We start from the raw sequence: 57,671 nt of genomic DNA on the forward strand, positions 1-57,671 counted from the left end.
TAGGATGGCTTCTTCATAAAGCTGAGCAGTGGGGCTTTACTATTGCTCAGGATCCTGAAACAGCGCAGCCGCTAGCAAATGTCATCGGCAGGAACGACCAGCGTTTCTCCCGTAGGAATCCGCACGAAGATGGTGCGCTGCACAGCGTGACTCTGCGTCAAGCACAGTTTGACGGCGTCCTGGTCATCACCGATGTAGACCTTTTCAAAAAATCTCTACTGACCGGTATGGGCAAGGGTAAGGCCTATGGCTGCGGGTTGCTCACGCTACGAAACGTTTTATCCTAACCTTCACTGGGGTATGTCTGCGGGCATGCCCCAGTTTTTACTACTACCTAGTTTCAAAGGCGAGACACATGATTGGTGCTACCCTACCCACCTCACGAGAACTCACCAGAGCATCTGAGCGAATCTCATTCATCTACGTTGAGCATAGCATTATTCACCGCGAAGATAGTGCAATCACAGCAACTGATACCAACGGCACAGTTCACATACCGGCTGCTTCCCTAGGCGCACTACTGTTAGGTCCAGGGACGCGCATCACCCACCACGCCATGATGCTACTAGCTGACTGCGGGGTGACTGCCGTATGGGTCGGTGAACACGGCGTACGCTACTACGCACACGGAACGTCTACCGCTAAAACAGCAAGACTGCTTCAAGCGCAAGCAGATAAAGTCAGCAATACCCGCAAACGCCTTGAGGTTGCCCGCACCATGTACAGCATGAGATTTCCCAACGAGGACGTCGCCGACCTTACCATGCAGCAGCTACGCGGGAAAGAAGGTGCGCGCGTCCGTAAAATCTATCGAGAGCATTCCGAGCGAACCGGAGTTGCCTGGAATAGCCGCAAATATGATCCCAATAATTTTGGTAGCTCAGACCCCATCAACAAGGCGCTTTCAGCAGCCCATGCCTGCCTCTACGGTGCGGTACACGCTATAGTGGTTGCCCTCGGGTGCTCCCCCGGTTTGGGTTTTGTACACACTGGTCATTCGCGGGCTTTTATCTACGACATCGCTGATCTCTACAAAGCTGAAATTACAATACCTGCTGCGTTCGATGTTGTCGCTGAAAGCACTGAAGACATTGGGTCAAGAACCCGCCGCGCCGTCCGCGAAAAAATCAAAAATAGCAAAATTATGCAGCAGTGCGCTCACGATATCCAACGTTTGCTGGTGCCCGCCGAACTCGATGAGGGCGAGCTATACGCAGATGTCGTTTCGCTGTGGGGCGAGCGCGGTGAAACTGTAGAAAGCGGGCAGAACTACGGAGGAGCCGGCGCGTGATCGTGGTTGTTGTCTCTAACTGCCCACCTGCTTTGCGCGGCGACCTTACCCGCTGGCTACTTGAAATTAGTAGCGGTGTCTACGTTGGTAAGGTAAGCGCCCGTGTACGCGAACACCTCTGGGAGCGCATCATTGCATCGGTGCAATCAGGACGCGCGCTCATGGTTTTCTCAACCAACACAGAACAGGGTTTTGACTTCAAAGTTCACCGCCACCAATGGGAAACCGTTGATTTTGATGGGGTGACGCTCATGCGCAGACCCACCGCTGAAAGTAAGAAACCGGCCTTCGTAAAGAAGGGCTGGTCTAATGTCAGCAAATACCGCAGGGCTCGTTCTTCCCGATAAAAAGGTGTCGGGGGCGGATGACGCATCCGACTCGGGTGCTTTTGCGTCCTACTGCCTACCCAGCACGCAGTACCGTTCTAAGACGAAAGTACCTCTTGGGGGAGTAGTTCAGTTTTGGGGTGTGACCACCAGACGTAAGAGATGACCACCAAAAGTCATGGTGACCACGAAAGGTACGGTCAGCATTACTTTTCGTGGTCACCTCTTATTTTTCGTGGTCACCCCTGCTCACTCGCGCTCGTTCAGCCGCTCCCCTGCCGCCAGCCTTGTACGTGACCTGCCCCGCCCCGCTTTCCCCCGCTAGGACGCGTCCAAGAAGGTCAGGACTGCGCGCACACGTCGGTTGCCGGCATCTGGGGCGAGACCGAGCTTATCGAAGATGTTACCGATGTGTTTGGCAACAGTAGCGCTTGAAACGAAGAGTTCAGTTTCGATATCGGTGTTTGATTTTCCCTGTGCCATGAGGGCGAGGATTTCTTTTTCGCGGTTGGTGAGAGCGGCGAGCTTGTCGGTATCGGGGGTCTGCGGGCGCATGAGGTGGGCGATGACGTCCGGGTCTACGACGGTGCCGCCGTCTGCGATGGTGGTGATGGCGCGGGCGAAGTCCTCGATGTTGCTGACGCGGTCTTTAAGCAGGTACCCCAGCCCGTTGGCGCCGGCGGCGAAAAGTTCGCGGGCGTATGCCGAGGCAATGTATTGGGAGAGAACGAGAATGGGGGTATTGGGATTTTCTTCGCGTAGGGTGAGAGCTACTTGCAGACCATCTGAGGTGTTGGTTGGTGGCATGCGGACGTCGGTGATCACCAGATCGACTTCGTGCGTTCCAACCCGTGCATAAGCGTCCTGCAGGTCGGGGGCGGTAGCGGCTTCTGCCACGATGGTGTGGCCCAGGTGGGTGAGCACCATTTTGAGCCCTTCACGTAGCAGGGCGGAGTCTTCGGCGAGGATAATACGCATAGTTTTCATTCTAGTCAGCACCGCCCCTCGCTGTTCAAGGCGAAGACGAAGGGGCAGGGGGTGTTTAGCACCCTGGCAAGGGCAGGGTGAGGGTTACTGTGCTGGATGCTCTGGGCACGCTGGTTACTTCTACAGTGCCGCCGAGGGTTTCGGCGCGCTCACGCAGACCGGCTAGCCCTGTACCGCGGGTGGGGTCAGCACCGCCCCCGCCGTTATCGGTGATATCCAGAATGAACTGGGCAGCTGAATTGGTGGCGGTAATAGTGAGGGCGGACGCGCTGCTGTGCTTGAGCGCGTTAGCCACGGCTTCGTTGGCGGTGTAGTAGGCTACCCGTTCAGCATCTCGAGGTAGGGGAACGTTTACGCGGTAATCAAGGTGGGTGGGGATGATGGTGTGGTGGGCGAGTTCTTCCAGGGCGGCGTGCAGACCGTGGTCTTCAAGCACTGCCGGGTAGATGCCTCGCACGGTGTTACGCAGGGTCTCAAGGGCGTGGGTGAGATCCCCTTTAGCCTGTGCAACTTGGGTGTGCAGGTTGTGCGCGGGGTGGCCCGCCGCCACTAGGTTTTTGGCTTCCATCTCGGCGAGTCCCAAACGCAAGCTAATGTTCACCAGCTCCTGTTGCACCCCGTCATGCAGGTTGCGTTCAATGCGTCGACGTTCGGATTCAAAGGAATCCACGATGGTAGAGCGTGATGCGGTGAGTTTCGCCAGCTTACGCTCGTACTCCTCGGGGTGAGGTGAGAGCACCATCTTTGACAGAGACGCGCTTGCACCACCTATGATGCCATTGAGGTAAGCAAAGACAAAGAGACCAGCAAGAATCAGTGCAATCGGCAGCCACCAGTGCTCAGGAGTCAGCTGCCACTGAGGATTATCGGGGTCAATATTGGGGTCAAACGGAAAACCATACTCTCTATATTCTGCGATTTCCCGGTCAGTCATGCCCTGAAAATAGGCATTATTCGGGTACCAGAGGTTGATGGTATCTCGCTTGATAGCCAGTACCCAGAAGAGCAGCCCTGCTGCCCACAGGCATAGCGCTTCAAATGCCATGACAACAGCAGCTAGTGTGCTAATCACCTGCCCCAGAATCAGCGATCCCAGCTCGCGCCATGTCGCGACTTCGGTGAAGCGCACCTTATACCAGTGGGTAAATTGTGAAAGTGGCACCGGTACGTGACCATTTGGCACCTCGCCGTGACCTGTCATGCGTAAGCGCCATCGTTCAAAGTATCCAAAGCAGACTGCAATCGGCGGTGCTAGCAAGGTTGCGAAGATGAGCGTAAAGGGTGCTAGCAGTAGCAGAACACCGGATGCCAGAAAGATAAGACTGCTAGCAACAAAAGGCATCAAGACACTTACGAGAGTTGAGCTCACAACGGCAAGTAGCACCAAGGTGATGATCGCTAGCCAGGGTCCTACCCCCAGTACGTAGAAGGGGCTTGCCATGCGTCGCCACAGGGTTTTGTGGGGGCGGGTTTCCACGGACGCGACCCCCGGCACGGGGTCTTCACCCGCGTCCGCACCCTGAGGATCGGCAGGGGGCAGCTGGGCGGTGTGTTCCGGTACCAGAGGCCGGGTTGGTTCTTCTGAGAATGTAGGTGACGTGTTCATGCCTTCAATTCTTCTCTTCTTACCGCAAGATTACAGTGGAGCACCATCTACTCTTGACTGGTAGAGCCAGCTATACCGCAGGACGCCCCGATGCCCAACACAGCAGACCAAAACCAGACAAGCTGTCTAGACAGGTGCTAGGGTGGTTATCATGGCCAACAAGTACCAGCACGTAGCGAGCAACCTCACCGACCGCATAGAGTCCGGCGAATTCCAGGTAGGCACCCTCCTGCCCAGCGAAAAACACCTCGCCGCCCACTACCAGGTCTCCCGCGAAACAACACGCAAGGCGCTCGCACTGCTCACCGATGAGGGACGCATCCAAAAAATGGTCGGCAAGGGCTCCATCGTTATCAGCCCCACCCGCTACACCCTGCCGGTCTCTAACCTCGTTAGTTACACCCAGTTTCTCAGAAGCAACGGCCTCACCTCGGAAAACCGCGTGTTTGCCCTCGAAAAAGCGCCGGTGCCCGCCCGCCCTTTTATTGAAATAGATCCCGCCCACTCCCCCGGCAGAGAAGCTACCTATGTGGGGCGCGTTCGCGTCATTGACGGGCTACCCTCAATTATCGACCACGATTTCATTCTCACCTCAGTAGTACCCGATATCAGTATTGAAGTCGCCCAGACCTCCCTCTACTCCTACTTTGAGGGGGAACTCGGGCTCGCTATCGCCTACTCCCCCAAGCAAATCACCGTGGAGCCAGCCAACGCCCAAGACCGCGAGCTTTTAGGGCTGACCCCCGGCGCTTACATAGCGGTCACCAGCTCCATTACCCACCTAGCTGATACCACAGCCTTTCAGTTCTCACAGTCGCGCCACCGCGCTGATAAGTTCAAGTACCAAGATTTTGCCCGCCGCAAGTAAGCACCCCACCCACGAAAGGTTTTCTTTTGAGCTTTGCAGATAAAGTGATCTACCAGATCTACCCCAAGTCTTTTTACGATTCGACAGGGTCAGGTGTGGGCGATTTACGCGGCGTCATCGAAAAAGTATCCTACATTGCCTCGCTGGGCGTCGATATGGTCTGGTTCAACCCCTTCTTTGCTTCACCGCAAAAAGACAACGGCTACGACATCTCCAACTATTACGCGATTGAACCCAGCATGGGCACCATGAGCGACCTTGAAGAACTCATCGCAGCTCTCGACGAGCACGGCATCGGTGTCATGTTCGATATGGTCTTCAACCACGTTTCTACCGAGCACGAGTGGTTTCAGCGCGCCCTTGCCGGCGAAAAAGAATACCAAGATTTCTTCTACCTCCAACCCGCACAGGTAAACGGTTCGCTACCCACCAACTGGAAGTCAAAGTTTGGCGGCCCCGCATGGGAGCCTTTCGGCGACACCAACCTCTACTACCTGCACCTCTACGATGTATCGCAAGCTGACCTTAACTGGCACAACCCGCGCGTACGCCAAGAACTTTTTAATGTTGTAAATTTCTGGCGTGACAAAGGTGTGCGCGGGTTCCGATTCGACGTCATCAACGTCATCGGCAAAGACGAAGTTCTGCTGGACGCGCCCGAGGGCACCCTCGATAAGCTCATGTACACCGATACCCCGCGCGTACACACCTGGGTCAAGGAGATGAACCGCGCGTCCTTCGGCAACGACGCCAACAGCGTGACCGTGGGCGAGCTGTCATCTACCACTATCGAGAACGGGGTGCTTTACTCAGCCCCGGCACGCGATGAGCTGTCGATGATTTTCAGCTTTCACCACCTCAAAGTGGATTACGATGCCGGCAATAAATGGTCGCGCGTGCCCTTTGATTTCGAGGCTCTCAAGGGGCTGTGGCACGGCTGGGCTGAGGGCGTACAGGCGGGTAACGGCTGGAATGCCCTGTTTCTGAATAACCACGATCAGCCGCGAGCACTCAACCGTTTTGGCGATGTTGAAACCTACCGGGTGGAGTCGGCAACCATGTTGGCGGCAGCTGTTCATCTTTCGCGCGGCACCCCCTACATTTACATGGGTGAAGAGATCGGCATGGTTGACCCTGTCTATTCGTCGATGGATGACTACGTTGATGTTGAGGCGCACAATGCTTTTGCGACTCTGCGCGAATCGGGGCTGTCTGAGGCGCAGGCGTTTGAGGTTGTGGTCTCTAAAGCACGCGATAATTCTCGCACGCCCATGCAGTGGGACGCGAGTGCCCATGCCGGTTTTACCAGCGGCACTCCGTGGCTGGGAACCGCTGATTATGCGGAAATCAATGTTGAGGCTGAGCAGCGTGAGGGTAAGATTCTGCCCTTCTATAAGAAGCTGATTGCTCTGCGTCATGAGTACCCCGTCATCTCAAGGGGCAGGTATACGCCCTGGGTTGCCGACCACCGTAGCGTTTACGCTTTCACCCGCCAAGACGGTGAAGGCTCAGCCGCAACTGAACTGCTAGTGCTCAATAACTTCTACGGTGAAGCAACTGACGTCAGTGTACCCGAGCGGTTCATTGGCGGGCAGGTGCTGATTTCTAATTACAGTGCGGACGCGCCGACCTCCGGCGCCTACCGTCTGCTGCCCTATCAGACCTTGGCAGTGCTGATACAGGGCGGTCAGTAACTAGTAGTTCGCACAGTAAAAGCCCACCGGTGAATCAGTCCACCGGTGGGCTTAAGCCATAAAGCGATATCTAGGGTAGTGCCAAGCGGAAGACCTTGCGCCAGGTCTTGAGAATCTGCACCGGCAGCGGGCCCGAGTTGTAGGGCAGGCCGTACTCCTGGCAGATTTTCCGGACGCGCGGTGCCACCTCAGAGAGGCGGTTAGAGGGCATGTCGGGGAATAGGTGGTGCTCAATCTGTAGGGAGAGGTTGCCCGTCATAAAGTGCATGAGCTTTGAGCCGTCGATGTTGGCTGAACCCAGCACCTGACGCACGTACCAGCCACCGCGGGTTTCGTTCTCGATGTCTTCTTCTGAGAAGACCTCTACTCCGTCGGGGAAGTGACCGCAGAAGATCACCGCGTGTGCCCAGAGGTTACGAATAATATTTGCCGCTACGAAACCCTTGATAGCGGCAACTCCCGAGCCGTTGAGCGAAGCCAGCGCCGGGGAAAGCACAAAGTCTTTCGCTGACTGGCGTCCAAACTTTTTCAGGGTGCGCTTCACATCGCGCAGGGTGTCTTTTTTAGACTTCTGACCGGTCATAAAACGGTTGAGCTCGATGTCGTACATGGCGATACCCCATTCGAAACCCGGCGCCAGAATAGCGTTCATGACGGGGTTCAGCAGGTGCTTGGGTTTCCAGGGCTGGGAGTCGTCCATGCGCAGCAGGTTGTATCCCACGTCCTCGTCTCTGCCGACCACGTTCGTCCATACGTGATGCGACTCGTTGTGGGTGCGTTGCCAACCGCTAGAGGGCGTCACGAAGTCCCACTCCCAAGTGGTGGAGTGAATCTCTTTATCGTTCATCCAGTCCCACTGACCGTGCAGAACGTTGTGCCCGATTTCCATGTTTTCGAGAATCTTGCTGACCGACAGCGAACCAACGCCCAACAGCCACAGGGGCTTGTGCTTAGCGAACAGCAAAGAGCCGCGGCCAAGCATCTCTAGGCTGCGCTGCAGTTTCACCACGCGGCGAATATAGCGCGCGTCCTCCTCACCACGCTGGGCAAGAATCTCATCGTGAATAGCATCAAATTTTTCTTCGAGTGCATCAAGCTGTTGCGGAGTCAGCTGGATGGGTGAAGAAGCAGGCAGGGTCTGCGTCATGGGTAGTTCCTTCTTACAGTAATGGTTGCGGTTGCGAGAAAAAGCCGTGGTTACAGTTCTAAAATGGCGTGGGGTGAGGGGCGCGAAATGCAGCTTTGAATCATGCCGGGTTCATCAATCATTTCGCCGGTGCGCATATTTTTCACAGCGCCGTCGCTCATCATGACCAAGCAGCTACGGCACACACCCGACCGGCAGCCGTGCGGCAGTTCTGTGCCGGCATTCTCGCTGGCTTCGAGAATGCTCTGGTTCTCAGGCACCGTGATTTCAGTGCCATTGTTGATAACCAAGGTGCCGGGGCCGCTGTAATCTGAGGGCAGCAAGCGGGTATCGAAGCGTTCAACGACGATATTGCCGTCTGCTTCTTGCACGGCGGCCTCGATATCACCCACAAATTCATCCGGGCCGCAGGCGTAAATGGTGCGCTCAAGAATATCGGGATGCAGGGCAGCCAGCTGTCCTGCTTCGCGCAGGGTCAAGCGTCCCAGTGATTTTGTGAAGTGAAAACGCGGCTTGAAACCGGGAAATTGGTCGGCAAGTTCCAAAATTTCATCGTGAAATATGGTGGATTCTTGGTTTGCCGAAGAATGGATTAGCACCACGTCATGGTCGGGGCGGCGAGGCATGAGCGTGCGCAGCATCGACATAACCGGGGTGATACCCGAACCAGCCGTCAAAAACAAAAGCGCGGTGGGGCTGATTTCTAGCAGAAACTGACCAGCAGGACGCTCAAGGTAAAGAATATCGCCGGGTTTCGTGCCGTATACCAAGGCTTCTGAGACACGTCCGCGTGCTTTGACAGTGACTGACGGTGCCGTGTCTTCGGCGGCACTAATGGAGTAAGGACGCCACAGTCTGCGTCCGTTCACAGAAACTCCAATGCGCGCCCACTGCCCGGCTTTGTGCGATGCCCACCCCTCACCGGCAGTAAAAGTAATGGTCGCAGAGTCAGGTGTTTCATGGTGAACCTCGGTCACCACACCGCGGGTATAATGCGAACTCGACAGAGGGTTAAAAACCTGAATGAACTCACGAGGATCCTGCGGGTGGGTGATCAAACCCAATGCCGCATACGACATACGAGAAAGAATATTTTTTCTCTTCACCGGGCACTCTTTTCTCAAGTGAAACGCAGATCATCTGCGGTGAAGGCAGAGGCACCAGTTACCCGATGCTTCACGCCATTTGCTCGGCATACAAGAACCACTAGAAAGCCACGGTTACCATGTGCCATCTTTGATATTACTCCCAGTGGTCAGACCATAAACATGTTTACGGCAAAACAACACCCCTTAAATTTGTGTAATGGGTATCACTTCAAAAGCACGCCCACCCCCTATTTTTTAGAGATATTCGATATTAATTTCAGAATCCGCATCAAAATAGGTCACCCCGGCAGGCTACTACAGAAGTTGCATACCAGGTTCAAAGCTGCGCTTACCCAGCAGGCACAGCGCGATGATCTTGCCCCGCAGACCACCACTCAGCTCCTCGGTAGGGCTCATGTAGGCAAAGGGCTCCGCACCCAACTGTTCAATGTGCGAAACAGTTGCCAACAATCCGCGTCCATCGATAGATTCGTCGGCGAGAGTCCATCCCCCAGTGCTCCAGACGAATACCGGCGACAATCCTCTTATCTGCCACCTTGGCAGCAATATCAGCGCCAGTACTGGTGCGTTGGCTGATGGTGCCAAGGACGAGTGTAGCTGCTCACCATCGCGAACCATCGGCATGTTCCCGAAGAGAGTCATAGCAGGTGAGACAATAAATTCAGCAACAAAGGTGTTGCCGAGGTGGTAGTAGAGGTACATAAGCTCATCGCACTATTGAAAAATACCATCTTTGAGTACCCGCCTATGGTCATTACTTCAGTCTGGTCGTGGGTCATATAGACCGTGGTTACGTCCAGTTCCCGCTGCAACTGAGAAACCTGAGCGCACGTTGAAACGTGCAAACGAGCGTCCAGATTAGACAGGGGGTCGTCCATCAAAAAGACTTTGGGTTCATGCACAATTGCCCTGCCCATTGACACACGCTGATGCTGACCGCCGAACATATTGGCAGGGTTCACATCTAACAAAGCCTCTAGCTCTAACGAGGTCTTCTCAACACGGTGGTTGATCTCACCCTTATCCATCTCGGCGCTTTCCAGGGCAAATGCCATATTTTGGTGTGCCGTCGTATTTGGGCAGAGAGCATAAGATTGGAGCACCATGGCGACATCGTGGTCACATGCCCGCAAATCAGCCACGTCCTGCCCGCCGATTCTAATGGTGCCCTCGTTGACCGATTCAAACCCCGCAATCATGCGCAGACAGGTTGATTTACCTGAACCTGAGGGACCATCAGAGCCAGAAACTCACTATTGTGTACGTCAATGTTGACGCGGTTGACAGCTGCCGGAAGTGAAGAATCATAAATGCGAGAGATGTGCTGAAATTGTACGTCTACCGTGATGTTCCGTACCTGTACGAACCTAAAAACCGTACGCTTTTAGAGGTTGGACTTAATGTCGCGGTCGATAGTCTGCTGAATCTCATCTTGCAAGGTTGCGAATGTCTGTTCGACATCCCGGTCCACAACAATCTTGTCGAGGGCACCACCGATTTTCTGGTCGCCACCGTTGACGAAGACGCGGGCACAATCCTGAGACTTGCTGTTCTCAGCCAGCTGCTCAATAGCGGTACGAGCATTCAGGTTTTCGTCCAGGTGTTTCTTCCTTCGGGCTGTTCAGCGACGTCCTTGCAAATCGGCATGTAACCGGTTGCCTGGGTAAAGGTGATGATGTTCTCGATGTTGGTCAAGAAGTCAATGAACTTCACCGAGGTTGTGAGATACCCACAGGAACAGCCAAAACAGCGATACCGGTGGTGTTACCGGGGCCGGGCAGGTAGATGGTAACGAAATCGCCGGAGGCTGAGTTCTTGAGACCGCCCAGTGAACCGGTTGCATCCAGCAGACCGCAAGAGCCACCTAAGCCGAACTCGTTACCGGAATCTTTCATGACCTCGATGTGACCCCGGCTGACCTAACCCTCAAGAACTTACCTACTTCGATGGTCTTGGGGTCGGTGAACTTGAGATCCCATTCATCAGAGTAGCCGCCGCCAAATGCCAGAAAGTACCAGTCCAGGTAGTTTGACCCGTCATCAACAACCAGAGGCACCTTGCCGGTTGCATCCAGCAGCTTGGATGCCCAGTTGTCGGCGAAATCTTGTCAAGTTTCGGAACCCTTATCGGTGTGTGGGGGGTAGGGTTAATGAGGTGGTCTAACTTTTGGGGAGCGCTACAGCACTAAAGCCAGTACATATCATTGAGTGCCTGGTTCAGTGTGAGCTTGCGTGGTTTTTCGTTGGGTTTATACCAGGTGAGGTGGGCTTGTAGGGCTTTGAGTAGCATGGTGATTTGCTGGTTGGGCAACGGTCTTTTCCGGTATGGGTTGAGGTTATTTCTGGCGATTTGACTCTCTATTTTTTGCCGTTGGTAGGGTTGTTGTCTAGTTAGTAGGTTCTATCCCTTATGAATAAGCCTCCTTCATCAAAATTTTACCGGCGGAGCAGGCAAACAGTGGGTACGGGGCAGGTGGCATCTAGAGACATCTTATTGAGCATGCCAGAAATCTCAACCAAAGCCACAAATAAGACTGCGTGCAGTTTGTCCACTCACTGAGATGACTACCCTTTGAGTCTACCTAAAAACCCACGATTCATCTAGGGAGATAAATCGTAGGAGGGTATTAGATTACGCATAAGAAAAATGAGCGTAAAGTATGCACACGCCTCTCTACACTAATTATTTTCTCAATAACCTCAAGAACACTCCAAATTTTATAATAAATTTCTAAAATAAGTTAACTTGTAAATTTTAATATATCAAGAATATCAAATTTTGGGAACTTTAAGGGGGGTTCGTGGTCATTTTTATTATAGAGCCTTAAAATTTCCTGCCAGATACTTAATTGCTTTTCGAAAACATCAATCGATTCTAGAACTGAATTAGCGCATTGCAATCCTAGATCCCAGATATCCTCGACTCCACCAGACATATATCCAGTATAATCCTTAGAAAAACCAATTGAATTTATTTTAATTCTGTAGGATTCTGAAACTTTCGGATACTGCACAACCGCAATCTTCTCCTCTTGTGAAAAGTCCTCTGAATCTTGGATTTTCTCGTAACAGTATTGAGTCGCACGCTGAAGAACTCCCGACAGAAGTTTCACCAAATCACCAATCTGCACCAAGGAGCTAGAGAATGTAAAGTTAAGGAATGACGATTGGCTCCGCAGAAGAATATCATCAGAAGTAACAACGAATAAAGGATTACCGCTCCTTCTACTTAAATCTTTCTCAATTTCCGATGCTAAACGATGGAAGGCTTCGTCTATAAACCTCAAAATTGGTTCTGCATCTCTAAATAAAACCGATTTCTGCGGGGGGCTATCCCAGACATCTCTTTGAATCATTCTTGGAGAAAATCGATAATACCAATCATTATTTTTTAACTCTTGAATTGGCGTGACAAAAAAAGGTGATATACACTCTAGGAGACTATAGATAATCTCTGAAAGCCTCCTAAAAATAAATATCCCCATAGCCGTAGATATATAGTGTCCATTAATAAGTGATATAAGGTCACCGCATTCTAGTGAGTGCTTATCAGCCAGTAAAGATCTAATAAACTGAGCGGCAGGAACAACATCTCCGGAACCGTAAGAGGCAGAAAAATCTATATATATACGATCTAAGAGATAATCATTGACAGCAGCATCTAAAAGATACTCATACGTACTTTTACTAATACCTGTTCCACCATTACTTAAATTCACTATTTTGGTAGCACAAATAATTTTCGCGAGGTACTTCTCAACCTTATTCACATTACCTATAACATGCCCGTCCAATAAGATTTTTTGTTGGCTCTCAAGTACCTCGTAGGAATCAAGAGGACCCAGCAGGCTGGTAAATCCGTATGCTTGTCGGCCTTCCGCAAGACACGACAATATTCTTTCTCGCTCGTACTCAATAAGATCGCAAGCATCATTCCAACTTTGTGGTATAGCTGTTTTATCAGCGTAAACTAAAATGTCTTTTAGAATCATTATTCAGCATCCTTGTTTTTCTTTAAAGCAAAAACTGCTATAAAAGAAGTGAGAACAGCAAAGAAAATCATCCATAAATCTATGCTGACACTTCTAATAAACTTAGATGCCCCCAGCTCACCAATACCCTCACCGGCTTCTGTCTTAACGTCACCAACAAAAGATATATCAACAACACCGATAAAAAATTGGAATATAGTCAACAAGCTAAGCGCGAGAAGTAGCTTGTTAACCCAGATTCTATTTCTTGACTTAAAATTTTCATGATGAAAGGAGTTTATCCCCTCAATAGATTGGATTCTTGATTCCAAACGCGTATGTAACCCACCCAACCCCCACGCATCATAACAAGCAATGGCAGTTTTTTTCCGCACTCCTTGCAGATCTAAATTGATTTCGTCTACAGATAAGTCAAGCAAAGCTTTATTTTCCTTAATTGACATTATTTGATTATGGTATTTTGAGTAATCCTTTTCCTTTTCAAATTTATAATCAATAATCTCATGGGATATTCTCTGAGATTCCAAAATCAATTCATCGCTCTTACCCCAAATACCCTGAGCATCAACGATCCCTCGAATAAGCTCCGTGGGATCAACTTCTTTTTTAAAATCTGCTATGCTGAATACCTTATTGTTGCCCCATGAAATCAAGCATTCTACATCGGCTGCAGGGCCACCTGATATGAGCGTGGGAGACCATTCAATAGAGACACCGTTATCAGAAATCCAACCATTTGGAACTAGCTTTGCGTCTTCTTTATTGTAATAAATAATAGTTCTATTTACCCAATTGAAATTTAGCCCATCTAATCTATCGCCCACAAAATTTGCAAGCCTGTTGCACTCCTCCTCGAGTTCAAGAGAACTCATTCTATCGAAATCTTCTAAATTTTCAATCTCAGCAAGTACTACAAGGAAATATTGATCTTGAGTACTGTATAAATCGCAGGAGAATACTTGATAATTTAAGAAGATCCAATCATGATCATCTTGGATTTCAAAGCTTCCTTCACGCATATAAAGAGATTTCTTTTTCTGAGCAAGTTCTCGAGTTTGGTAAGATTCCTGACTTTCGTATCCTCTCGGCTTCCATATATTCTCGTTTTGCAGCTCCTGCGAATCATGATTCTCTGTGTAATTTTTTACTGGAGCAATTAAAAGAAGGTCCACTTTATTTCCTTATAAGTGTAATTTTTAAGGGATCTGAAATCTATTACTTTGGGCTTATCAAATCCCTCTTCAAGCATAGCTCTTTGTAACCAAGGATACTTCATCCTTCCTCTCCTTTTCTCCATGAGGTTAGGGTTAGTTCGTAGACTCCCTCGGCGCACCACCCGAATTCGCTGAACGTGCCGTGGGCGTGCCCGGTATCGAAGAAAAATACGGCTGCGCCTTCAAGGACTTCTCACCCATCAACGACGGCGGCGGCCCCCTCACAGTGGACGCGCTACTCAAGGGTGATGTTCAGGTAGCTAACATCTACACCACCTCCCCCGCCATTGCAGCTAACGATCTAGTGTCTCTCGAAGACCCCGAAAACAACTTCGTAGCCCAGCAAGTACTACCCTTAGTTAATGATGAACTCGTTTCAGACAAGGCAACCGAAGTGCTCAACCAGGTCTCAGCAAAACTCACCACCGAAGACCTCATTGAACTCAACACCCGCGTTTCAGGCGATGAGAAAGCAGACCCCGCAGCGGTTGCCGGTGACTGGGTAGAAGAGAACCTCTAAGCCCACCTCGTGACTGCTCTCTTAACGCCCAAGCCTTGTGGCTTTTCCACAGCGCTCGGGCGTCGAGCCAACGGTCAGCGTAGAGACGCGCGCTCCCGCCCCACCTGTTCAGCCCACCGCTGACACTCTAGGCACTGGGGGTAAAAAGTGATTTGCTTAACACCATGAGTACTTACGCATTAACTAATGCAAACACGGGTGAAGTTGAGCAGACTTTCGATTCGCTCACCCCCGATCAGATTCCCGGCATCATTGAGCACGCCCACAAAGCTCATCTTGAGTGGAAGACCACCCCCTACGCCAAACGCGCCGAGGTGCTGAACAAGTGCGCGTCTTTGCTTGATGAAAAGCAGGACGAGCTTGCAGATATTATCGGACGCGAGATGGGCAAGCCCCTACCACAGGGCAAAGCCGAGCTGGCGAAGGTTGCCCGCACTGCCCGCTGGTATGCGGCTCATTCTGAACAGTTCCTCGTGCCCACCGAGTTGCCCGCAACCGGCGCTGAACGCACCTATGTTCGCCATGATCCGCTCGGGGTGCTGTTTGGTGTAATGCCGTGGAACTTCCCCTACAACCAGCTGGCACGTTTCACCATGCCGAATTTGATGGTGGGTAACAGCATCCTCATGAAGCAGGCATCAATCTGCCCGGTGTCATCGCAGAAGTTCCAGGAGCTACTTGAAGAGGCTGGTCTGCCTAGCGGTGTTTACACCAACATTTACTTGAATACCGAAGATGCTGAGCAGGTGCTCAAAGACTTCCGCGTTAAGGGTTTCTCTGTGACCGGTTCAGAGGGTGCAGGCGCAGCTATTGCCGGTATTGCAGGCAAGAACCTCAAGCGCGGCGTCCTTGAGCTCGGCGGTAACGACCCCTTTGTGGTGCTTGATACCGACGATGTGAAGGCACTGGCACAGCAGGCAGTTACCTACCGCACCACTAACGCAGGTCAGGTCTGCACTTCTCCTAAGCGTTTCATCGTGGTTGAAGAGCTCTACGATGAGTTCGTGGCAGCGGCAAAAGAAGCGATTGAAGCGGTGAAGGTCGGCGACTACAACGACCCCGAGATTAATATGGGTCCTCTGTCTTCAGAATCAGCTCGTGACGATATTCTTGAGGCACTTGAGCAGGCAAAGAAGGACGGCGCGACTCTGGTCACCGGCGGCGAGAAGCTGGAGCGCCTAGGGTGGTTCATGCGTCCTGCTCTGCTGACCGACGTCGATATCGACTCAGACACCGGCCGCCACGAAATCTTCGGTCCGGTTATGATAATTTTCAAGGCGAAGGACGAAGAGGACGCGTTGCGCCTGGCGAATCATACCGAGTACGGTCTGATGGCGTCAGTATGGACCACCGACCTCGATAAGGGTCGCCACTTCGCTGAGCGCATCAATGCCGGTATGACCTTCGTAAATAAGCACATGGAGTCAGAACCGAACTTCCCCTTTGGCGGCATCAACAAGTCCGGCTTCGGACGCGAAAACGCCCAGTGGGGTCTGCGCGAATTCACCAATGAACACCTGGTGAGAGTGCACCAGCAGTAGGCTCTTCTGACTGATGCCCACTGCACCGTGATGAAAAGGGCCGTAAGGACGCGCGCCCTTACGGCGCTTTCATTCTTTCAAAAACGGGCAGTACAGCTAGCTGGTGTGCCGCCTCGATAGATTTTCCCCATGTTCTCTTTTGCTACCGGCGCACTGGAGTGGACGCTTGCACGTCGCACTTTTACCGTCGAGGATGACAGGGTTGAGATCACCGCTGACCCGCACACTGACCTGTGGGTAGCGCACCTATTCTTATTTCCGCGTTGGCACCGCCCCAGTGATACAGATGAAAACCCGTGAAAATTACTTTTCGTTCATCGTCAAAGCAGACTTCACGAACAGTGTGTCACCAACAACTGTTACTCAGGCTGGGCGACCACCGTCATCCCCGCCGACGCCTAAAATCCTCTGTAAGTCAGCGGTCGAGTCGGGCAGACGCCATCTCCCACAGTTGCTGAAGTAGGGCGGAGTTGGCGATTTCGTCGTTGCTGACAATGCGCGGCCCGTTATCTGTGCCGTGGACGGTGGTGTGCAACCGTTCCATGCGCTCATCAAGTTGCGCCGCAATGTGGGCGGTTTCGGTCAGTTCGTCCACGAGGTAGTCGGGTACATCGCCCTCGTACTTGTAGAAAATCTTGTGCTCAAGCGCCGCCCAAAAGTCCATGGCAATCGTGCGAATCTGCACCTCAACGGTCACATCTTTAGGGCCAGTAGAGAGAAAAATCGGCACCGAAATAATAGCGTGCAGCGACTTATAACCATTCGGTTTGGGGTTCTTGATGTAGTCCTTCACCTGCACCACCGTCACGTCCGACTGGGCGGTGAGCGCATCAAGCACCCGGTAGGTATCCGCAATGAAACTGCAGGTAATACGCACGCCAGCGATATCAAAAATATGCGCCGCAACTTCTTTAGGGTCGAGCGAAATGCCCTTACGAACTAGTTTATTGGCGATGCTTTCAGGGGTCTTAATGCGCGATCCCACATTTTCAATGGGGTTATAGCGGTTGCGGTGCATGAACTCCTGACGCAGAATCTCGATCTTTGTCATCACTTCATTCACGCCGAACTGATACTCCATCATGAGCTGACCAAAATCAGCACCCACCGCGCGCATAGCAGTCAGTGCCGGTACCAGCGCCTGATGAAATTCGAGGGAAGATTCGTGCGTTGACATGTTATTCCTAGAGTTCTGACGAAAATCGTTCCTTACCATTTTTTCATAGGCTGTGAGTCAGCTCGCTGATTGCCACCTGCTAAGGTGCTGGGAACGCACCGCGCACATCACCTTCAGAGAACTGCGGAGCCCCCGCATCCTTACAGCCACTTTTCCTGTTTGAAAACAAGCCACAGAATAAAGGAAACAGCCACCATCAGCCCCCAGGGGTGCAGGGTATCTCCCTGCCCAGTGCAGCTCAGGCATGGTATCGAAGTTCATACCGTAAATTGAGCCGATTACGGTGGGTGCTATAGGAATTGCTGCCCATGCCGAGATGCGTTTCATGTCGTCATTTTGACGTTCCGCCACATGAGAGTTTCACAGTCGATGATTTCACCGGTGTAAATAGGAGCCTCATTCTCACCCGTCCCACTAAAGACAGCGGACTTACCCTGCATTACGACAGCCAGAACCTTCTGGGCGATGAGATCATGCAGGTAACGCTGCACCGTTTTCGTGCAAACACCCACGTGAGAAGCAATTTCAGCCTGCGTATACTGGGCCGTATACTCACCCAGACGGTAACGGAAACTAATGTAATCAATGATTTTTTGAGCTGTGCGCGCCTTGGCACGAGAGAGCGTCGATAAATACCGCACAGCCGCATGCTTACGCCAGGGCAAGGCATTCTGGGGCGACTTGGTTCCTGGTGGGCGTGATGCTATAAGCTGAAAAATTGTGGCGTTAGCCCGTGCCCTTGCGCTACCCCTGTGTGGTGCTGGTAAGCTATACACAGAGACTCCTTCTGTGTGTGATGCGCATAAGTTGTTTCCTCACTGGATGTTATTCGATCTTGCCGGAACGTGACATCCCAATATTTTTAGTGAAAGCCCCTCCTTGCAAGGAGGGGCTTTCGTTATTTAAAAATCTTGTTGACTCCTACTGTACTGGACAAACCAGGCTCTTCGCAGGCTATAAGACACCACTGAGACAAGTTTAGAATTTTTAAAAACCACTCTGAAACCATCAGTTTCCTTACAACCCCAGGGAAGAACCGGTCTCACGCGACGCCCCGTCCATCTGATGCAGCCGATGATGCCAGGCATAATTATCCAGCCGCGGTCTCTGCTGTGAAGCGGGTAGGGGCGTGGTGGGCTTTATCGGTCAGTGGTAGGTCTTCAATGAGCCAGAAGGCTTGTACGCCCTTTGAGGTGAAAACCACTGCGTGAGGATAGATTTCACAGGGTAAGTCAAAGACGTAGTTCGCGGCGAAAAGGTTATCGATGTCTATCACCAAAACACGGCAAAAAGCAGGGCTGGGCTGGTAAAACTCGAACCGGTGCAAGTCCCTTTCAGGGTTTTAGCAAGCGGGTCGCTCTTGGTTTCTGAGCAGAGGAAAACCCGCTGTCGATCTGTAGAGATGTGCGTAATGCGCGCACATCACGAAATATCTGACTTGGTTAATTTATCCACTTTCGTTATAGGGAAGTTTGTAGCACTGTAAAACCATGACCGAAACCCTCGACTGGGAAACCACTAGTACCGTCCAACAAAGAGCACGACGTGCCCGCAAAGAAAGAGCCGAAGAACAAAAGCACTCCCCCCCCCCCCCAAGCAGCATAAGAACATTACTTCAGCGCAGCCCCGCACATACGGTGCGGGGTTTTTCGTACCCGCCCCCTTACTGACCATACGCGGAGTATAAGCCATCAAATCAACGGCTGTCGTAGGGTGCCGCTTGCGATGCCATAGGCGCCCTTGACCGGGTGCGCTCGGTAGCTACACTGCGTCGTGCAGCGCCAAGAGAAAGAAAAATTTCCCTCTTACACAGTGCAGCATCTCGAAAAACCGGTCTAAAATCAAAAAATACCCCCTAAATAGAGGGTATTTTTTGAGGGGTAATCAAGAAAATTTTTTGATAATTCTAAGAATCTCTTTTTGATTGTATTGATTCTCTTATCTCTGAGAATCCTTCCTTGATAATTTGATTACCCTCATTTAGCTTCTGCTCATATTCTTCATCCGAATAGTTAGTCTTCCAAGGGGTGCCTAATGCCAAAGCTGGCACTGTTCCACCAACTATTCCTGCCACAGCCCCCAGCCAAATCGCGTTGTAGGTTTGAAGTAGCAATATAGTTACTAGGGGAGTTACAAGCACCCAGGGAAAAGCCTCGTAAACTGTAGGAAAAAATCCTGACGGAACATATGTATCATGTTTGATGCGATAAGCTCTATCGATTAGTGCCACCATTGTACTAGCTACCATTGTAGATACCAGTGAAATAGCTACTATATCTTGAATAAGAACTTCCTCATTCGAAAACGTTCGAAGAACTAGGAGAGAAACAAATATAAGTGGGGCTTGTATTATTAAAGCAATAATTATTGAACCGACTAAGTTTTCTCCCAGAGAATGTTGCTGTTTACTCATTTCATATTCACTCATTTAGCCTTTTATATACTTCTACCCGAGCAATCCTCTACACGCTTTATAAGCCCCACCCATACCAAGCAACTCTTCCAGGATCTTGACTCCATCTTCACCGATTTCATGAATATGGGCACCGCGTCTAATTTCAGATACAGCCATACGAATACTGCCCCACTCTCTAATGGCCGTCCGAATTACGTGAACAACCTTGCGCAGAGGAAAAGCAATTGAAAGAAAACCCAGCAAAACAGCAACCGCACATTCCCAGATACCCTAGGGATTCGTAGATTGAGCAGAGATGACTGAACTGAGTTCAAGGTTCAGATTTCGACCCGAGTTAATTTTTCTCAGCTCTTTTTTAACCAATATTTGGAAATTAGGCGTAGTAGATGGGTCAGCTTCCAGCAACCATTTAGGGAGTTGTGACAAATCATCAGCGAGCTCTGCAAACTGTCACTCAAGATTCCAATCAACACCCTGAGCTTCTGCATTCCTATGGAATGAACGGGTATCCAGCGCAGTTGCAGGAGCGCTAGTGAATACAGTCAGCAGACCAGTTACACCGGAAATGGCTAGAAAGTTTCTACGGTTGACCAAAGAAGGCATATGTGAGACTCCTTACTAACAAGTTAACTTACAGCCTAAAGAGGATGTGCAGAATAGTCAAGAGTCATCGCACCTCAAACCACCACAACAGCACCGCCGTTTACACAGGCTTTCACGAGACGGCGCCGTGTTTTAGATAGCCCCTTATTATGAATAACTCATAGTAGAACTTCCTAAGTCATTCAATGCATGAGGTGTGACAGAAAAACGGCAACCAAACCCCAAGAGCTTGCGAACAAAAAACGTGAAACGCGCTGCCGATTTCTAGTCCGAAAAACTTTTCGCGGTTACGCACACAAGACCAGTGCGCCTGTGCAAAAAACCGGCGTGAACCTGTGAGGAACGAACAAGGGAGGGGCACGGCTGGGTTTTTGCACGGGTGAATGCGTCGCCTGTAGCGCAACCGAACAAGAGCTACTAGGGGTTAGGGGTTTGCTCTTGTGCTTTGAGAACCTTATGCGCAGTAGGACGCGGGCACTTTCCCACCAGCACCCCTTTCCATGCGAGTTCTTCAAGGTCTACCCCGTAATTCTTGGAAGGTCATTTCTAAATCATCAAAGAAAGCACCCATCAGCGGGTCGGCTCCTTGGTTTACTCGTTCGCGCCATGGTGAGAGCATCAGCGCCAGTTGTTCCACAACCGGGGGATTTTTTAACAGATTAGACAGTCACACCTCTTGCGCCCAATGACTTAGGAAGTACTGAGGCTTATTCAAAAGTAGGAGCACACCCCACACCCACCAACTAGACAACGGCCCCACCAGCGGCAAAAATATGAGCGTTAAATCTCTACAAATAACCTCAAGCCAAACCGGAAAAGACCGTTGCCCCACCAACGTACAACCGGGCTAACAGCTACGCAATTCACCACGCGACTACAAGCCCTGAACAACCACCTCACCTAGACAAAACCAAGAGGCAGACCGCCAGCGCTCACCCTAGCCCAAGGACTCAAAGCTACTTTGCTCTACCACCGACACAACCTCACCGAAGAACTCCTCGCAGCCCTCTACGGCGTATCCCAACCGACAGTTTCAAGAACCATCAACCGGATCGAGACGGCACTGGATAAAATCCTCAAACCACTCATCCAACCCTTAGAAAAAGCACTCAAAGCACCAGGGTCACTGGTCATCGACGGGACACTAATACCGGTCTGGAACTGGCGCTCACTAGGTAAAACCAACTTCTCTGGTAAGCATAAGCGGGCCGGGTGCAATCACCAGGTCATCTGCACCATCGACGGCAAGCTCCTGGTCATCACTGACCCGCTACCTGGTGCTCGGCACGATGCTTATGCCTTCAAAAAGCATGGTTTAGATAGGTACTTGGATGAGACAACCCTAGCCGATAAAGGCTACGTAGGTTTGGGGCTACTGGTACCAACCAAGCGCAAACCCGGGGTGAAGACATCGAAGGCTGTCAAGGACAATAATCGTGTGATTAACAGGGTGCGAGCTGTGGTGGAGCGTGTCATCGCGCAGATTAAGACCTGGCGTATTTTTCATACGGGTTTCCGGCGTCCTTTGGGTTCTTATGGGCGGGTGTTTTCTTCTGGTGCGTGGGTTGGTGTTTTATGCGGCCGGGAGGACTTTTGAATAACCCTCAAGGACTTATTTCTTAAAAGTTCTTAAGGGGTGGACATTTTAACACTAGGCACCAGAAGGGTGGGTAGGCCTATTGTGTTGAGCAGCAAAGACATTGGTTCTAGTCTACTTGAGGCGGTACTTTGGAAGCGCTCCTAGTATAGTGAACGGGGTTCTTTGCCCCGGTTTTATCTGCCGTTGAAAATGCTGCTGATGTTGTGAAGAGAGAAAGGGTGCCCGTGAAGGTTTTAAAGTACGACGGTATGCCCGCTATTGTTGCCACTTTTGCGCTGGCTATTAGCGGTCTGTCGCTTCTATTGCCAGCTACTCCTGCGTGGGTGGTAAGCGGCGGCGCGGGTTCTCTGGGTGCTGGTTTAACGACGGCGACGCTGATGGGGTGTACCGTTGCTACCCAGTTATGCATGCCGAGGATTCTGCGGCGGTGGGGGTGGACGCGCGTCCTCGTGACCGGTGCGCTGCTCATGGGTTTGCCCGCGCCCTTGCAGGCTTTCTCACCGAATCTGGGCCTGGTGCTGGTGAGCTCGGGGCTTCGCGGGGTTGGTTTCGGTATTTTGACAGTGTGCGCTTCAACCGCGCTGACGCTGTTGATTCCGGCGGAGGCACGCGGTCGAGCGGTAGGTTTGTACGGGCTGGCGGCGGCTGGTACGCAGATGATTTTGACGCCGTTGGCTCCCTGGCTGGTTGAGCTGTGGGGCTTTCGCCCGGTCTTGGTGCTGGGTGTTCTGCCTGCCCTGGGTGTTCCTTTTGCTTATAAGTTAGGCAAGCTGGTGGACGCCTTACCGCCGCAGCCTGTACGCGAGCGGCAAGCCGGTGGCAGCGTCCTGTCCCGTATTTGGCCGGCACTTCTCACTTTGACCCTGACCACAAGCGCGGGTGGTGCTTTCATGACATTCGCTGATCAGCTCTCACCGTCAGCCAGTGCAGCGGCGGTGGCGTTGCTGGTATTGACCGTTATGGCAACTCCCACCCGGTTGTACGGTGGAGGGCTGACAGATAGATTTGGTACCCGCGTACTAATGTCGCCGGTGTTGGCGCTCACCGCGGTGGGCTTATTGCTCATTAGTTTTTCTACGCGAGAACCTACCCCTGATTCCCGTTTGGTATTGCTGCTGGGCGGGGTGTTGCTGTTGGGCTTTGGGTACGGTTTCTTGCAGAGCGTTACGATGGTACGAGCTTTCGCGGATTCCGAGGGTGAGACAACCCGCGCGTCCGTGGCGTGGAACGTTAATTTCGATGTGGGCACCGGGTTAGGCGGGCTCATGTTGGGTGCGTTGATGCAGGTTTCTACTGCCTCTACCGCCTGGTTGCTGTGGGCAGCGTTGCTGCTTGTGACAGCTGTGTTACTGGGGTTCAAGGACGCGCGCGAGCGACAGAGCGCCGGGCGGTAGTACCTCTAGGGAATACGTGCCCCCCTGCTGAAAGCACTCCCCGTTGTTGATTACCTAACCGGCACCGCTACGTCACCAACCGCCTTTTCAGGTACGGTTATGAGGTGATTATTTCTACCGTTGCCATCATTGTTCGTACTAAAGATCGCCCTACGTTTTTGACTCGCGCGCTGGCTAATATCGCGGCGCAGACCTACCCGCATTACAATGTGGTGGTGGTCAATGACGGTGGCGCTACTGCTCCCGTTGATCGAATTGTCGCTACTGCTGGGCTGGGTGAAAAAGTTCAGGTTCTTCACCGCGAGGTCAGTGAGGGCATGGAGGCTGCTTCTAATGCTGGCATCCGTGCCAGCGCCTCAGACTACATCGCTATTCACGATGACGATGACCTGTGGGAGCCCACCTTCCTTGAAAAGACCGTGGCTCGCCTTGAGCAGACAGGCGCGGCGATGGTGACGGTTCGTATCGATGAGTATTTTGAGCGCATCACGGACGCGGGCATCTTCAAACATTTAGATTCGCGTCCTTTCTGGGGTTTCATTCAGGGCGTTCATTTGCACGATCTTTTCCGCATTAACCGGGCTGTTCCTATCGGCATTTTGCACAGGCGTTCCCTGCACGATGAGCTGGGCTATTACGAGGAGTCCCTACCTGTGGTGGGTGACTGGGAGTTCAACCTGCGCGTAGCTCAGCGCTACCCCGTGGAGTTCGTCGATGAGAACCTTGCCCACTGGTCTAAGCGGGTCAATGCTACCGGCGCGAACGCTAATAGTACGGTGGCTGGTTTTGATGCGCACCGCCATTACGATGCGTGCGTTCGTGAAGAAGCGGTGCGCGACCATCTGACATCGGGTGGTCACGCTGGTCCTTACCTTTTTGCTGCCAACCTCGCTAACGAGGTCCAGGGCGCGGTAGATGAGGCACACGCGAGCGTGCGTGCCTCCGCCGGGGAAACCGCTGATATGCTGCGCGGTGTCAGTGAGAAACTTGATCGCATTGAGCACGCCCAGCGTGAGCAGGCAGAACGTCTTGCCCGCATTGAGAAAGCACTATCGGTTAAAGACCGCGTTCGGTCAGTTCTGAAGCGGGGTTAGTCGCATGAAGATTCTGGTTCTTTCAGATATGGGTCAGCAGACCTATCATGTGGGTGATGAGGCGATGGGCATCGCTGCTGCCGATGAGATGATCAGCCGCGGGCATGAGGTTGTTTTTCTGACCCGTTCCACTGAGCATTCTCAGCGTTTTGTGGGCGCCGGCGATTACCACCCCACTCTGCCCTTCCCCTGGCCCCCGGCTGATCGCGAGCGATACCTTGCCGACCTGATTCGCTTTGTGGAGGGCGAGCGTGATTTCACCTTCCCTGAGACTGAAGCTGATTACACCCGTTTTGTAGAGGGCGTTGCAGAGGCGGATGCTGTGCTGTTGGCTGGCGGTGGCAACATGAACTCCCGCTACGGCTGGCTACTCTATGAGCGCGTGGCGCTGCTGAGCGTAGCCCACCATCTGGGTAAGCCGGTGGTTGTTTCCGGTCAGTCGCTGGGTCCGGTTCTTTCCGGGCACGACGCAGGGGTTTTGGCATCCGCTCTTAGCCAGGTTGATGTGGTGAGTATGCGTGAGGTTACCTCTTTCACCTGGTGCCGCACGCGCGGTATCGCCGCTCTTGCAGGTCTTGATGATGCGACTTTCTATGAGCCGGGCGAGCGCCGTCTGCCCGGTGAAGGCGAGCTTTACCTGCCAGAGGACTACCTCTCGGTGACCTTCAACCATCTGAGCGATGAGCAGGTGGAAGCGGCGGCGCAGTTGCTAGATCGCGCGTCTGAAGAGCTTGGTCTTGCCCCGGTTTTCGTTCCTCACATGGGGGATCCTGCCCTGGGCAATGGTGATGTTGTCTTGCACCAGCGCATTGCCGAACGCATGAAGGCACGTTCCACGGTTCTGCCCATGGTTCACGCTGATACGGCGGTTCGGGTGCATCGCGGGGCTGCCCTCGTGCTGACTACCCGCTACCACCCGGCAGTTCTAGCGCTTGCCTACGGGGTTCCGGCGTTGGGTCTACTGCCCGATGCTTTCACTGATATCCGCTTGGGCGGGGCGCTTTCCCACTATGGTTTAGAGGATTTCGCGCTGGCTCTTGACTTGCTGGATTCCCCCCATGCGGTCTTTGATGCCCTGGCGGAGCTTCACTCCCGCAGAGCAGAGCTGTCAGCGGCTTTAACCAGCCGTGGTGAGCAGCTACGTCTCTTTCAGAAGAAGTGGTGGGACGCCGTGGCGGCAACTTTGACAGGTGCTGAGGCTGACCTGCCGATTCTGCAACCGGCAGCCCCGCTCAGCTCCAGCTCTCAGGACGCGTCCGGCACCTGGCGTCAGTTCAACGAGCTGTTGCGCCCAGTAGCGCGCAGACTCTCCTTTGAGGCGCAGACCGCAGAAGCTGAGTTTGATAGGGCACAATCCTACAATCGCAGGTAAAAGCCCTGCCCAAAAATCCCATAAAAATGCCCGGTGCTTCTAAAGTAGAAGCACCGGGCATTCTGGTATCAACGATTTAGTCTTCGATTAGATCGCGCACCACAATGGTCTGCTCGCGACCGGGGCCAACACCAATCGCCGAAATACGGCAACCCGAGATTTCTTCGAGCTTCTCCACGTACTTACGCGCATTTTTGGGCAGCTCGTCCAGAGTCTTAGCGTTGGTGATATCTTCTGTCCAACCTGGGAAGTACTCGTAGATGGGCTTAGCGTGGTGGAAGTCCGACTGGGTCATGGGCATCTCGTCGTGACGCACGCCGTCCACATCGTAGGCAACACAAACAGGAATCTGTTCCAAGCCGGTGAGAACATCCAGCTTGGTGATGAAGAGGTCAGTGAAACCGTTGATGCGCACAGCCTGACGTGCCAGCACCGCGTCGTACCAGCCACAGCGGCGGGGGCGACCGGTGTTCACACCGAATTCGCCGCCAGTCTTCTGCAAAAATTCGCCCATCTCGTCAAAGAGTTCGGTGGGGAAGGGACCCGCGCCCACGCGGGTGGTGTATGCCTTCTGAATACCAATGACGCGGGAAATGCGGGTGGGGCCAATGCCCGAACCTACGGACGCACCGCCAGCAGTTGGGTTGGAAGAGGTGACAAAGGGGTAGGTGCCGTGGTCAACGTCCAAGAAAGTTGCCTGACCGCCTTCCATGAGCAGGTTCTTGCCTTCATCGAGCGCATCGTTCAGTAGCTGGGTTGATTCAACAATCATGGGTGCCAGACGGTCGGCGAAGCTCATGAAGTACTCAACGATTTCTTCGACCTCAACGTGGTGGCGGTTGTAGACTTTCACCAGCAGTTCGTTCTTCTGACGCAGAGCGCCCTCAACCTTCTGGCGCAGAATCGACTCGTCGAGGATGTCCTGAACGCGAATACCCAGACGTCCGACCTTGTCCATGTAAGCGGGACCAATGCCACGACCGGTAGTACCGATAGCGCGCTTACCCAAGAAACGCTCGGTAACCTTGTCCATGGTCTGATGGTAGGGGGCAACTAGGTGAGCATTCGCTGAAATCTTCAGCTTAGAGGTGTCAGCACCGCGGGCTTCAAGACCGTCGATTTCCTCAAAGAGAGCCTCGGGGTTCACGACCACGCCGTTACCAATCACGGGCACAGCGTTTTCAGAAAGAATACCCGCCGGAAGGAGCTTCAGCTCAAACTTCTGACCGTTCACCACAACAGTATGGCCCGCATTGTTGCCGCCGTTGGGCTTCACCACGTAATCGACGCGTCCACCCAGTAGGTCGGTAGCTTTACCTTTGCCTTCATCGCCCCACTGGGCGCCTACAATCACAATCGCTGGCATAAAAAGAATTACTCCTAATGGAAGGTCTCACCTGCCGGGTTTCACGGCGGTGGGGCGCGCCTCCCCTTGCGTAATAATGTGTGGTTCGAGGAATAAGCCTTCTCTTGCTTGAGCGCACCATCCACCAGTTTACCCGGCAGAGGGGCGCGGAGCTATCTTTTAGTGTGGCGGCTGGATTTGTGACGGGTGCAGACCCCAATATCTCACAGTTCGAAACCGTTCGGCACAGACCCCGTTCTCCGATTCTCCCCCGCTAAGATGCCGGTTATCGCGTAATAATTACGTCACGAGGGATTTTGTACAAATTTAACGTATTATTCAAGATAACCATGACGCCAACCACACTCTAATGACCCCCATCATGAGAGAGCGTCACGGGCATTCACACCATCCATTCGGTCTTTGATCAAAGGAGATTCATGAACTACCGTCGCAAGAAGGCAGCACGCGCTGGCGCGTCTGCCCTGCTGGGGTTCTCCCTGGCACTGCCGCTCGCAGTAGCACCCGGAGCATCCGCCGCAGAACTGCCTCACACCCAGGAATCCATTGCACAGTCTGCAGCAACCAGTGGAAAAATCAGCGCCAACCTTAAGAACACCGAAGGCAACATCAGCGTCTTCGTGAAGTTCAAGGGCGAAGGTGCTTACCGTGCTACCCAGCCCAAGGACGTCCTCGATGGCTCACGCGAACCCGTAGCAGCGGTTAATCGCGTACAGCAGATTGAGCGAGCCGTTCAGTCACAGGCAGCGCAGGTTGCCGATCAGTCATCAGGCAAGATTCTTTACACCACCCACAACACCGTACGAGGCGTAGCACTCTCCGGCGATGCGCAGGCACTGATTGATCTGGCGAACCGCAGCGACGTTGAAAGCATCGCCCGCATTATTCCTAAGGAACGCAACAACGGTGGCACCGTTATCGACACCGAGGCTATCAATACCTGGACCCAGACCGGCAAAACCGGTAAGGACGTCAAGGTAGCAGTCATCGACACCGGTATTGACTACACCCACGCAACCTTCGGCGGCCCCGGTACTGATGCAGCCTACAAGAGCGCAAAGAACTCCACCGATCTTCCGGCACAGAACGCTAAACTCTACGATCCCAAAAAGTTCATCGGTGGCTACGATTTTGCAGGCGATAGCTATGACGGATCCAATGACGCTCAGCCTGATGGCAACCCGCTTGACTGCGAAATTGCAGGTCACGGCACCCACGTTGGTGGCACCGCTGTAGGCTACGGCGTGAACGCTGACGGTTCAACTTTTGACGGGGATTACACCAAGCTCTCCGCCAAGGACGTTCAGGGCATGAAGATCGGCCCAGGTTCAGCACCAGAAGCTCAGCTGTTGGGCTTCCGCGTCTTTGGTTGTGAAGGTTCAACCAACCTCACCGGTCAGGCGCTGGACGCCTCACTTGACCCCAACGGTGACGGTGACTTCTCAGACCGCGCAGACGTCGTTAACCTGTCACTGGGCTCTGACTTCGGACCCGTTGACGATCCTGAAAACGAGATCATGGACTCCCTCTACCGCAACGGTGTTCTCACCGTTGTAGCAGCGGGTAACGCTAACAGCTACCAGGGTGTTGGTGATACCTACTCCATTTTGGGCACCCCCGGCAACACTGTTTCCTCTTTGACCGTAGCCAACTCTATTGGTTCAAACGCTTACAGGGACAAAGCTGAAATTCTTGCACCCTCCGACATTGCAGGTGAGGTAGCAGGCGACTACAGCGTTAACTTCGATTACGATGCAGCAACCGAAGAACAGCTCACCGGTGAAGTTGTTATGACCACCGCAGACAACCCCTACGCTTGTGATGAGTACGGCCCCGATGTTGATTTCGGTGGCAAGTGGGTTTTCATTGACTGGTCTGATGAAACCGGCGACTACCCCTGTGGTTCAGGCGTCCGCTTCGATAACATCGCTAAAGCAGGCGGTAAGGGCGTAGTACTGGCTTCTCAGGTTCTGCTGGAAAACGCGGGTATCGCAGGTAATAAGACTATCCCCGGCATCCGTATCAACTCACAGAACGCCGAAAAGGTGCGTGAAGCTGTCATCAAGGGCGGCGTGAGAATCAAGCTTGATCCCGAATCCATCGGTGTAGCCGCGATTGAAACCGGTAAGCTCGACACCTTGAACCCCTCCACCGCACGTGGTCAGCACGGTTCACAGGGCTTCACCAAGCCCGACGTCGCAGCATCGGGTACCTCCATCAAATCAGCAGCGGTAGCAGGCGGCAATAAGCCTGCTGTCATGACCGGCACCTCTATGGCTGCACCCCACGTAGCCGGTATCGCCGCGCTGGTAGCTGAAGCTCACCCGGAGTACTCACCTGCTAACATCAAGGCAGCCATTATGAATACCGCGCACCACGATCTTCGTGACGAAGAAGGAGACATCTTCTCCGTTGAGCGTGTAGGTTCCGGTCGCATCGACGCGAAGGACGCTGTAGACACAGACGTCCTGCTGTACAACTCAGACCGCCCCGAGCAGGTCTCAACCAGCTTCGGCGTTGTTGAGTTGGCACCCAACGAAACCAAAACTTTCACTCGCAACTTCACTGTTGAGAACCGTGGCGAATCAGCACGCACCTTCGCTGTAGATTTCGCAACCAGTTCAGAGCTTCAGGGCGTTACTATCTCAGCCCCTGAAACCGTTACTGTTGGCGCTAACAACAACGCTACCGTCACCGTGACCGTCACCGTTAACGGTGCCGAACTGGCTAAGCAGCTTGACCCTGCGACCCTCGAATCGCACTCCCAAATTGCTCGCCAGTACATCTCGACCCTCTCAAGCCGCATCCTGCTCACCGACGGTGACTTCCAGTTGCGCGCGCCCGTCCAAATTGCGCCTAAACCCGTCTCGAACATGAGCGCTCAGGCTCCCACCTTCACCGGCGCGGAGAACGCAGCTCGCGTTAAACTGACCGGCGAAGCTCTGAATCAGAACGGTTACATTTCAGCACTAGGTGCTTTCCAGCTAGGCGAGAAGAGCCCCCGCATTCCTACCCATTCACTGGGAATCGCATCTGCCCAGGCAGTAGATATTCAGTACGTGGGTGCAAACTCAACTATCCCCGCGCAGCTTGCCACCGGCAACACTAACGCTGACCCTTTCTTGAACTTCGGCATTTCATCTTGGGCTAACTGGGAGACTTTCAGTCGCAGCCTCAACTACGAGATTGACATCGACCTCGATAACGATGACAACCCCGAGTACATCGTTTCTACCGGTCGCATCGCCGGTGTTGATTACCCCATTGCCCGCCTCTACAAGCGTCAGGCAAACGGTCAGTTCGTTTCCATTGATGCACAGGCTATCAACAGTGTAACCGGTGAAGTAGATACCAACCTCATGGACACCAACACCATGGTTGTTCCTGTGAACCTCGCCAAGATGAACCTCAGCGCCCAAGAAGCGGCTAACCTGCGTTACGCCGTCTTCAGCTCAGCGGCAGGCGTCGATGGCCTGGTTGATAGCACCGGTTGGATCTCATACAACCCTGCAGCACCCGACCTTGCCTTCGGCGCAGATAAGGTTGTAGGCAGCTCAGCTCTCTTTGCTGATTCACCCGAAACTGAGCTGACCGCTTACCGTGCCCGCAAGAGCGATGCTCAGGCACTGTTCTTGCACATGCACAATGGAACCGGCAACCTCTCGGGTATCCGTGCAGGTGAAGATGGCGCTAAGGCTGAGGTTGTAGACATTGAGACCAAGACTCTCACTTACGACCCCCGCTTCACTGACGTTCCCGCTGAACACATGTTCCATGAGGAGATCTCATGGCTAGCGACCCGCGGCATCACCAACGGTTGGGCTGACGGCACCTTCCGCCCCGACGCTCCCGTTGAACGCGCCGCAATGGCAGCATTCTTCTACCGTCTCGCTGGCTCACCCCAGTTCACGGTATCTACCAACTCACCGTTCACCGATGTGCCCACCACCCACCCCTTCTACAAGGAAATTTCGTGGATGGCTGAGCAGGGTATCACCACAGGTTGGGCTGACGGCACCTTCCGCCCCGACGCTCCCGTTGAACGCGCCGCAATGGCAGCATTCTTCTACCGTCTCGCTGGCTCACCCGACACCGCAGCACCTGCCAATAATGTCTTCGCAGACGTGAGCGCTAATCACCAGTTTGCTACTGAGATTAGCTGGCTGTCTGAGCAAGGCATCACCAACGGCTGGGATGACAACACCTACCGCCCCGACCTCAGCATTGAGCGCGGCGCGATGGCAGCATTCGTCTACCGCTACGACAAGAACGTACTGGCTAAGCGCTAAAACGCGAACCACCGTATAGGTTCTTTTCGCAGGTAGTAGCGAGGGGTCGCGTCCGTCAGTTTTCTGATGGACGCGACCCCTCCTTTGTCTTGTGCTCAAGAAGGTTGCTTTCTCACCAACAACGCAGGACGCGCCCCCTGTTCTCACCGCCGAGAACAGGGGCGCGTCCTGGTGGTTTTTGCAGCTTAGTTGAGTACCTTCATCTGCAGCGGGTAAGTGTAGAACTCACCGTTGTTGGTTTTGATGGCAGCAAGAATATGAATCACCAGCATAGCGATTCCGGTGACCAGGTAGATCGGCCAGACAACAAAAGCTGCAACGCCCAAGGTGACGATGATGGAGATATTAGCGATCATGTTGATGATCCACATGGTGAAGCTGAAGTTGAAAGCACCAGCGGCGGTTGCGCGAAGGTAACCGTAGCCGGGCTTGTCTTTGTAAATAAACCAAAAAATCAGCGGCACAGCGAAGCCCAAAAGAGTACCGCTGAGATAGGTGGCGGCGAGGGTGCCAACATGAATCAGGAGGGCGAGGCTCTTAGTATCAGCGGGCATACCGTTAAAAGCACCGCCCTGATGAGGCATCCGATGTTCGAAGCCGGGCTGAGAGTAACCGGGCTGCCCGTATACAGGGTGCGGCTGAGTTGGCTGCTCAGGATTGTGGTTATAAGGGTTCTGGGTCATCGTCTCTTTTCTTTCTCTGTACCGTCTGTGATACTTACAGCCTACGTGGTGAAGACATAGCTCACCAGAATAAAGCGTAAAGAGTAGAGTCAGCTCTACCGAACAAGGTGTTATTGCCCGACTCACACCGCTAAGATGGTGAGCATGAGCGAACTTCAACAGCAGATTGTTGCCCACATGGGCGTTAAACCAGAGATTGATGCCCCCGAAGAGATTCGTAAGCGCGTGCAGTTTTTGTGCGATTACCTCAAGGCGAGCCACACACAGGGGTTTGTGTTGGGTATCAGCGGCGGCGTTGATTCCACCCTTACCGGACGTCTGTGCCAGCTCGCGGTAGAGGAGCTTGCCTTTGAAGGTATTGACGCTGATTTCGTGGCTGTTCGTTTGCCCTATAAGGTGCAAGCTGATGAGGATGACGCCCAGGCGGCACTGGATTTCATCATGCCCAAGACCACCGTTACTTATAACATTGGGCAAGCTGTGGACGGTTTCGCTGACGCTTTTGAAGACGCCACCGGGCGCACCATCGGTGATTTCAATAAGGGCAATGTCAAAGCGCGTGCGCGCATGATTGCCCAGTACGCACTGGCTGGTGAAAAGAACCTGCTGGTGGTAGGTACCGACCACGCAGCTGAGAACATCACCGGTTTCTTCACCAAGTTCGGTGACGGTGGCGCCGACGTGCTGCCCCTCGCTGGTTTGAACAAGCGCCAGAACCGGCAGCTGCTGAAGACTCTGGGCGCGAAAGAGCGGCTCTGGGTGAAGGCTCCCACTGCTGATTTGCTTGACGGAAACCCTGGGCGCACTGACGAGGACGAGCTCGGCATCACCTACGACCAGATTGATGACTACCTCGAAGGTAAGCAGATTGACCCCGCCGCAGCCGAAGCGCTCGAAACCAAATATCTGCGCTCACGCCACAAGCGCGTCCTACCCGTTACACCGGCTGACGACTGGTACAAGAGCTAGGTGATTTACAGAGGGTACCCGGTGTACGCCCGCTAATGACTTCGGGAAAGACCGCGTACCCCAGTAGCGTGATGCAAGCTCCCAGTAAGATGCCCGCCAGCACGTCGGTTCCCCAGTGTACTCCTGCGTAGATGCGGCTGGCGGCGACAGCAAGTATCAGTATGCCCGCAGTAACACCGGTCAGGACGCGCGCTGTACGACCCATGAGGGCGTAGGCGGCGAGGTAGATGCCTAGGCTCAGGGCTGTTATACCGGTGGCATGCCCCGAAGGAAAAGAGTAAGCATACTCAGGTACCAGGTGGAATTCCTCTGCCGGGCGCAAACGGTCAATAATGCGTTTGATGACCCACATGAGCCCCGGTGCCACCACCATGCCACATGCAATAGTGAAAAAGGGCTTTGCAGACCGGTGTGCCCGGCTCAGCGCTATAGCGGCAACGGTTGCGTAGATTGTTTGCGGTACCGTGTTGAAGGCCTGCGTGAAGCGCGCCACCAGGGGGTTGAGCGCGTCCGCTCTCTCGCTGATGGCGAGGTGCCACAGCCACTGGTCAAAAAGGTTGTCGTGGTTGGTGAGCACGATAAAACTTGTAATTACACAGAAAATCAGCGCGCAGGTGAGGCCGGTCAGCAGCAGGCGGCGGCGCAAGGTGGAATCGGGCATTGTTCTAGTCTAGCCCGCTCCACAAAGTATTCCGCTACGGTGAAAGTACCCGCGCTAAAGACAGTACTTTCACCGTAAGCCCGTACTTTTTTGCATCCCTACGGATGCTACCCCTACAGCGCAAAGAATCCCTCGATGGCGCGGGTTAGGTAGGCGACGTCGTCCACGTGGCACATTTCGCGCGCGGAGTGCATCGAGAGTAGCCCCAGACCTACGTCCACGGTGCGAATGCCCAGGCGGGTTGCGGTAATGGGGCCGATGGTTGAACCGCACGGAACATTATTGTTTGAAACGAACTCCTGGTAGGGAACCCCCGCTTTCTGGCAGGCGAGCGCGAAGGTTCCTGCACCGAGCGCGTCCGTGGCGTAGCGCTGGTTGGCGTTGATTTTTAGTAGGGGTCCGGCTGCTGGTGCGGGGCGGACGCGCGGGTCATGGTGACCTGCGTAGTTGGGGTGTAACAGGTGACCGGCGTCCGATGAGAGGCAGAAGGATTCTGCGATGGATCGTCGGTGTTCTTCGGTGCTTTCCCCGCGGGCTGCGCTCAGGCGTACCAGGATGTCTTCGAGGAAGGACCCGGCGGCACCTGATCGGGATTCCGAGCCGATTTCTTCGTGGTCGAAGGCGGCGAGTATGACAGTGTGCTGGGCGCTAGCGTAGGCGTCGGACGCGGTGAAGCGGGTGAGAGCGGTGAGTCCGGCGTGTACCGATGAAAGATTGTCGAGGCGTCCTGATGCGAAGAATTCTTGGTTTTCGCCAAAGACGCGGGGGGCTTGGGTGTCTGCTAGTAGCAGGTCGTAGCCGACGATTTTTTCGGGGTCGATAGCGCCGTTTTCGGTGTGTGAAGCAAGGTAGCCTAGGACGTCGCCGGTGGAGTCCCCCGCGCCCCAGACGGGGTAGATGTTGCCCTGTTTATCGAGTTTGAGACCGTTGTTGGCGTCGCGGTCGAGGTGGATTGCAAGCTGCGGTATGCGAGCGACCGGCGCGGTTTTCACCAGATGTGAGGTAAGGGTGCCGTCGATGGCGGTGACGAGTCGCCCGGCGATGCAGAGCTCGCGGTCGAGCCACGAGTTTAGCAGCGGGCCGCCATAGACTTCTACGCCCACTTGGTTCCAGGTGAAGGAACGCACCGAGGATTGGGGTTTGAGCTTGAAAGAAGGCGAGTCAGTGTGTGCCCCCAAGATGCGATAGCCGGAGGCTTTTGCGGCAGTGGGCGCGCCTGCCCAGGCGATGATGGCGCCGTCACGCACCACGTAGTGCTTGCCGGTGGCAACGTCAAATGCCCACGCATCCTCTTCATTAAGGGCTGTAAAACCCGCTGTGTTCAGGCGACGCGCGGCTTCTGCTGCCGCGTGAAAGCTGGTGGGCGCTGCCTGCACAAAGCTGGCGAGGTCATCAATATTCTGAGCTGCATCAAAGGTCATGCTCCCCATTTTACGCCCCGCAACCTATCAGGTGTTGGTCACAAAGATACTGCCGAGAAGAGTTCGTCGGCGAAATACACCGGGTGAAAGATTCAAAGAGGTGTGTGCCGTGCATAAGATTGAAGGTAAGCATCCCGCTGCTGGAATGAGTATTATGAGCCCGCGTTTTAATCCTCCGCCCAGCCCATCATCCGGCTGGTGGGTGTTCGCGATTGACCGCTTGCGTCCTCGCCCCGTGATGCCAACAGCTGTGCAACTGGATTCAAAAGCGCCCATCTGAACATTTCAGATGGGCGCTTTCACATCGTTTATGATCCAATAACCGGCTGCTGATCTGCTGCCGGGCGGACGCGCTGGATCTTGCGTTTGCGGGCGGCAAACACCACCGCACCGGCAAAGATAAGTTCCATAGCGAACACGGTAAAGAAATCTGCGGGAGTAGAACCTGCGTTGGCGAAGGGATCAACTGTGCCCATGAGTCCTGAGAACATCGCCAGAACGTTGTTGATAACGTGCAGGGCGATAGCGGCTTCTAGTCCGCCGGTGTACCAGACTAAGAACCCAGCGGTGAGCCCCATACACAGCACAGAGAGCTGACCCCAGAGATCATAGCCGTGACCGAGCATGAATAGGGGCGCAGGCAGAATAATTGCCCATGCTGGATGCTTGAGCCAACGGCCGATGGTTTGCATCAGGTACCCGCGGAAAATAAGCTCTTCGGCGTAGCACTGAATGGGCACCAGGGTAATCAGCAGCACCAGATAGATCCACAGGGGGCTTGCCTGCTCCCGCCAAGGCTCAGTAGCTTCAGCTCCACCCATGAAAGGGGTGATAGCAAGCGGAACCAGCAAAAAGATGAGGGCAGCAATACCACCGCACAGCAGCATCCATCCCCACCGCAGGCGTCCAGCAACCGAATGAACCAGCCCCCACGGTTTCGGGCCTATGATGAGACGAGCCAGCCACATTGACGGGAACATCACCGCAATGGAAGCAAACAAGTAGGCGAACACCCAGGGGTTTTCAAAGGCTGCGGTGGTGAAGGCTTCCATCGCTTTAGACGGGTCGGTCTCTGAGAAAAGACTGGGGAAATCCGGCACCATGAACATCGCCGCGACAAGGGGAACGGTCAGCAGGGTCTGAAGAGCCAGAAAGATTCCCAGTCCGATAGCGCCTTCCACTAGCGGTTTCCACCAAGCATTTTTGGGGTCAGCAAAAGCGAGGCGGTGGTGGGGCAAAGGCCCGGGATTGTAGGGACGCGCAAAGGCGGGGTATTGCCCAGGGTGAGGTGCATTGGGCGGTAGCTGCCCGTTATACCCCACTGGGGTGTAGGGCGCGTTCGCTCCGGGAACGACCGCGGCGGGTACTCCATAGTTACCGGTTGTTGGTGGAGCTCCGGGCGGCTGGGCGGCAGCGCCGTTAGTAGCTGCGGAATCTTGTGCCCAGGGCACGTGGTCAGGGTTTGAACTCATACCTTTCACCCTAGCAAAACGAGTGCCTCTCCAGTGACGGGACGCTCGCTACCATCTCACAGTCGTCGCGGTGGTGTTCCCAAGCGGGGCTGGGGTCGCCCTCGGGCACCTTGCCGCTAATCGCATCGCCGTGGGTATTTTTAATGTCTACCATGATGAACTTTCCCTACTTTAGGATTCCGGTGAGTACGGCGATGGGGATGCTGATGTTGCCCCAGCATGACAATCAGGGCGTACACACCGGCAATGAGAATGCCCCATGAGCGTGCTTTTTCGCTGACGGTGACGCCGAAGTCGTAGACTACCGCCCACAGACCGTGTGCTAGGTGAAGGGAAGAGAACGACAATTGCGGCTAGGTAGACCAGTGAAATGAGGGGCGCTCTGGTGTATACAGCCTTATTTTGTTGCGATGTGCCGACGATGAATGAGGGCAGTGAGAATCCATAACATGACCGCCGCAAAGAGACAGATAATGGGTACGGACGAGACGATCAGCGCGGGTGCCGAAGCATCGTTAAGCCCCTGGTCACTACCGTGAATCCTGATCGCAATATTCATGGGCGAGATTGCCAGCCCTACAGCGGCAACCACCGTCAGGGCGTAAAAGACCCAGCGCACCCAGGTACGGGAATAAGCGAGGAAGGGGCGCGCGTCCACCCACAGAGTCATCATCAGCAGCGGCAACCAAATGTTGTGATGAGACCACGAAATCAGTGACATCATCATCATCAAAAAGGCGTTCAGGGAAATCTCGCTCAACACCATGCGACGGGAGTGCAACTTCGGCAGAAGATAAGCAACGCCCAGCAGCAGAGCCAGCGTCAGCGTGTACTGCAAGATTTTGAGCAGGGCGCCTTCGGGAATCCCCAGGTGCATGAGCCAGCCGAGAATCGAGATGTTGTCAGGGAAGTTTATATTACCCACGCGCGAAGGATCAGAAAGAGCTGAAAACCAAAACTCTTTCGCCTCTGCGGGCATCAGAATGAAACCCAACATCACGGTTGTAAAGAAGCTAATGCCTAGGGTGATAACGCCCTTAAAATCGCGGCGCATCAACAAAATCAGACCAAAAGCCAACGGGGTCAGCTTAATACCACCGGCGATACCAATCAGCACACCGCGCGGAATACGGCTTGCCGGGCGTAAAAGGTCCACCAGCACCAAAAGCATAATCAGCGGGTTAATCTGTACCAACCCCATCAACCCGCGACGCCACGGCCCCAGCACCAAAATGCCCGCAGTCATCAAGGCAATCGTTCCGGTGCGACCGATAAAGTGCTGGCAGGGAATCTCATACCCGCGAGCATTCACGTAATCGTAGATAAGGGTCGCGAGTAGCCACGCCACCGCGAAAGACAGCACCAGCACGCAAACCACCCCCAGCCAGCGGCACAAAAAGCTATCGCCGCAAAAGGCGGGTAGGTAAAGGGCAGCCAGAAATCCTCGCTCCACCGCACAATATCGGGAACATAGAGGTCCTTGGTAAACCCCTCGTTATCAAAAATAGTCATCGCGCCAGCGCGGTATACCGAAAAATCGAAGGCATCCAGCGTTAGTGTCTTGTACATGTGTTGGTATACCACCCAGGCAAGCAGGGCATAAGCCACGAAAGATAGCCATTTCTGGCTAGAAGTCACCCACAGGTTTGTACTCACGCCACTCACGAACGCGGTGCCTCAGTGGTATCGTGAGCACCCTGCGAAGATTGGGTAGGCTTAGCAACAGCAACTAATCGGGTACCCTGGGGTACTTTCTTCTTGTTCCTGCGCGGAGTGCGGGCGGGCGCGTCCGCCCCGGTGCTCTGGGGTACGGACGCGATGGCGAGGGCCAGTGAGACCACCAATAACCCCAAGGCAATGTAGTAAATGAGCTGAGTGGGGTAGAACCAGTACATGTCGGTGTACACGCCTAAACCGGTGAGCACTAGCAGAACCGCTCCGATACCCGCCAGCGCGTAGTGAATCGGGGTGAAGGTGCCTCGCACCGGGTTTTTGAACCCGATGTAGGCGGCGGCGAGCGCGAATAGGATCGGGAAGAAGACCTGCCCCCACATGGTAATGGAGTCGTTGGAGTAGCGGTAGATTCCTAGCGCTTGGATCACCGCGACGGCTAGTAAAAGAACGAGTGCTGGCAAAGATTTCACGTTGGCAAGTTTACCGCAGGCAGTGGAGCCTCTCCCTCTTGTGGTCGAGAGCGCATTTTAAGACATGTTATGCCGCGAAACCTGTATTTTTTTGTATTCTCGGCAGCTAGGGGGTCAGAAAGTAGGTGAGGGCACCAAGGATGAAGACGCTACCGGCGGTCAGGGCGCAGGCGAGTTCCACCAGTATGCCCAGTCCCATCGATTTGAGGGCTGCTACGGTATCGGGAATTGCTCTGCGCATATCGCCCTGACGCACAGACTCGCTGGTGTACAAACCCACCGCGAAGCCAATGAAGAGACCGACAATCGGAATCACAAACATCCCCACCACGGCACCAACGATGGCGAAGAGAATAGAGCGGTTGGGTATCTGATGCCTTTTCATGGTACGCCCGGTTAGCACTGCTTGGGCGGTCATACCGGCAAACATAATCAGCCCGCCGATAATAGCCACCGCCCATCCTTCAGGACCGCGCAGGGTCAGACCCCACGCGAGAATACCGGTGAGTACTGCCAGCGAGCCAGGCAGAATGGGGTACACAATGCCAACGATGCCAACAGCTATTAGCAGGACGGCAATGATGGTCATGATTACAGCGAGAGTCATGCTTTTTAGTGTAGAGGACGCGCTCCCCTGCCCCTGCGGCGGGTGGAGGTTTGTTGAGTGGGGCAGAGTGAACATCCTATAATTGCATTATTCATACCAATTAAATGTTGAGGTAAATTGTGCCTGAAAACCCTGCGCCACTCCCTAACCGCCGACCACTCACGTTGAGCGCGCCGGGCACTCAACCCGCCGATGGGCCGGGCATGCCGGTGTCTGAGACGCAGGCAAAAGATAGGGCGTCGGGGCGGGCTACCTGGCACCGCAAGGCGTCGAAGCCGGTGAGTCTGTGGATGATTGCCCTTTTTGTGGCGCTCATGGTTCACCGCTGGGTACCTGATGCCCTGTGGCTAATGGTGCATATGGTGACGCTGGGTCTGATGACTAATAGCATCCTGATTTGGAGTCAGCATTTCACCGAGGCGCTCCTGAAGAACCGTCTGCCTGATTCGGCGCGCGGAGTGCAGATTCGCCGTATTTATATGCTGAATATTTCTACTGTGGTGATGATGGCGGGTATGCTCACAGCGGCTTTCCCGCTGACGGTGGTGGGTGCAACAGGCGTGGGCGCAGTGGTGGCATGGCACGGGTTTTCCCTCTTGCAGCAGGTTAGAAGTGCACTGCCTGCCCGGTTTACGTCTACGGTGTATTTCTATATTGCGGCGAGCTGGCTGTTGCCAGTGGGTGCTGTGCTGGGCGCTTTCTTAGCAAAGGGACTGAGTTCTGACTGGTATGAGCGCACTCTGCTTGCCCACGAGGCAGTCAATATTCTGGGTTTTGTGGGGCTGACGGTAGTGGGCACTTTGACGACTCTCTGGCCTACTATGTTGCGCACCAAGATGGTTGCCAATGCGGTACAGCTTTCGTTACGTGGGCTTTACGGTATGTGCGCCGGTCTTGCGGTGACCGTTGCCGGTGCTTTGGCGGGGTCTCAGTGGCTCGCTGTTGCCGGTTTGGTGCTGTATTGCCTGGCGTTGGGGGTTATTGGCTACCTGATGGTGCGTACCTGCACCGCTAAGAAGCCAACTGAGTTCGCCACGATGTCGGTGTCGGCTGGCTTTATCTGGCTTATGGTGGGTGTTATCTGGACTGCCGCTATGGTTGCTACCACCAGCTTTGAAGAGCTAAATATGCGAACGGTCACCCCCGCGTTTGTGGTGGGTTTCTTGGTGCAGGTTCTTCTGGGCGCTATGTCTTATCTGCTACCGGCACGCATGGGCGGGGGTCCCGCAGCGGTGCGTACCGCTAATGAGGAGTTCAACCGCTTTGCGGCAGGACGCGTGGTCATTGTTAACCTCTGTCTGTTGGTGTTCGTGCTCCCGGCAGATGTCACGGGTTCGTGGGTGCGAACCACAATGTCCTTGTTGGGTGCTTTTACCCTGTTTGCTTTTATGCCCCTGATGATTCGCGGGGTGCGTCGCTCTGTTGCCAAGCGCAAAGAGATGATCTTGGCGCGTTCTCGCGGTGAGGCTCCCAAGCCTGATCCGCAGGCGTTGAGCCCCTCCCCTGCCCGTCACGGACGCGGTGCCGCAATCGGTGCCGGTGCGGTTGCGTTGGCGCTGGTGGCGGGGTTGCTCGCTAACCCCACCGTGTTCTCGCGCGGTGTTGAGAGCGTCTCAAGCGTTACGCCCACAGGTGAGACAACCACTGTGCAGGTGGAGGCTACCGCTGATATGCGCTTTGAGCCGGCTGCCGTTGAGGTTCCTGCCGGTAACCGCCTGGTTCTTGAGGTCACCAATACCGATGCTGGCAATGTACACGATTTGGTGCTTGCTAACGGCACCAGCACCGGGCGCATTGATCCCGGTGCCACAAAAACCCTCGATGCCGGTGTGGTCGGTCAGTCCTTAGAGGGCTGGTGTTCCGTTGTGGGGCATCAAGCGATGGGTATGGTTTTTGATGTCAACGTGATAGGCGGTGAGCCAGCAGATGCTGGCCACTCCGCGCATGTCGGTGGGCAGGGTGCGTCCGCTCTTTTAACCACCGCTGATCTTGACCTGGCAAAAGCGCCCGAGGGTTTTGAAGCCCGCAGTGCCGTTCTTGAACCGCTCCCCGAAGACGCAGCTACCAAGGGTACCACGGTACACCGCCGTACCCTTGAGGTAGAAGAGCTCAACCGCCCCGTCGCACCCGGTCTAGAGATGCAGGCGTGGACCTTCGGCGGGGAGATTATGGGTGAACCCTTGCGCGGAAAAGTGGGCGATATTTTTGAGATTACCCTGGTCAATAACGGCACGATGGGTCACTCCATTGATTTTCACGCGGGTATGGTGAGCCCCGATGAGCCCATGCGTACCATTGCGCCGGGTGAGTCTCTGGTCTACCGGTTTGAGGCTCGCGGTGCAGGTGTGTGGCTGTATCACTGCTCTACCGCGCCGATGAGCACCCATATTGCTGCGGGCATGTACGGGGCTGTCATTGTCGAGCCCGAGAACCTTGAACCCGTTGACCGCGAATATGTACTGGTGCAAAGCGATACCTACCTGACCGATACCGACAAAACCACCGATAACGGTAGCACGATCGCGGCGGTGCTCCCCGAAGCTGTTGCCGCTGGGGTGCCTTCACTGACTACCTTCAACGGTTACGCCAACCAGTACGTGTACGACCCATTGCAGGCTAAGGTGGGCGAGCGCGTACGCATCTGGGTGCTTGCTGCTGGTCCCTCGAAGGGCATGAGTTTTCATGTGGTGGGTAGCCAGTTCGATACCGTGTATAAAGAGGGGGCCTATCTGCTGAAGCAGGGCGAGGACGCTTTGGGTAGCACCGACGGGCACGCCCAGGCGATTAATCTGGCGGCTGCACAGGGTGGTTTCGTTGAGATGGAGTTTTTAGAAGCGGGTAGCTACACTTTCGTCAACCATGATTTCGCCGAGATGGAGCGCGGTGCGCGCGGTGTTATTGAGGTCGGTCAGTAGTTTTTTGAAGTGGTGTGCCGCCCTCGTGCCCTTAGCGGGGTGGTGCCGGGGGAGTAATCCCGAAAGTGTGAGTAAGCGGTAACTCTGCTTGCTTAAACATTTTCGTGAGAAACTACTAAGCTAGATGCGATGGCTACTGATAAAAAAACTTCGCACGGTGCCCCTATCAGAGTGCTTACCGGCGTGCTGGCGCACTGGCAGGTAATTGCGTCCGCGGTACTACTAGGCACAGGTGTTGCTGGTTTGGCTGCTACCTATAACTCATACTGTGGTATGACGGACTTAGCGTATGCGCCTACAGAGGTGCATGACAATTTGCGGGCGGCATCTACTGAGTCTGGGGTGCGCACGGGTATTTTGGCTGCCCAGTTAGAGACTGAGAGCCGCTGGCGGGTGGGTGCCGCCTCCCCTGCTGGCGCCCAGGGTTTAGCGCAGTTCACCCCCGATACCTGGGAGATTTGGGGGCAGGACGGTGATATTCGTGACCCCGAGGACGCTATTCGTACACAGGGTCACTATTTGGCGTATCTGCGTGATCGCCTTGAGCCGCTGGCTGATAACGAGCAGGAGCTTCAAGATCTGATGCTCGCCGGTTATAACGCGGGCCCCGGTGCTGTCGAGGAGTTTATGGGTATTCCCCCCTACCCTGAGACACAGGGGTACGTGAAGAAAATTAACCAGTTAGGCGCATCGAAGTATCAGGTGACCTGTCACCCTGACCCTGCTTTTAAGCAAGAAAAAATTAGGCACCCCGACCGCTAGGGTTGATTTTTCATGGGCTTTTGAGCATCAAGTCTAGTCTCAGCAAATGGGGTAGTGCCTTCTTTTAGGGGTTTTAGCGGTTTTCCAGATGTATCATCTCGTGGGCGTAGTCGGTGATGATGCCGTCCGCGCCCCAGTTGAATAGCTGGTTAGCACGAGCGCGGGAGTTCACCGTGTAGACGTTAACTTCAAAGCCGGCTTTTTGGGCGAGGGCAACCATGGGCTGGGTGAGGTTGCGATCCTCGATGTGGATGGTTTCAGCACCGCACAGTTGCATGAGCGAGAGCCAGTCGTGGCCTAGGGCATCTGCGGTGAAGAGAGCTGCGGTACGGTAGTGAGGTGCGCGTCGTTTGAGTTCGGCGAGCAGTAGCAGGTTGAAACTAGAAATCAGCACTTTACGTTCATCATCGAGCTTGTCGAGTTCAGCGATCACCGCGTCGATGAGTTGGAAGGTGCGCTCTGCACCCTGTTCATTCGATTTAATTTCAATATTGCCGTTGAGTTTGCTCTCGTTCATGACCTGAATCAGCTGGGCAAGGGTGGGCAGAGGCTCCCCCGCAAATTCGGGCGAGAACCAACTGCCGGCATCAATATCATCCAGTTGTTCGACGGTCAGATCGTAAATGCTACCGGTGCGATTGGTGGTGCGGTGCAAGGAGCTGTCATGGATGATGATGGGGGTACCGTCGGCGATAATATCAACGTCAGTTTCGAACCAGCTCACCCTGTAATCACTGCAACCGCCCAAGGCAGCAAGAGTATTTTCGGGGGCAATGGCTGATAGTCCGCGGTGGGCAAAAATTCGAGGCATCGTTCTCTCCTTGCAGCGTACATACTTTAGGTATCACGATACCCCTGCTTTTTAGCTGTTACCTGAACATCGCGTAAACGGCGTATGGCAACCCTACTGGTGCCCGCCCTGTAGGTGGGCGGACGCGTCCGTCCACGTGTAACAGACAAGCCTACTGGTAGGTGACCACCCAGGGTTTGGGGTCGAGTTCGTAGGTTTGTGCCGGGGTCATGGTGGGGGTGTCTTCGTCGTAGAAGTTCTTCCACGAGGGGTAGATTTCTTTATTTAACCCGGTCAGCAGGGAGTTATAGGTATCTACCTTGAGTTCCGGTGAGCCGTGACCATCAGCGTGTAGGGTCAGTGCCAACTCGGGGTGGGTAACCGTAATGGTTTCGCGGTTACTAATCATGGTGTGTGTGAACTGGTGCAGCACCACCATCTTCTGAGGTAGGTCATTCTTTCGGGTGAAGTCAGCCAAGTAGTCCAGGGTGTCATTGATTTCGGCGGCGGTCACAGAACCAATCTGCTGAAGATGCACTTGCCCAGGTGCTAACCGCCACTCGGGGTCAAGCCCAACACCCACATTGGGGTATTTGAGCAAATCTTCATACAAACGCACCTGACTCAAGAAATCGCTGTGACCGGGTTGAAAATCGATGACCACGTAAACATCGTTCTCGTAGGCTTCTTTGATGAGCGGTTCAATATCTTCAATGAGCGCAGCATCTGAGTAGTCGCCATCTACACCGGGAGCGCTTGACGCTGTGGTCACGATAACTTCGAAGGCGGGCACTACCGTTTCGGTGGCGTGGGGCTGGTACTGGTCAACCAGCTCTTGAACGCGTGCTACTGAGGCGGGAGCGTCCTGCTCACCTAAAACACCGAGGGAGGGACGTCCAGGCGCACCGTAGAGGGCGATGTACCGTTTGCCGTCGAAGACTTTTTGTCCGCCGCCGGGCAGCTCTTCGGGCGTGGGGGTGGGGCTGGGAGTTGCTGAAGCACTCGTCTGTTCAGCGAGCTGAGATGCCGACTGATGCGCCCCTTCCGAAGGTGATGACGCGGTCTGTTCACCACCGCAGGCAGCCAGAAGAAAAGTAGTTGCCACAGTGAGGGCAGTGAAAGCAGAAAGGCGCATAAAAGAGAGGCTTTCGGTCAGAAGTCTGTGTGTACTCTCCACGCTATAGGCTTTCAGATAAACAGCCAACTTATTGCAAAAAATTACGGCGCACCTTCTAGATCGAAACAATATCTTCCAAGGAGCGTCCTGCTGTTTCTGGCACTTGAGCGCGCACAAACCAGATGGTGGCAACACCCAGCGAAATCGAGCTGTTGAAAACGTTCTCGGTGAGAGCGTACCTGTTGGCAGGTTTCTTCTAGTGAATGTTGACGCCGAGGATGTAAAGTTATATTGTCCTCACAAAATAACATACAACTTACCCCTCAGGTGAACAGTGACCGAACCAGTATCATCTATAAACATCGATAAGAACTCTCCAATACCGCTTTACCACCAATTGGTAGAAGGCATTCGCAGCGCGATATCCAATGGAGCTCTCACCTCTGGTTCGATGCTGCCCAACGAACTAGACATTGCAAAGAATTTGCATTTATCACGACCAACCGTGCGCAAGGCAATGGACGAGTTGGTACGCGCAGGTTTGCTAGTACGCAAAAGAGGAGTCGGTACACAAGTTGTATCGAACGAAATTCGTCGTTCACTGACGCTAAGTTCACTTTACGATGATCTAGTTCGTAGCGGTATCAAAGTGAGCACCAAGATCCTAACTTTTGAAACCATCATTCCACCCGCTGAGATTGGACAAGAACTAACCCTTGAGTCGAAATCCACGGTTTACCACATACGTCGTCTCCGCTATGAAAATGGAACTCCATTAGCCGTAATGGAAAACTGGGTTCCCACAAATATTGGTGATCTCAAGCCGTCCTTCCTTGAGCAAAAGGGTCTTTACGAAACTATGCGCTCTCTAGGAGTGACCTTTAGCGTAGGACACCAGAAAGTAGGGGCAAAGAATGCCACGGTTGACGAAGCAGGTTTTTTGGGTGTTTCCACGGACGCTGCGCTGGTCACTATGCATCGCACCACACTTAATGATGTTGGCACCAGAGTTGAAACAGGCTCACATGTGTACAGAGCTGATCTTTACACCTTTGAGATGACACTTTCTCAGTAAATCCCGTCGTTTCCCTTTTTATCAGAATGGAGTTAAGTCATGACCAACTGGTTTTTTCCCGCAGGTTCAGCAGCTGATGGTCCTTGGGACCTTTCGCTAGGCACCTATGATTCATCAACCTCCGTTGAAGGATGGAAGCACACCGGCATCAAAACAGCGACTTTCACTAACCAGCCCCTTTCGCTTGAGGCAACGACAGAAGAGCGTATCATTGTTCCGCTTACTGGTGATGTCACCGTGAGTGTAAAGGGGCAAGTATACGAGCTTTCAGGACGCTCGGACGTTTTCCATGGTCCTGCAGATGTTCTTTATACCGGTATCAATGCTGCTGTTGAATTGCGCGGCAAAGAAGGGGTTCGCGTAGCAATCGCAACCGGCCCTGCAAAGGCTGAATATCCCGTGCGTCACCTCAAGAAAGAGGAAGTTCCCGTGGAACTTCGCGGGGCAGGCACAAGTTCTCGGCAGGTTCATAATTTTGGTACGCCTGCGAGCCTCGAAGCTGACCGCCTCATCGTATGCGAAGTCATCACACCCGGTGGAAACTGGTCTTCTTACCCTCCCCATAAACATGATGAGGAACGAGAGGGCGAGGAGACGGCCCTCGAGGAAATTTACTATTTTGAAACCCGTGCAACTCCAGGCGCACCAGCAGAGGCAAAGGATGCCATCGGTTACCAGCGTGTATATGCATCAGATGCCCGACCTATCGACGTTAACGAGGAGGTACGCACTGGTGACGTTGTGCTAGTACCTTATGGTTGGCACGGACCAGCTATGGCAGCACCTGGCTATGATCTTTACTATCTCAACGTAATGGCAGGCCCGGGTCCCGTCCGCGAATGGCTTATTAGCGATGATCCACACCACGGCTGGGTTCGACAGGTTTGGGAAGGTCAGCAAATCGATCCGCGCCTACCTTTCACCGCCGACCAGTAAGGCATTAAATCCACTTTTCAGAGCACGCCCCAACCGGTTTTTACAACTATAAATTGGGGCGTGTTCCTTATTTCTGTGGGGACAAAACCATGATAGAAATTTTCCAGCTTTACCCCATATATTCTTGGCTTCTACTAGCACTTGCTGCTTTTTTGGTGGGTCTTTCAAAGACTCTATTGCCAGGAGTGAACACCATTTCTGTTGCTATATTCGCCACTACTATGCCTGCCAAGGCATCCACAGGCGCACTTTTGCTACTACTCATGTTGGGCGATGTCATGGCACTGCTCATATACCAACACAGTGCGCATTGGCCTACCCTCATAAGAATGATTCCTTCAGTTCTTATAGGGCTGATTTTGGGTGCTGCTTTTTTGAATTTTTCCCAAGACACCACCGTTCGTCGAGGCGTTGGGTGGCTACTGTTGTTCTTGATGGCGCTGACAATCTGGCAAAGAGTCACCCTTGGTCGCTCTCGAAAGGCACCCCACACGTCAAACCAAAAATTCATCTTCGCGTACGGCAGTTTGGGAGGTTTCTCTACAATGATTGCGAACTCTGGCGGACCGGTTATGAGCATGTATTTTTTAGCTCAACGGTTTGAGGTTAAAGCTTTTCTGGGAACAACTGCTTGGTTTTTTGCGGTCATGAATCTTCTGAAGCTCCCTTTTTCAATGGGTCTAGGTCTAATAGACACACAAGTTCTTCTTGTTGATGCCTTCTTGCTTCCTGCTGTTTTAGCAGGGGGCTTGGTGGGATGGGCAGGGGCTTCTGCCATTAAACAGAAAGTGTTTGAATGGCTAATCGTTGGGATTACGTTGGCTGGATCCGCCTATCTCGTGGCGGTGTAACGACCAAAATAGGATGCACAGGTACTGACGCAGTAATTGTTCTTAAAAGTTCAGGAATTTTATATTGCATTCACTAGCGCGCTCTAGAAATTTATGTCACAATTATTTCACCTGCAACGTTATGATTGAGGCTTAGCAGCAACCCTACCGCTCCTTCACCACATATCAGGTTGCCCCAAGACGACGGAAGAGAAGTCAAATGTCCCCTAATGTAATTCGCGTAGCAGTCATCGGCGCAGGCATGGCAGGACAAGGCCATGCCTACGGTTACCGCATGGCATCCGCTATCCAATCCGGAAAGACAATCCCAAGCATTCACCTTGCTGCCATTGCAGATGCTAATCTGCCCTTGGCAAAAGATGCCGCTGCCCGTTATGGTTTCGAGAAGGTGTACGCCGATTGGACGGAGGTAGCTCGCGACCCAGAAATAGATGCCGTTTCCATTGTGGTGGGAAATCATCTCCATCTACCCATTGCAAGGGGTCTCCTTGAGGCCGGCAAGCACGTTCTTTGCGAGAAGCCACTTGCTGGCTCAATTGAGGATGCCGAGGCCATGGCGGATCTTGAAAAACAATATGGCGACAAGTTAGTGACAGCTACAGGGTATACAGTCCGTCGCACTCCTGCACTACTAGCCATTAAAGACAAGATTGACAGTCAAGAATTTGGACAAGTATCAAACTTCATCTCCAACTACCTCTGCGATTACGCATCTGACCCCCAGGCACCTATGAGCTGGCGCTTCAAAGGTGCACCGGGTTCGGGAGCACTCGGCGACCTTGGTTCACACACCATTGACACAGGCGAGTTCCTCAACGGAAGAATCAAAACAATCCGCGGGGCGTATTTTTCCACCAGCATCAAGGAACGCTTTTTACCCGCGACCGCAGTGGTAGGGCACAATTTTGTGGATCTATCAGACAAGTCAGAGCCCGTAGAAAACGAAGATTCTGCAACGTTTACTTGTGAGTTTGAAAATGGAGCTATCGGAACATACACAATTTCCCGAGTAGCTTTCGGTAATCCCAACGGTCAGACTTACGCAATCCATGGTCCAAACGCCTCAGCTAGTTGGGATATTCTACGGCCTGCAGAATTTACTTATTCGGACGCAAGCGCACCTGCTGGCTATAGCGGACCGCGCACCGTCGTCATTAATGACCATACGCCTTTCTACGCCAGCTCTATGGCAATGGACGCGCCCGGTGTTGGATACAGCTACGGTCAAAACTTTGCTTTCCAGGCCCGCGCCTTCATTGAACAGATTGCTGAAGTCAATGACCATCTTCAGCCATGTGCTTCTTTTGCAGGTGGATTACACACGCTGAGGGTTATTGAGGCTATTGTGAAATCAGCTGATCTTCAAGGGGCTCAAGTAGAGGTTCGAGAGTAACTCTCAACAACGGTAGCGCTAGGGGTTTTAAGAGTTTCCTCTAGCGCTACCGTTTACTATTTCCAGAAGTACATACGTAAAAATAGTGTGATCTCCCCCACGCCCTTTCAAAACTTGTCCTAGACCACTAAGATAGTTTGTAAGCACAAAGTATTGTGGTGTCGATGACGATACCGCAGCTAAGACTCGTCCTTATAGAAAGGCGCACTCCAATGGCAGATACCAGAACCCTTAACATAGGTCTCATCAGTGTGGGCTGGATGGGTAAGGTGCATACGCGTGCTTACACGGCAGTTCCACAACTGTATCCAGAACTTAACATCAAGACCCGCTTGCTTCAGGTGGCCGATACATCGCAGGAACGCATTCAATATGCAATTGACGTTCTAGGTTACGAAACTGGTACCACTGACTACCGTGAAGTACTAGCTAATCCAGATATAGATATTGTTTCCATCTGCGCTCCTAATTTCCTCCACGCTGAAATGGGTGTAGCAGCGGCAGCGGCCGGGAAGGCATTCTGGATAGAAAAACCAGCAGGGAGGTCGGAGCATGAAACATTCGAAATTGCATCAGCTGCAGCGCAAGCAAAGGTTACCACTGCGGTAGGTTTCAACTATCGTTCAGCGCCGGCTATCGAATATGCGCGAAAAATCATTACTGAGGGGCAGCTCGGAACTATCACTAATGTCCGCGGCGCTTTCTTGGCTGATTATTCGTCTGAACCTAACGGAGCCCTCTCGTGGCGTTTCCTGCGCAAATTAGCTGGTACTGGTGTCCTCGGCGATCTCATGGGACATTTAGCTGACCTTACCCACTACCTAGTAGGACCTATCAGCGAGGTTAACGCGATAACAAAGACCGTTTACTCAGAGCGTCCCAAACTTCCCATGGGTTCAGCCACCCATTTTGCCGTTATTGAGGATGGGGAGATGGCGCCAGTAGAAAACGAAGACTACGCTGGTTTGCTCGTACGTTTTGCAAACGGTGCCGTTGGAATGCTTGAGTCATCCCGTGTTGCTGTGGGTCCACGCGCAGAATACTCACTAGAGATATACGGAACTGAAGGATCCTTGCGCTGGGACTTCCAGCGTATGAACGAGCTCCAATTAGCTCTAAGGCAGCAGGGAACGGCGCTTGGCTACACCACAATCTATGCCGGACCTGATTTCGGAGATTTTTCCCGCTTTCAGCCCGGCGCAGGCACTGCTATGGGCTATGACGACTTGAAAGTTATCGAAGCTTATAAATTTCTTAAGGCATACCTAGGCAAGGAAAACGTCCATGCTGACATCAGTGACGCCCTCCTAGCAAATCGCGTAGTTTCAGCTGCTGAAAAATCAGTTGAGACCCGCGCTTGGGAGCCTGTTGAATTTGTCGAGGGCACCAGTAGCGCTGGCTCCGATTTCCTACACCGCTAAACCCACCTAAAAAGAAAAGGAGAATACCATGGCGCGTATTGCATCAGCACCAATTTCATGGGGTGTCTGCGAGGTTCCCGGCTGGGGACACCAGATGCAGCCCGAACGTGTTTTGGCAGAGATGAAGGAGCTTGGTTTTGAAGCAACTGAATTTGGCCCTGAAGGTTTCTTGCCCGATGCCCCTGCTGATAAGGCAGCAGTTCTGAAAGACAATAATATGGTTGCTGTAGGTGGCTTTGTTCCTGTTGTGCTGCATGATGCTGAGGTTGCCCCTCTTCCCACCATTGAGAAAGAGCTGGAGGGGTTTGTTGCTGCTGGTGGTAAAACCCTAGTTCTGGCTGCCGCCACCGGCATAGACGGTTACGATGCAGACCGTCCGGTTCTGGATGAAGCAGGTTGGGCAACTGTCTACACTAATATTGATCGGATTCTAGAGGCAGCTCAGAAGGTTGGGGTTTCGGTGGCGTTGCACCCCCATGCTGGCACCATGGTAGAGAATAAGGATGATGTGAATCATATTCTCTCGGGGTCCTCGGTGAACATCTGCTTTGATACCGGTCATATGTTTATTGGTGGCATCGACCCTGTTCAGTTTGCGGTTGATCATGCCGATCGCATTTCCCATGTTCATTTGAAGGACGTCAAACTTGAGTTTGCCCGCCGTGTGCAAGCGGGTGAGCAGACCTATTACGACGCCGTTGTTGAGGGAATGTATCGCCCGCTAGGTCAAGGCGATATAGATATTGCTAAGATTGTTTCTTCTTTGGAGAAAGCTGGCTTCGATGGCTGGTACGTTCTTGAACAGGACAACGTAATTCACGAAGAGCCGACAGCGGGGGAAGGTCCAATTGCTGATGCTAGGGTGTCACTCGATTACCTCAAGGGGCTGATCTCTGCCTAGCCTAGCTGTATATAGAGTGTGCCGGTTCCATATGAAGCCACTGACTAAATATGGAACCGGCGCACGTTTTTATCTACAGTATCTAGTTTTCGGCAGAAGTTTTACTTTGCTCCTTTTTGACGATATACATCACTCCAGTAGTGACGTCATCCTCTAACACCCCTAGAGTGCGACCGCGAGTTTCCGGGACTTAAGTAAGCACGAAAATGAATGCTATGACCCCAATAGCGGCAAACAGAAAGAATACTCCAGTAACTCCCAGCCCAGCGATGAGAGTGGGCAAGAAGAGAGCTAAGAAGCCGTTAATAAGCTATCCGAAGAAGACAGACACTCCGATACCGATACCGCGTATGTGCAAGGGGAAGATTTCTGTGAGTCAGGTCCACACCGCAACATAACGCCGCTTACGGAAACATGTAAGGAAAAGGATGCGATTTCAGATGTTCTAAGTCAGGGAGTTGAAGGGCTATTTGTCCTCTCGGCACCTACAAATGACTAGTGTAGGATACGAATTCGAGGAGCTAACCCAGGCAGATCTTAGGTGTTTAGTCGCCCAGGCGGGCCAAGGCAAACTTATTACCGAAGGGCTCTACCTGCAAAACCCTCTCTTGTTCACAGACGAACCACTGCGCGTCCTAGGAGCTAGTGTTCGGGTCCGTTACCGCTAAAACTTGTTGTTTGACGTAGTACGAGCTGTGGGTCAAGAACCCTAATCTGAGGTTTTTCTATAGGTCTTGCAATACGTTCTAAAGCTATTCCTGCTGCAATACGCCCCAGCTCAAACCCCCTAATATCGACAGTACTTAAGCTTGTTCCAGGTGCTGCGGATGCTTCTGTGTTGTCATAGCCCATCACAGCGATATCTACGCCCGGTCTAAGACCTCTTTCAATCAAAGCGTCGAGTACACCCAGTGCTGACCGGTCGTTATGGGAAAGTATGGCATCAGGTTTACTCCCCGAATCCAGTAATTGGTGTGTTACTTGGCGCGCATCTGAACGTAAGTAAGTAGATTGAACAGTGACAGGATCCAGCGCAGCTTCCCTCATCGCTTCTTTGTATCCATCTAGGCGCTCATAGTACCCGTCGAGAGGTGGGTTCATGAGAAAAACTATATTTTTGCAGCCTAACGACAGCAGGTGTTCGGTTGCCATTCTGCCTCCCAGCCTAGAATTGGCTGTCACAGCATCAAGACCGGCAACTTGACGCTCAACTATCACAATGGGGCACTTCCGCGCATACTGGGTAACGATTTTGTCAGGCAAGGTTAGACCGAGCGCGATAATCACGTCAGATTGGGTCTCTTGCAGCGACCTCAGACTTTTCTCGTCTAAAGAACCATCAGGTTTGCCCACGGAAAGGACTAAGCGTGAGTCGCCTTCCTGAATTCGAGCGTGGATCCCATCATGAATATCAGCAAAAACATCATTGTGGAGATCCGGAATAAATACTCCTACGGTGCGCTTAGTACGGGTCGCCAATTGCGCGGCAATCGTGTTGTGTACGTATCCTAGTTTTTCGCCAACGGACAGGATTCGTTGTCGGGTTTGTGTGCTTACTCCAGGAGCATTTCGGTAGGCTAGCGATACAAGAGCACGAGATACTCCCGCTTCTTTGGCTACATCCTCCATTGTAATTTTCATATGGTGTCCCCTTTTCGAGTTATCAACGCAGCTTAATTTTAATACGTGAACAAATAAGGTGTTGTGTCATAGATATGACACAACACCTTAGAGCTCTCAAAAGAGATAAGTTTTAGTGGTTTTCTTTGGGCTTGACCACGTAAATTGCACCAGTAGTAACACCAACCTCAACTTCTTCAAGTGACTTACCACGGGTTTCGGGTAGGAACTTCCACATCACCAGTACGGCTATCGCGTTGATAACAGCGAAACCAAAGAAGGTGTTATTAAGACCAACTGCGCTTAGAACAATAGGGAAGTTGAAAGCTACAAATGCGTTAGCCAGCCACAGGCAGAGAACGGAGAAACCCATGCCGAAAGCTCGGATTTGCTGGGGGAAAATCTCAGACAGGAGAACCCAGGTTGCTACGTTCAAGAAAGTTTGCATTGAACCAACAAATCCAACGATGAAGAAAAGCAAAACCCAAGGACGAATTGATGACTCAACAGGGATCAGCAGAGAACTCGTACCGATAGCCAAGTGCAAAAGAGTTACCAACGAATAACCCGTAATAACGGTGGTTCGGCGGTTAACTCGTTCCATCATCCACAGCGCAATAAAAGCACCAATAACCGCAATAACACCGGGGGCGATATTAGCAATGAGCGCGGCCTGACGAGAGAATCCGGCGTCCTCGAGAACGATAGTTCCGTAGTACATGATGGAGTTGATGCCGGTAAACTGCTGGAATACCGCCAAGGCGACACCAACGAAGATAATTCGAAGAATCCACTTGTCTTTGAACATTGAGCCCACGCTGGGTGAAACCATACGATTTTCTTTTTCCAGAGTGTATTCAATATCGCGGATTTCTGCTGCGGCACGCTCTTCTGAGCGGATAGTACGCAGGATATCGAAAGCTTCTTCCTTGCGGCCCTTTGAAAGTAGCCAACGAGGAGACTCAGGCATACGAAGCATACCGATAAAGAGGAAGATTGCTGGTATTGCGCAGATAGCGAGCATGAAACGCCATACGTGTTCTAGGTGCCCAAGCGTAGTACCCAGAATTGCGTTCACAACGAATGCCGCCAACTGACCAACAACAATCATCATCTCGTTACGACCCGAGAGGGAGCCACGGATTTCATATGGGGCAAGTTCTGAGAGGAACACAGGGACAACGGTGGATGCGCCACCAACGCCGATACCTAAGAAAACACGGCCCACCAAAAGAATACTCAGATTAGGAGCAACAGCACAGAGGACCGCACCAAGAAAGAAGATTATTGCCAGCAACAAAATGGTCTTTTTACGCCCGATTGAGTCTGAGAGGTAGCCGATAGTCAACGCGCCCAAAGCAGCACCCAACAAAAGGGTCGCAGTTACGAGACCGATGCTCTGCTCAGTCAAGCCGAGCTCGGCGCTCATAGGTTCCAGCGCACCGTTAATCACGCCGGTGTCATAACCGAAGAGAAGCCCACCAAGAGTTGCTACGACGGCCACCTGGCCTAGGCGCTTACTGTGCGGTCCCCTAGTTAGAGGGGGCAGGTTCGTCTCAGAAGCTGAGACGGAATGTCCTGACATAATTGACTCCTTTGTCTACAAAACCCTAAAGAATTTAGGGCTAGTTGCTCTTAGCTTGAGCAATTTTTTCTTTCATGGTTGCAATTTGGTACTTGGAGACCTCAATTGCTTTTTCGTCTTCCGCGAATACTGATGAGCACATGACGGTTTTTTCAGAATCCAGGAAACCAATCTCATGAAGGCCACCAAAAAATTCTTGCCAATTAACATCGCCATCACCAATTTTTAGATGCTGATGAACTCGTACAGGATTGCCGGGAGGATTTGTAATGTAGCGCAGACCATGCGAACGATGGTGGTCCATGGTGTCAGCTACGTGAACAATACGAATACCTTCTTTAGCCTCACGCATGATGTCTAAGGGCGCATCAACCATATGGAAAGTATGAGGTGCCACGTAAACCATGCCGATATTCTTAGAATTGACCCCTCGAATAACCCTCCAGGCTGCAATACCTTGTTCGACAAAGTCATCAGGATGAGGGTCAATCGCTACGTGAATTCCTTCACGCTCAATAAGCGGAAGTAATTCTTCCATTGAACGGTAAAAAGCTCGCTCTGATTCTTCAGCTTTTTCAGGGCGACCAGAGAACTCCGTGCCGATCTGATCTACTCCTAGGTCGACAGCAATCTGAATTACCCGCTTCCAATAGCGCACGGCTGCTTCACGGGCATCCGGGTCAGGAGAAGACCAACGGAGGACAGGGAGAAGAGAAGCAATCTCAATCTCTGCGTCCTTGCACGCCTGAGCCATTTTCTTCACAAGATCGTCATCAGCCTTGGGGTGATTGAAGAACGGAATGAAGTCTGCATGTGGGGTCAGTTGAAGATAATCGTAGTCAAGGTCTTTAGCTAGCTGAGGAAACTCCAAAAGTCCATGTGAGTGGTGGAAGGGTGTGGGGTCCAAGGCAATCTTCATAGAATTTCCTCTGCTTTCCTTTCGTAAGGTAAAGACCATAGCCTCCACCATCTCATGTGTTATATGACACTATACTTTTGTTAGGTCATATGGACAATGGTCAATTTCTAAAAGTTGAGAAAATTTTAAAAAATTCACCTCAACACCGCTCTGCAACTAGTTAGGCGCTCGTTCCCTGTAGACAGGGAACGAGCGCCCACACTTAGAGAACCATCAAATTATTTATAAAGATCAGGCTTCTCGTTCAGCTCAACAGCAACAGCTTCACCCGACTCCAAAGCGGCAAGCCCTGCTTCACAGCAGGCAGCTGCTGCGTAACCGTCCCAGGCAGAAGGACCAGTCTGCTCACCCTTGAGAGCAGCGTCAACCCATGCCTGAACCTCCTGATCATAAGCATCGACAAAACGTGGTTCGAAGCTGGAATTCACTAGGTCATTACCTACTGAGAGGTGGTTGTCCTCAAAGATAGCCTTGGTAGTCACAGAGTAACCGTACTGAGAAGTCACATGGGTGTTTACAGTCACCAGAATGCCAGATTCAGTTTCCATAATGACCTTAGCTGGGTCCTGAAGCTCACCAGTTGCGTACTTGCTCTTTTTTCCGTGCAGAGCGCGTACAGTCTTGATTTCTTCTCCAGTCAAAAAGCGAACGCCATCGAATTCATGGACTACAGTGTCATCAATCAAGTTGCGACCAGTATAAGATTCAGGGACGTCAGGGTTGATATGCTCACACTCAAGTTGCAAAAGTTCGCCTGACAGACCTGACTCTACGGCTGCACGAATAGTGCGGTAGCCACCGTCAAAACGACGCATAAAGCCAACTTGAACTAGCTTTTTATCAGCCTCAACCTCCGCCTGCACAATTTCCCATGAGGATGCAGAATCAGGAGTTAGTGGCTTTTCGCAAAGAACAGGGAGTCCAGCTTCAATAGCAGGCATCAGTACAGGTGCATGCAAGAACCCGGGAGTTGCGATAAGAACAGCATCTACACCCTTAGATTCAATAGCTTTATGGAAGTCCGTGTAAATCTTTACGTCTTCAATGCCCTCCACCGCACGCTGCGCTACTTCTTCATTGATATCAACTACCGCAACAACACGGGCACCCTTAATGCGGTCAGATTCAATTCGCTTGATGTGGTCAAATCCCATGCGTCCTGCGCCAACAACAGCGACACGAAGTTCATTAGACATGTCAATCTTCTCCTTTATTATCGTTAGGAAGTTCATGTTGATAAGGCTTAACCGGACATCAACATGAGGTGCTAACAAATATTGTTAGCTAATGGTTGTGCGAGATCCGCATCCGAGCAGGTACGACTTAGTGCGCTTGGCGATAGGAAGAGGCGTGTCAAAAGAATCAACCGGATACATATCCTGTTCCACGATACCGAAAAATGGACGCCCCAATGACTCTGCGACCTCGATAACCTTTGAGAGATCAGGCAAGCCGTAGGGCGGTTCGCACATTGCACCAAGACGCACAGCCTTAGAAAATGACATCTCTTCAGCGCGCACCTGAGCGACGATTTTAGGGTCGACCTGCTTGAGATGCAGATAACCGATACGCTCAGGATACTTTTCAATAAGTTCAACGGAGGATACTCCCCCGTATTCAGCGTGCCCGGTATCAAGACAAAGGGTTACCAGCTTGGGATCGGTAACCGATAGAAACTTTTCAATCTCTTCCATGGTTTCCACGTGAGAATCGGCGTGGGAATGAAACTGCTGAAAGAGACCAAATTCTTTTTGAAGAGTTTCACCCAAGCGGTTATGACCAGCAGCGAGATCCCTCCACTGCTTGTCGGTAAGAGTCGCGGGT

The 57,671-nt window shown here is 52.9% G+C and carries 54 protein-coding genes and 2 pseudogenes (2 of these 56 only partly in view); 25 read left to right on the top strand and 31 right to left on the bottom strand.

The window, feature by feature from the left end; genetic code table 11:
* The 3 genes from cas6e to cas2e all read left to right on the top strand — a co-directional run.
* Positions 1-287: the end of a type I-E CRISPR-associated protein Cas6/Cse3/CasE gene (gene cas6e / locus JR346_RS09460; protein ID WP_204878121.1), read on the top strand. It extends 397 nt beyond the left edge of the window; only the last 287 of its 684 coding nucleotides appear in the window; its start codon lies beyond the left edge, outside the window; the stop codon is at positions 285-287.
* Positions 288-355: 68 nt separating this feature from the next.
* Positions 356-1,291, top strand: coding sequence for a type I-E CRISPR-associated endonuclease Cas1e (gene cas1e, locus JR346_RS09465; protein WP_205482355.1), 936 nt, complete (start codon positions 356-358; stop codon positions 1,289-1,291).
* The gene (gene cas2e, locus JR346_RS09470) at positions 1,288-1,638 is read left to right on the top strand and encodes a type I-E CRISPR-associated endoribonuclease Cas2e (protein ID WP_204878119.1); all 351 of its coding nucleotides are present in this window, start codon (positions 1,288-1,290) and stop codon (positions 1,636-1,638) included. Before cas1e ends, cas2e begins: the two co-directional genes overlap by 4 nt.
* 300 nt (positions 1,639-1,938) lie before the next feature.
* Here cas2e and JR346_RS09475 read toward each other — a convergent pair whose 3' ends face one another.
* Together JR346_RS09475 and JR346_RS09480 are read right to left on the bottom strand one after the other, a co-directional pair.
* Entirely contained in the window at positions 1,939-2,595 is a 657-nt protein-coding gene (locus JR346_RS09475; protein ID WP_204878118.1) for a response regulator transcription factor, read from the bottom strand.
* Between the two features lie 64 nt (positions 2,596-2,659).
* Positions 2,660-4,210: a sensor histidine kinase gene (locus JR346_RS09480; RefSeq protein WP_205482356.1), complete on the bottom strand. Its 1,551-nt coding sequence runs from the start codon at positions 4,208-4,210 to the stop codon at positions 2,660-2,662.
* 151 nt (positions 4,211-4,361) lie between these two features.
* On the opposite strand from JR346_RS09480, the gene treR reads away from it, so the two are divergent.
* Both treR and JR346_RS09490 read left to right on the top strand, forming a co-directional pair.
* Positions 4,362-5,078 (top strand): trehalose operon repressor, encoded by a 717-nt coding sequence (gene treR / locus JR346_RS09485; RefSeq protein ID WP_205482357.1) that lies wholly within the window; start codon positions 4,362-4,364, stop codon positions 5,076-5,078.
* A gap of 26 nt (positions 5,079-5,104) precedes the next feature.
* Positions 5,105-6,772: an alpha,alpha-phosphotrehalase gene (locus JR346_RS09490; protein WP_205482358.1), complete on the top strand. Its 1,668-nt coding sequence runs from the start codon at positions 5,105-5,107 to the stop codon at positions 6,770-6,772.
* Positions 6,773-6,842: 70 nt separating this feature from the next.
* Here JR346_RS09490 and JR346_RS09495 read toward each other — a convergent pair whose 3' ends face one another.
* The 4 genes from JR346_RS09495 to JR346_RS09510 all read right to left on the bottom strand — a co-directional run bounded on the left by JR346_RS09495 (position 6,843) and on the right by JR346_RS09510 (position 10,227).
* The gene (locus tag JR346_RS09495) at positions 6,843-7,919 is read right to left on the bottom strand and encodes an acyl-CoA desaturase (protein WP_205482359.1); all 1,077 of its coding nucleotides are present in this window, start codon (positions 7,917-7,919) and stop codon (positions 6,843-6,845) included.
* 50 nt (positions 7,920-7,969) lie between these two features.
* On the bottom strand, positions 7,970-9,025 hold the full coding sequence (locus tag JR346_RS09500; RefSeq protein ID WP_205482360.1) for a flavin reductase family protein: 1,056 nt from the start codon (positions 9,023-9,025) through the stop codon (positions 7,970-7,972).
* A 297-nt stretch (positions 9,026-9,322) separates the two neighbouring features.
* Positions 9,323-9,730 carry a hypothetical protein gene (locus JR346_RS09505; RefSeq protein WP_205482361.1) on the bottom strand — a complete coding sequence of 136 codons (408 nt, stop codon included), beginning with the start codon at positions 9,728-9,730 and terminating at the stop codon, positions 9,323-9,325.
* Positions 9,667-10,227, bottom strand: coding sequence for an ABC transporter ATP-binding protein (locus tag JR346_RS09510; protein ID WP_239479143.1), 561 nt, complete (start codon positions 10,225-10,227; stop codon positions 9,667-9,669). Before JR346_RS09510 ends, JR346_RS09505 begins: the two co-directional genes overlap by 64 nt.
* 122 nt (positions 10,228-10,349) lie before the next feature.
* Between JR346_RS09510 and JR346_RS09515 the strand changes: the two genes are divergently transcribed.
* Complete coding sequence (locus JR346_RS09515) at positions 10,350-10,679, top strand: hypothetical protein (protein ID WP_205482362.1); 330 nt, start codon at positions 10,350-10,352, stop codon at positions 10,677-10,679.
* Positions 10,680-10,737: 58 nt separating this feature from the next.
* Here JR346_RS09515 and JR346_RS09520 read toward each other — a convergent pair whose 3' ends face one another.
* The 3 genes from JR346_RS09520 to JR346_RS09530 all read right to left on the bottom strand — a co-directional run bounded on the left by JR346_RS09520 (position 10,738) and on the right by JR346_RS09530 (position 14,191).
* Positions 10,738-10,923: a hypothetical protein gene (locus tag JR346_RS09520; protein WP_204878112.1), complete on the bottom strand. Its 186-nt coding sequence runs from the start codon at positions 10,921-10,923 to the stop codon at positions 10,738-10,740.
* A gap of 845 nt (positions 10,924-11,768) precedes the next feature.
* On the bottom strand, positions 11,769-13,019 hold the full coding sequence (locus tag JR346_RS09525; RefSeq protein WP_204878110.1) for a hypothetical protein: 1,251 nt from the start codon (positions 13,017-13,019) through the stop codon (positions 11,769-11,771).
* On the bottom strand, positions 13,019-14,191 hold the full coding sequence (locus JR346_RS09530; RefSeq protein WP_204878109.1) for a hypothetical protein: 1,173 nt from the start codon (positions 14,189-14,191) through the stop codon (positions 13,019-13,021). Before JR346_RS09530 ends, JR346_RS09525 begins: the two co-directional genes overlap by 1 nt.
* Positions 14,192-14,354: 163 nt before the next feature.
* Between JR346_RS09530 and JR346_RS09535 the strand changes: the two are divergent.
* From JR346_RS09535 to JR346_RS09545, 3 genes and pseudogenes are all read left to right on the top strand, one after another.
* Positions 14,355-14,753, top strand: a pseudogene (locus JR346_RS09535) (glycine betaine ABC transporter substrate-binding protein); the annotation flags it as partial.
* A 164-nt stretch (positions 14,754-14,917) separates the two neighbouring features.
* Positions 14,918-16,294: an NAD-dependent succinate-semialdehyde dehydrogenase gene (locus tag JR346_RS09540; RefSeq protein ID WP_205482363.1), complete on the top strand. Its 1,377-nt coding sequence runs from the start codon at positions 14,918-14,920 to the stop codon at positions 16,292-16,294.
* Between the two features lie 129 nt (positions 16,295-16,423).
* Positions 16,424-16,594, top strand: coding sequence for a hypothetical protein (locus JR346_RS09545; RefSeq protein ID WP_204878106.1), 171 nt, complete (start codon positions 16,424-16,426; stop codon positions 16,592-16,594).
* A 115-nt stretch (positions 16,595-16,709) separates the two neighbouring features.
* Here the strand turns inward: JR346_RS09545 and JR346_RS09550 are convergent, their stop codons facing one another.
* From JR346_RS09550 to JR346_RS09570, 5 genes are all read right to left on the bottom strand, one after another.
* Entirely contained in the window at positions 16,710-17,471 is a 762-nt protein-coding gene (locus tag JR346_RS09550; RefSeq protein ID WP_204878105.1) for a GTP pyrophosphokinase family protein, read from the bottom strand.
* 57 nt (positions 17,472-17,528) lie between these two features.
* Complete coding sequence (locus tag JR346_RS09555) at positions 17,529-17,798, bottom strand: CorA family divalent cation transporter (protein ID WP_239479141.1); 270 nt, start codon at positions 17,796-17,798, stop codon at positions 17,529-17,531.
* On the bottom strand, positions 17,795-18,112 hold the full coding sequence (locus JR346_RS09560) for a hypothetical protein (protein ID WP_204878104.1): 318 nt from the start codon (positions 18,110-18,112) through the stop codon (positions 17,795-17,797). The genes JR346_RS09555 and JR346_RS09560 overlap by 4 nt, the downstream gene beginning before the upstream one ends.
* Positions 18,113-19,377: 1,265 nt before the next feature.
* Positions 19,378-19,899: a hypothetical protein gene (locus JR346_RS09565; protein WP_204878103.1), complete on the bottom strand. Its 522-nt coding sequence runs from the start codon at positions 19,897-19,899 to the stop codon at positions 19,378-19,380.
* Between the two features lie 438 nt (positions 19,900-20,337).
* Positions 20,338-20,490 carry a hypothetical protein gene (locus JR346_RS09570; RefSeq protein ID WP_205482364.1) on the bottom strand — a complete coding sequence of 51 codons (153 nt, stop codon included), beginning with the start codon at positions 20,488-20,490 and terminating at the stop codon, positions 20,338-20,340.
* A gap of 940 nt (positions 20,491-21,430) precedes the next feature.
* Between JR346_RS09570 and JR346_RS10535 the strand changes: the two are divergent.
* The 5 genes and pseudogenes from JR346_RS10535 to JR346_RS09590 form a co-directional block, all read left to right on the top strand.
* Positions 21,431-21,562 (top strand): annotated as a pseudogene (locus JR346_RS10535) (transposase family protein); the annotation flags it as partial.
* A gap of 60 nt (positions 21,563-21,622) precedes the next feature.
* On the top strand, positions 21,623-22,087 hold the full coding sequence (locus JR346_RS09575) for a transposase family protein (protein WP_255521949.1): 465 nt from the start codon (positions 21,623-21,625) through the stop codon (positions 22,085-22,087).
* Between the two features lie 227 nt (positions 22,088-22,314).
* Positions 22,315-23,484, top strand: coding sequence for an MFS transporter (locus tag JR346_RS09580; RefSeq protein ID WP_204878100.1), 1,170 nt, complete (start codon positions 22,315-22,317; stop codon positions 23,482-23,484).
* Between the two features lie 104 nt (positions 23,485-23,588).
* Entirely contained in the window at positions 23,589-24,578 is a 990-nt protein-coding gene (locus JR346_RS09585; RefSeq protein ID WP_240333945.1) for a glycosyltransferase family 2 protein, read from the top strand.
* Between the two features lie 4 nt (positions 24,579-24,582).
* Positions 24,583-25,950, top strand: a complete 1,368-nt coding sequence (locus JR346_RS09590) for a polysaccharide pyruvyl transferase family protein (RefSeq protein WP_204878099.1) — start codon at positions 24,583-24,585, stop codon at positions 25,948-25,950.
* Positions 25,951-26,026: 76 nt separating this feature from the next.
* On the opposite strand, the gene JR346_RS09595 is transcribed toward JR346_RS09590, so the two are convergent.
* Positions 26,027-27,316 (bottom strand): adenylosuccinate synthase, encoded by a 1,290-nt coding sequence (locus tag JR346_RS09595; RefSeq protein WP_204878098.1) that lies wholly within the window; start codon positions 27,314-27,316, stop codon positions 26,027-26,029.
* A 419-nt stretch (positions 27,317-27,735) separates the two neighbouring features.
* Between JR346_RS09595 and JR346_RS09600 the strand changes: the two genes are divergently transcribed.
* Positions 27,736-31,605: a S8 family serine peptidase gene (locus tag JR346_RS09600; RefSeq protein ID WP_205482365.1), complete on the top strand. Its 3,870-nt coding sequence runs from the start codon at positions 27,736-27,738 to the stop codon at positions 31,603-31,605.
* Between the two features lie 185 nt (positions 31,606-31,790).
* Here the strand turns inward: JR346_RS09600 and JR346_RS09605 are convergent, their stop codons facing one another.
* Positions 31,791-32,288 (bottom strand): DUF4870 domain-containing protein, encoded by a 498-nt coding sequence (locus tag JR346_RS09605; RefSeq protein ID WP_205482366.1) that lies wholly within the window; start codon positions 32,286-32,288, stop codon positions 31,791-31,793.
* 144 nt (positions 32,289-32,432) lie between these two features.
* Here JR346_RS09605 and nadE point away from each other — a divergent pair, with 144 nt between their 5' ends.
* Positions 32,433-33,257, top strand: a complete 825-nt coding sequence (nadE, locus tag JR346_RS09610) for an ammonia-dependent NAD(+) synthetase (RefSeq protein WP_205482367.1) — start codon at positions 32,433-32,435, stop codon at positions 33,255-33,257.
* Here the strand turns inward: nadE and JR346_RS09615 are convergent.
* Together JR346_RS09615 and JR346_RS09620 are read right to left on the bottom strand one after the other, a co-directional pair.
* Positions 33,226-33,918: a phosphatase PAP2 family protein gene (locus JR346_RS09615; protein ID WP_205482368.1), complete on the bottom strand. Its 693-nt coding sequence runs from the start codon at positions 33,916-33,918 to the stop codon at positions 33,226-33,228. The genes nadE and JR346_RS09615 overlap by 32 nt on opposite strands.
* A gap of 113 nt (positions 33,919-34,031) precedes the next feature.
* Entirely contained in the window at positions 34,032-35,339 is a 1,308-nt protein-coding gene (locus JR346_RS09620) for a M18 family aminopeptidase (RefSeq protein ID WP_205482369.1), read from the bottom strand.
* 109 nt (positions 35,340-35,448) lie between these two features.
* Between JR346_RS09620 and JR346_RS09625 the strand changes: the two genes are divergently transcribed.
* Positions 35,449-35,619 carry a hypothetical protein gene (locus tag JR346_RS09625; RefSeq protein WP_205482370.1) on the top strand — a complete coding sequence of 57 codons (171 nt, stop codon included), beginning with the start codon at positions 35,449-35,451 and terminating at the stop codon, positions 35,617-35,619.
* A 28-nt stretch (positions 35,620-35,647) separates the two neighbouring features.
* Here the strand turns inward: JR346_RS09625 and JR346_RS09630 are convergent, their stop codons facing one another.
* The 6 genes from JR346_RS09630 to JR346_RS09655 form a co-directional block, all read right to left on the bottom strand.
* On the bottom strand, positions 35,648-36,811 hold the full coding sequence (locus tag JR346_RS09630; protein WP_205482371.1) for a CPBP family intramembrane glutamic endopeptidase: 1,164 nt from the start codon (positions 36,809-36,811) through the stop codon (positions 35,648-35,650).
* 10 nt (positions 36,812-36,821) lie between these two features.
* Complete coding sequence (locus JR346_RS09635) at positions 36,822-36,965, bottom strand: hypothetical protein (protein WP_204878090.1); 144 nt, start codon at positions 36,963-36,965, stop codon at positions 36,822-36,824.
* Positions 36,952-37,158, bottom strand: coding sequence for a hypothetical protein (locus tag JR346_RS09640; RefSeq protein ID WP_205482372.1), 207 nt, complete (start codon positions 37,156-37,158; stop codon positions 36,952-36,954). The genes JR346_RS09635 and JR346_RS09640 overlap by 14 nt, the downstream gene beginning before the upstream one ends.
* Before the next feature lie 50 nt (positions 37,159-37,208).
* Positions 37,209-38,264 carry a glycosyltransferase 87 family protein gene (locus JR346_RS09645; protein WP_370592582.1) on the bottom strand — a complete coding sequence of 352 codons (1,056 nt, stop codon included), beginning with the start codon at positions 38,262-38,264 and terminating at the stop codon, positions 37,209-37,211.
* 208 nt (positions 38,265-38,472) lie between these two features.
* Positions 38,473-38,955 (bottom strand): hypothetical protein, encoded by a 483-nt coding sequence (locus tag JR346_RS09650; RefSeq protein WP_205482374.1) that lies wholly within the window; start codon positions 38,953-38,955, stop codon positions 38,473-38,475.
* 106 nt (positions 38,956-39,061) lie between these two features.
* A complete protein-coding gene (locus JR346_RS09655; protein WP_205482375.1) occupies positions 39,062-39,562 on the bottom strand; it encodes a DUF456 domain-containing protein in 501 nt (166 codons plus the stop codon).
* 119 nt (positions 39,563-39,681) lie between these two features.
* Here JR346_RS09655 and JR346_RS09660 point away from each other — a divergent pair, with 119 nt between their 5' ends.
* Positions 39,682-42,477 (top strand): multicopper oxidase domain-containing protein, encoded by a 2,796-nt coding sequence (locus tag JR346_RS09660; protein WP_240333947.1) that lies wholly within the window; start codon positions 39,682-39,684, stop codon positions 42,475-42,477.
* Positions 42,478-42,606: 129 nt separating this feature from the next.
* A complete protein-coding gene (locus tag JR346_RS09665) occupies positions 42,607-43,239 on the top strand; it encodes a lytic transglycosylase domain-containing protein (RefSeq protein ID WP_205482376.1) in 633 nt (210 codons plus the stop codon).
* 73 nt (positions 43,240-43,312) lie between these two features.
* On the opposite strand, the gene JR346_RS09670 is transcribed toward JR346_RS09665, so the two are convergent.
* Both JR346_RS09670 and JR346_RS09675 read right to left on the bottom strand, forming a co-directional pair.
* Complete coding sequence (locus JR346_RS09670; protein WP_205482377.1) at positions 43,313-44,050, bottom strand: glycerophosphoryl diester phosphodiesterase; 738 nt, start codon at positions 44,048-44,050, stop codon at positions 43,313-43,315.
* Positions 44,051-44,201: 151 nt separating this feature from the next.
* Positions 44,202-45,164, bottom strand: a complete 963-nt coding sequence (locus tag JR346_RS09675; protein ID WP_205482378.1) for a hypothetical protein — start codon at positions 45,162-45,164, stop codon at positions 44,202-44,204.
* 316 nt (positions 45,165-45,480) lie between these two features.
* On the opposite strand from JR346_RS09675, the gene JR346_RS09680 reads away from it, so the two are divergent.
* The 6 genes from JR346_RS09680 (at position 45,481) to JR346_RS09705 (ending at position 51,723) form a co-directional block, all read left to right on the top strand.
* On the top strand, positions 45,481-46,221 hold the full coding sequence (locus JR346_RS09680) for a GntR family transcriptional regulator (RefSeq protein WP_205482379.1): 741 nt from the start codon (positions 45,481-45,483) through the stop codon (positions 46,219-46,221).
* A 39-nt stretch (positions 46,222-46,260) separates the two neighbouring features.
* The gene (gene iolB, locus JR346_RS09685; RefSeq protein ID WP_205482380.1) at positions 46,261-47,157 is read left to right on the top strand and encodes a 5-deoxy-glucuronate isomerase; all 897 of its coding nucleotides are present in this window, start codon (positions 46,261-46,263) and stop codon (positions 47,155-47,157) included.
* Between the two features lie 89 nt (positions 47,158-47,246).
* On the top strand, positions 47,247-48,008 hold the full coding sequence (locus tag JR346_RS09690; RefSeq protein ID WP_205482381.1) for a sulfite exporter TauE/SafE family protein: 762 nt from the start codon (positions 47,247-47,249) through the stop codon (positions 48,006-48,008).
* A gap of 199 nt (positions 48,009-48,207) precedes the next feature.
* Positions 48,208-49,401, top strand: coding sequence for a Gfo/Idh/MocA family protein (locus JR346_RS09695; RefSeq protein WP_205482382.1), 1,194 nt, complete (start codon positions 48,208-48,210; stop codon positions 49,399-49,401).
* 212 nt (positions 49,402-49,613) lie between these two features.
* Positions 49,614-50,822: a Gfo/Idh/MocA family protein gene (locus JR346_RS09700; protein ID WP_205482383.1), complete on the top strand. Its 1,209-nt coding sequence runs from the start codon at positions 49,614-49,616 to the stop codon at positions 50,820-50,822.
* Positions 50,823-50,850: 28 nt separating this feature from the next.
* On the top strand, positions 50,851-51,723 hold the full coding sequence (locus JR346_RS09705) for a TIM barrel protein (RefSeq protein ID WP_205482384.1): 873 nt from the start codon (positions 50,851-50,853) through the stop codon (positions 51,721-51,723).
* Between the two features lie 642 nt (positions 51,724-52,365).
* Here the strand turns inward: JR346_RS09705 and JR346_RS09710 are convergent.
* The 5 genes from JR346_RS09710 to JR346_RS09730 form a co-directional block, all read right to left on the bottom strand.
* Positions 52,366-53,364, bottom strand: a complete 999-nt coding sequence (locus JR346_RS09710) for a LacI family DNA-binding transcriptional regulator (RefSeq protein WP_240333948.1) — start codon at positions 53,362-53,364, stop codon at positions 52,366-52,368.
* Positions 53,365-53,476: 112 nt separating this feature from the next.
* Positions 53,477-54,928 carry a sugar porter family MFS transporter gene (locus JR346_RS09715; protein ID WP_205482385.1) on the bottom strand — a complete coding sequence of 484 codons (1,452 nt, stop codon included), beginning with the start codon at positions 54,926-54,928 and terminating at the stop codon, positions 53,477-53,479.
* A 40-nt stretch (positions 54,929-54,968) separates the two neighbouring features.
* A complete protein-coding gene (locus tag JR346_RS09720) occupies positions 54,969-55,847 on the bottom strand; it encodes a sugar phosphate isomerase/epimerase family protein (RefSeq protein WP_205482386.1) in 879 nt (292 codons plus the stop codon).
* A gap of 218 nt (positions 55,848-56,065) precedes the next feature.
* Positions 56,066-57,043, bottom strand: a complete 978-nt coding sequence (locus JR346_RS09725; RefSeq protein WP_205482387.1) for a Gfo/Idh/MocA family protein — start codon at positions 57,041-57,043, stop codon at positions 56,066-56,068.
* An 84-nt stretch (positions 57,044-57,127) separates the two neighbouring features.
* A protein-coding gene (locus tag JR346_RS09730; protein WP_205482388.1) for a sugar phosphate isomerase/epimerase crosses the window boundary here: on the bottom strand, positions 57,128-57,671 show its 3' portion. Its footprint extends 371 nt past the window's final position; the window shows 544 of its 915 coding nt (coding positions 372-915); its start codon lies beyond the right edge, outside the window; the stop codon is at positions 57,128-57,130.

It is taken from the genome of Rothia sp. ZJ932 (assembly GCF_016924835.1).
In the GTDB taxonomy this organism is placed as follows: Bacteria; Actinomycetota; Actinomycetes; order Actinomycetales; family Micrococcaceae; genus Rothia.

What these genes read in the sequence shown, in the direction of transcription:
- JR346_RS09540 (WP_205482363.1), top strand. Translation starts at nt 14,918, where the DNA reads ATGAGTACTTACGCATTAACTAATGCAAACACGGGTGAAGTTGAGCAG.
- JR346_RS09715 (WP_205482385.1), bottom strand. Translation starts at nt 54,928, where the DNA reads ATGTCAGGACATTCCGTCTCAGCTTCTGAGACGAACCTGCCCCCTCTA.
- JR346_RS09615 (WP_205482368.1), bottom strand. Translation starts at nt 33,918, where the DNA reads ATGCCCGATTCCACCTTGCGCCGCCGCCTGCTGCTGACCGGCCTCACC.
- JR346_RS09565 (WP_204878103.1), bottom strand. Translation starts at nt 19,899, where the DNA reads ATGAGTGAATATGAAATGAGTAAACAGCAACATTCTCTGGGAGAAAAC.
- JR346_RS09710 (WP_240333948.1), bottom strand. Translation starts at nt 53,364, where the DNA reads ATGAAAATTACAATGGAGGATGTAGCCAAAGAAGCGGGAGTATCTCGT.
- JR346_RS09510 (WP_239479143.1), bottom strand. Translation starts at nt 10,227, where the DNA reads ATGATTGCGGGGTTTGAATCGGTCAACGAGGGCACCATTAGAATCGGC.
- iolB (WP_205482380.1), top strand. Translation starts at nt 46,261, where the DNA reads ATGACCAACTGGTTTTTTCCCGCAGGTTCAGCAGCTGATGGTCCTTGG.
- JR346_RS09605 (WP_205482366.1), bottom strand. Translation starts at nt 32,288, where the DNA reads ATGACCCAGAACCCTTATAACCACAATCCTGAGCAGCCAACTCAGCCG.
- JR346_RS09665 (WP_205482376.1), top strand. Translation starts at nt 42,607, where the DNA reads ATGGCTACTGATAAAAAAACTTCGCACGGTGCCCCTATCAGAGTGCTT.
- JR346_RS09655 (WP_205482375.1), bottom strand. Translation starts at nt 39,562, where the DNA reads ATGACTCTCGCTGTAATCATGACCATCATTGCCGTCCTGCTAATAGCT.
- JR346_RS09670 (WP_205482377.1), bottom strand. Translation starts at nt 44,050, where the DNA reads ATGCCTCGAATTTTTGCCCACCGCGGACTATCAGCCATTGCCCCCGAA.
- JR346_RS09630 (WP_205482371.1), bottom strand. Translation starts at nt 36,811, where the DNA reads ATGAGTTCAAACCCTGACCACGTGCCCTGGGCACAAGATTCCGCAGCT.
- nadE (WP_205482367.1), top strand. Translation starts at nt 32,433, where the DNA reads ATGAGCGAACTTCAACAGCAGATTGTTGCCCACATGGGCGTTAAACCA.
- JR346_RS09475 (WP_204878118.1), bottom strand. Translation starts at nt 2,595, where the DNA reads ATGCGTATTATCCTCGCCGAAGACTCCGCCCTGCTACGTGAAGGGCTC.
- cas1e (WP_205482355.1), top strand. Translation starts at nt 356, where the DNA reads ATGATTGGTGCTACCCTACCCACCTCACGAGAACTCACCAGAGCATCT.
- JR346_RS09525 (WP_204878110.1), bottom strand. Translation starts at nt 13,019, where the DNA reads ATGATTCTAAAAGACATTTTAGTTTACGCTGATAAAACAGCTATACCA.
- JR346_RS09550 (WP_204878105.1), bottom strand. Translation starts at nt 17,471, where the DNA reads ATGTCAACGCACGAATCTTCCCTCGAATTTCATCAGGCGCTGGTACCG.
- JR346_RS09725 (WP_205482387.1), bottom strand. Translation starts at nt 57,043, where the DNA reads ATGTCTAATGAACTTCGTGTCGCTGTTGTTGGCGCAGGACGCATGGGA.
- JR346_RS09600 (WP_205482365.1), top strand. Translation starts at nt 27,736, where the DNA reads ATGAACTACCGTCGCAAGAAGGCAGCACGCGCTGGCGCGTCTGCCCTG.
- JR346_RS09690 (WP_205482381.1), top strand. Translation starts at nt 47,247, where the DNA reads ATGATAGAAATTTTCCAGCTTTACCCCATATATTCTTGGCTTCTACTA.
- JR346_RS09480 (WP_205482356.1), bottom strand. Translation starts at nt 4,210, where the DNA reads ATGAACACGTCACCTACATTCTCAGAAGAACCAACCCGGCCTCTGGTA.
- JR346_RS09620 (WP_205482369.1), bottom strand. Translation starts at nt 35,339, where the DNA reads ATGACCTTTGATGCAGCTCAGAATATTGATGACCTCGCCAGCTTTGTG.
- JR346_RS09505 (WP_205482361.1), bottom strand. Translation starts at nt 9,730, where the DNA reads ATGTACCTCTACTACCACCTCGGCAACACCTTTGTTGCTGAATTTATT.
- JR346_RS09695 (WP_205482382.1), top strand. Translation starts at nt 48,208, where the DNA reads ATGTCCCCTAATGTAATTCGCGTAGCAGTCATCGGCGCAGGCATGGCA.
- JR346_RS09720 (WP_205482386.1), bottom strand. Translation starts at nt 55,847, where the DNA reads ATGAAGATTGCCTTGGACCCCACACCCTTCCACCACTCACATGGACTT.
- JR346_RS09495 (WP_205482359.1), bottom strand. Translation starts at nt 7,919, where the DNA reads ATGACGCAGACCCTGCCTGCTTCTTCACCCATCCAGCTGACTCCGCAA.
- treR (WP_205482357.1), top strand. Translation starts at nt 4,362, where the DNA reads ATGGCCAACAAGTACCAGCACGTAGCGAGCAACCTCACCGACCGCATA.
- JR346_RS09520 (WP_204878112.1), bottom strand. Translation starts at nt 10,923, where the DNA reads ATGAAAGATTCCGGTAACGAGTTCGGCTTAGGTGGCTCTTGCGGTCTG.
- JR346_RS09590 (WP_204878099.1), top strand. Translation starts at nt 24,583, where the DNA reads ATGAAGATTCTGGTTCTTTCAGATATGGGTCAGCAGACCTATCATGTG.
- JR346_RS09595 (WP_204878098.1), bottom strand. Translation starts at nt 27,316, where the DNA reads ATGCCAGCGATTGTGATTGTAGGCGCCCAGTGGGGCGATGAAGGCAAA.
- JR346_RS09555 (WP_239479141.1), bottom strand. Translation starts at nt 17,798, where the DNA reads ATGAAACGCATCTCGGCATGGGCAGCAATTCCTATAGCACCCACCGTA.
- JR346_RS09545 (WP_204878106.1), top strand. Translation starts at nt 16,424, where the DNA reads ATGTTCTCTTTTGCTACCGGCGCACTGGAGTGGACGCTTGCACGTCGC.
- JR346_RS09675 (WP_205482378.1), bottom strand. Translation starts at nt 45,164, where the DNA reads ATGCGCCTTTCTGCTTTCACTGCCCTCACTGTGGCAACTACTTTTCTT.
- JR346_RS09570 (WP_205482364.1), bottom strand. Translation starts at nt 20,490, where the DNA reads ATGCCTTCTTTGGTCAACCGTAGAAACTTTCTAGCCATTTCCGGTGTA.
- JR346_RS09705 (WP_205482384.1), top strand. Translation starts at nt 50,851, where the DNA reads ATGGCGCGTATTGCATCAGCACCAATTTCATGGGGTGTCTGCGAGGTT.
- JR346_RS09700 (WP_205482383.1), top strand. Translation starts at nt 49,614, where the DNA reads ATGGCAGATACCAGAACCCTTAACATAGGTCTCATCAGTGTGGGCTGG.
- JR346_RS09635 (WP_204878090.1), bottom strand. Translation starts at nt 36,965, where the DNA reads ATGGTAGACATTAAAAATACCCACGGCGATGCGATTAGCGGCAAGGTG.